This window comes from Kordiimonas aestuarii (genome assembly GCF_025574465.1).
Classification (GTDB): Bacteria; Pseudomonadota; Alphaproteobacteria; order Sphingomonadales; family Kordiimonadaceae; genus Kordiimonas; species Kordiimonas aestuarii.
In genome coordinates, this window is the sequence record NZ_JAOBPP010000015.1 from 1 (window position 1) to 57,671 (window position 57,671).

At 55.2% G+C, this 57,671-nt stretch carries 48 protein-coding genes (1 of these 48 running past the window's edge); 19 read left to right on the forward strand and 29 right to left on the reverse strand.

What is annotated here, in order from left to right:
- The 3 genes from OEU85_RS04055 to OEU85_RS04065 form a co-directional block, all read right to left on the reverse strand.
- Positions 1-775, reverse strand: a protein-coding gene (locus OEU85_RS04055) for an IS5 family transposase (protein ID WP_262689381.1) whose coding sequence is annotated in 2 segments (ribosomal slippage) — positions 1-460 and positions 460-775 — 776 coding nt annotated over the 2 segments. Because the reading frame shifts where the segments join, the coding sequence is not laid out codon by codon here. This gene is flagged as partial in the annotation.
- Positions 776-1,122: 347 nt separating this feature from the next.
- Positions 1,123-3,207, reverse strand: coding sequence for a helix-turn-helix transcriptional regulator (locus tag OEU85_RS04060; RefSeq protein ID WP_262690167.1), 2,085 nt, complete (start codon positions 3,205-3,207; stop codon positions 1,123-1,125).
- A 206-nt stretch (positions 3,208-3,413) separates the two neighbouring features.
- Positions 3,414-4,316, reverse strand: coding sequence for a LysR family transcriptional regulator (locus OEU85_RS04065; RefSeq protein ID WP_262690168.1), 903 nt, complete (start codon positions 4,314-4,316; stop codon positions 3,414-3,416).
- 169 nt (positions 4,317-4,485) lie between these two features.
- Here OEU85_RS04065 and OEU85_RS04070 point away from each other — a divergent pair, with 169 nt between their 5' ends.
- Positions 4,486-5,508 carry a phosphoglycerate dehydrogenase gene (locus OEU85_RS04070; RefSeq protein WP_262690169.1) on the forward strand — a complete coding sequence of 341 codons (1,023 nt, stop codon included), beginning with the start codon at positions 4,486-4,488 and terminating at the stop codon, positions 5,506-5,508.
- 12 nt (positions 5,509-5,520) lie between these two features.
- Complete coding sequence (locus OEU85_RS04075; RefSeq protein WP_262690170.1) at positions 5,521-6,597, forward strand: tartrate dehydrogenase; 1,077 nt, start codon at positions 5,521-5,523, stop codon at positions 6,595-6,597.
- A gap of 17 nt (positions 6,598-6,614) precedes the next feature.
- Here the strand turns inward: OEU85_RS04075 and OEU85_RS04080 are convergent, their stop codons facing one another.
- Both OEU85_RS04080 and OEU85_RS04085 read right to left on the reverse strand, forming a co-directional pair.
- Complete coding sequence (locus tag OEU85_RS04080; RefSeq protein ID WP_262690171.1) at positions 6,615-8,018, reverse strand: MmgE/PrpD family protein; 1,404 nt, start codon at positions 8,016-8,018, stop codon at positions 6,615-6,617.
- Between the two features lie 16 nt (positions 8,019-8,034).
- The gene (locus OEU85_RS04085) at positions 8,035-8,991 is read right to left on the reverse strand and encodes a calcium/sodium antiporter (protein ID WP_262690173.1); all 957 of its coding nucleotides are present in this window, start codon (positions 8,989-8,991) and stop codon (positions 8,035-8,037) included.
- 299 nt (positions 8,992-9,290) lie between these two features.
- Between OEU85_RS04085 and OEU85_RS04090 the strand changes: the two genes are divergently transcribed.
- The 7 genes from OEU85_RS04090 to OEU85_RS04120 all read left to right on the forward strand — a co-directional run bounded on the left by OEU85_RS04090 (position 9,291) and on the right by OEU85_RS04120 (position 17,476).
- Positions 9,291-11,468 (forward strand): TonB-dependent receptor, encoded by a 2,178-nt coding sequence (locus OEU85_RS04090; RefSeq protein ID WP_262690174.1) that lies wholly within the window; start codon positions 9,291-9,293, stop codon positions 11,466-11,468.
- A 95-nt stretch (positions 11,469-11,563) separates the two neighbouring features.
- A complete protein-coding gene (locus OEU85_RS04095; protein ID WP_262690175.1) occupies positions 11,564-12,880 on the forward strand; it encodes a CitMHS family transporter in 1,317 nt (438 codons plus the stop codon).
- Between the two features lie 16 nt (positions 12,881-12,896).
- Positions 12,897-13,598, forward strand: a complete 702-nt coding sequence (locus OEU85_RS04100) for a GntR family transcriptional regulator (protein ID WP_262690176.1) — start codon at positions 12,897-12,899, stop codon at positions 13,596-13,598.
- Between the two features lie 32 nt (positions 13,599-13,630).
- Positions 13,631-15,016 carry a DUF1446 domain-containing protein gene (locus OEU85_RS04105; protein WP_262690177.1) on the forward strand — a complete coding sequence of 462 codons (1,386 nt, stop codon included), beginning with the start codon at positions 13,631-13,633 and terminating at the stop codon, positions 15,014-15,016.
- Positions 15,016-15,333, forward strand: coding sequence for a DUF4387 domain-containing protein (locus tag OEU85_RS04110; RefSeq protein ID WP_262690178.1), 318 nt, complete (start codon positions 15,016-15,018; stop codon positions 15,331-15,333). Before OEU85_RS04105 ends, OEU85_RS04110 begins: the two co-directional genes overlap by 1 nt.
- Positions 15,334-15,369: 36 nt before the next feature.
- Positions 15,370-16,116, forward strand: coding sequence for a class II aldolase/adducin family protein (locus OEU85_RS04115; protein WP_262690179.1), 747 nt, complete (start codon positions 15,370-15,372; stop codon positions 16,114-16,116).
- A 94-nt stretch (positions 16,117-16,210) separates the two neighbouring features.
- Entirely contained in the window at positions 16,211-17,476 is a 1,266-nt protein-coding gene (locus tag OEU85_RS04120) for a glycerate kinase type-2 family protein (RefSeq protein ID WP_262690180.1), read from the forward strand.
- Positions 17,477-17,721: 245 nt separating this feature from the next.
- Here the strand turns inward: OEU85_RS04120 and OEU85_RS04125 are convergent, their stop codons facing one another.
- The gene (locus tag OEU85_RS04125) at positions 17,722-19,452 is read right to left on the reverse strand and encodes a hypothetical protein (RefSeq protein WP_262690181.1); all 1,731 of its coding nucleotides are present in this window, start codon (positions 19,450-19,452) and stop codon (positions 17,722-17,724) included.
- A 587-nt stretch (positions 19,453-20,039) separates the two neighbouring features.
- On the opposite strand from OEU85_RS04125, the gene OEU85_RS04130 reads away from it, so the two are divergent.
- The gene (locus tag OEU85_RS04130) at positions 20,040-20,978 is read left to right on the forward strand and encodes a sugar phosphate isomerase/epimerase family protein (protein WP_262690182.1); all 939 of its coding nucleotides are present in this window, start codon (positions 20,040-20,042) and stop codon (positions 20,976-20,978) included.
- A 5-nt stretch (positions 20,979-20,983) separates the two neighbouring features.
- Here OEU85_RS04130 and OEU85_RS04135 read toward each other — a convergent pair whose 3' ends face one another.
- Both OEU85_RS04135 and OEU85_RS04140 read right to left on the reverse strand, forming a co-directional pair.
- Positions 20,984-21,994: a LacI family DNA-binding transcriptional regulator gene (locus tag OEU85_RS04135; protein ID WP_262690183.1), complete on the reverse strand. Its 1,011-nt coding sequence runs from the start codon at positions 21,992-21,994 to the stop codon at positions 20,984-20,986.
- A gap of 68 nt (positions 21,995-22,062) precedes the next feature.
- A complete protein-coding gene (locus OEU85_RS04140) occupies positions 22,063-23,280 on the reverse strand; it encodes a nucleoside permease (protein ID WP_262690184.1) in 1,218 nt (405 codons plus the stop codon).
- 167 nt (positions 23,281-23,447) lie between these two features.
- Between OEU85_RS04140 and OEU85_RS04145 the strand changes: the two genes are divergently transcribed.
- Positions 23,448-24,596, forward strand: coding sequence for a Gfo/Idh/MocA family protein (locus OEU85_RS04145; RefSeq protein ID WP_262690185.1), 1,149 nt, complete (start codon positions 23,448-23,450; stop codon positions 24,594-24,596).
- Entirely contained in the window at positions 24,593-25,504 is a 912-nt protein-coding gene (locus OEU85_RS04150; protein WP_262690186.1) for a sugar phosphate isomerase/epimerase family protein, read from the forward strand. Before OEU85_RS04145 ends, OEU85_RS04150 begins: the two co-directional genes overlap by 4 nt.
- Positions 25,505-25,583: 79 nt before the next feature.
- On the opposite strand, the gene OEU85_RS04155 is transcribed toward OEU85_RS04150, so the two are convergent.
- From OEU85_RS04155 to OEU85_RS04190, 8 genes are all read right to left on the reverse strand, one after another.
- A complete protein-coding gene (locus OEU85_RS04155) occupies positions 25,584-26,228 on the reverse strand; it encodes a 3-keto-disaccharide hydrolase (RefSeq protein WP_262690187.1) in 645 nt (214 codons plus the stop codon).
- Between the two features lies 1 nt (position 26,229).
- Positions 26,230-26,859: a gluconate 2-dehydrogenase subunit 3 family protein gene (locus OEU85_RS04160; RefSeq protein ID WP_262690188.1), complete on the reverse strand. Its 630-nt coding sequence runs from the start codon at positions 26,857-26,859 to the stop codon at positions 26,230-26,232.
- Positions 26,859-28,574: a GMC oxidoreductase gene (locus tag OEU85_RS04165; protein WP_262690189.1), complete on the reverse strand. Its 1,716-nt coding sequence runs from the start codon at positions 28,572-28,574 to the stop codon at positions 26,859-26,861. The genes OEU85_RS04160 and OEU85_RS04165 overlap by 1 nt, the downstream gene beginning before the upstream one ends.
- A gap of 149 nt (positions 28,575-28,723) precedes the next feature.
- Positions 28,724-30,310, reverse strand: coding sequence for an N-acyl-D-amino-acid deacylase family protein (locus OEU85_RS04170; protein WP_262690190.1), 1,587 nt, complete (start codon positions 30,308-30,310; stop codon positions 28,724-28,726).
- Between the two features lie 156 nt (positions 30,311-30,466).
- A complete protein-coding gene (locus OEU85_RS04175; protein ID WP_262690191.1) occupies positions 30,467-30,988 on the reverse strand; it encodes a CC0125/CC1285 family lipoprotein in 522 nt (173 codons plus the stop codon).
- A 125-nt stretch (positions 30,989-31,113) separates the two neighbouring features.
- The gene (locus tag OEU85_RS04180; RefSeq protein WP_262690192.1) at positions 31,114-31,833 is read right to left on the reverse strand and encodes a response regulator; all 720 of its coding nucleotides are present in this window, start codon (positions 31,831-31,833) and stop codon (positions 31,114-31,116) included.
- A gap of 97 nt (positions 31,834-31,930) precedes the next feature.
- Entirely contained in the window at positions 31,931-32,716 is a 786-nt protein-coding gene (locus OEU85_RS04185; protein ID WP_262690193.1) for a gamma-glutamyl-gamma-aminobutyrate hydrolase family protein, read from the reverse strand.
- The gene (locus OEU85_RS04190; protein ID WP_262690194.1) at positions 32,716-33,732 is read right to left on the reverse strand and encodes an amidoligase family protein; all 1,017 of its coding nucleotides are present in this window, start codon (positions 33,730-33,732) and stop codon (positions 32,716-32,718) included. The genes OEU85_RS04185 and OEU85_RS04190 overlap by 1 nt, the downstream gene beginning before the upstream one ends.
- 257 nt (positions 33,733-33,989) lie before the next feature.
- Here OEU85_RS04190 and OEU85_RS04195 point away from each other — a divergent pair, with 257 nt between their 5' ends.
- Complete coding sequence (locus OEU85_RS04195; RefSeq protein WP_262690195.1) at positions 33,990-34,697, forward strand: TVP38/TMEM64 family protein; 708 nt, start codon at positions 33,990-33,992, stop codon at positions 34,695-34,697.
- A 106-nt stretch (positions 34,698-34,803) separates the two neighbouring features.
- Complete coding sequence (locus OEU85_RS04200) at positions 34,804-35,532, forward strand: DUF502 domain-containing protein (RefSeq protein WP_262690196.1); 729 nt, start codon at positions 34,804-34,806, stop codon at positions 35,530-35,532.
- A gap of 47 nt (positions 35,533-35,579) precedes the next feature.
- Here the strand turns inward: OEU85_RS04200 and OEU85_RS04205 are convergent, their stop codons facing one another.
- The 11 genes from OEU85_RS04205 to OEU85_RS04255 all read right to left on the reverse strand — a co-directional run bounded on the left by OEU85_RS04205 (position 35,580) and on the right by OEU85_RS04255 (position 44,835).
- Positions 35,580-36,440, reverse strand: coding sequence for a hypothetical protein (locus tag OEU85_RS04205; RefSeq protein ID WP_262690197.1), 861 nt, complete (start codon positions 36,438-36,440; stop codon positions 35,580-35,582).
- A gap of 62 nt (positions 36,441-36,502) precedes the next feature.
- Positions 36,503-36,634 carry an entericidin A/B family lipoprotein gene (locus OEU85_RS04210; RefSeq protein WP_262690198.1) on the reverse strand — a complete coding sequence of 44 codons (132 nt, stop codon included), beginning with the start codon at positions 36,632-36,634 and terminating at the stop codon, positions 36,503-36,505.
- A gap of 461 nt (positions 36,635-37,095) precedes the next feature.
- Entirely contained in the window at positions 37,096-37,554 is a 459-nt protein-coding gene (locus OEU85_RS04215; RefSeq protein WP_262690199.1) for a hypothetical protein, read from the reverse strand.
- 20 nt (positions 37,555-37,574) lie between these two features.
- Positions 37,575-37,883, reverse strand: coding sequence for a hypothetical protein (locus OEU85_RS04220; RefSeq protein ID WP_262690200.1), 309 nt, complete (start codon positions 37,881-37,883; stop codon positions 37,575-37,577).
- Between the two features lie 188 nt (positions 37,884-38,071).
- A complete protein-coding gene (locus OEU85_RS04225; RefSeq protein WP_262690201.1) occupies positions 38,072-38,449 on the reverse strand; it encodes a response regulator in 378 nt (125 codons plus the stop codon).
- A complete protein-coding gene (locus OEU85_RS04230) occupies positions 38,446-40,446 on the reverse strand; it encodes an ATP-binding protein (protein WP_262690202.1) in 2,001 nt (666 codons plus the stop codon). The genes OEU85_RS04225 and OEU85_RS04230 overlap by 4 nt, the downstream gene beginning before the upstream one ends.
- A 129-nt stretch (positions 40,447-40,575) precedes the next feature.
- The gene (locus tag OEU85_RS04235) at positions 40,576-40,737 is read right to left on the reverse strand and encodes a hypothetical protein (RefSeq protein ID WP_262690203.1); all 162 of its coding nucleotides are present in this window, start codon (positions 40,735-40,737) and stop codon (positions 40,576-40,578) included.
- Positions 40,738-40,775: 38 nt separating this feature from the next.
- A complete protein-coding gene (locus tag OEU85_RS04240; RefSeq protein WP_262690204.1) occupies positions 40,776-41,681 on the reverse strand; it encodes a Dps family protein in 906 nt (301 codons plus the stop codon).
- Positions 41,682-41,872: 191 nt separating this feature from the next.
- Complete coding sequence (gene dgcA / locus OEU85_RS04245; protein WP_262690205.1) at positions 41,873-42,856, reverse strand: N-acetyl-D-Glu racemase DgcA; 984 nt, start codon at positions 42,854-42,856, stop codon at positions 41,873-41,875.
- Positions 42,853-43,866: an N-acetyltransferase DgcN gene (gene dgcN / locus OEU85_RS04250; RefSeq protein ID WP_262690206.1), complete on the reverse strand. Its 1,014-nt coding sequence runs from the start codon at positions 43,864-43,866 to the stop codon at positions 42,853-42,855. Before dgcN ends, dgcA begins: the two co-directional genes overlap by 4 nt.
- An 87-nt stretch (positions 43,867-43,953) precedes the next feature.
- Positions 43,954-44,835: a LysR family transcriptional regulator gene (locus OEU85_RS04255; protein WP_262690207.1), complete on the reverse strand. Its 882-nt coding sequence runs from the start codon at positions 44,833-44,835 to the stop codon at positions 43,954-43,956.
- A gap of 323 nt (positions 44,836-45,158) precedes the next feature.
- Between OEU85_RS04255 and OEU85_RS04260 the strand changes: the two genes are divergently transcribed.
- Together OEU85_RS04260 and OEU85_RS04265 are read left to right on the forward strand one after the other, a co-directional pair.
- Positions 45,159-46,544 (forward strand): alpha-amylase family glycosyl hydrolase, encoded by a 1,386-nt coding sequence (locus tag OEU85_RS04260; protein ID WP_262690208.1) that lies wholly within the window; start codon positions 45,159-45,161, stop codon positions 46,542-46,544.
- A gap of 24 nt (positions 46,545-46,568) precedes the next feature.
- Positions 46,569-48,080 carry a tryptophan halogenase family protein gene (locus tag OEU85_RS04265; RefSeq protein WP_262690209.1) on the forward strand — a complete coding sequence of 504 codons (1,512 nt, stop codon included), beginning with the start codon at positions 46,569-46,571 and terminating at the stop codon, positions 48,078-48,080.
- On the opposite strand, the gene OEU85_RS04270 is transcribed toward OEU85_RS04265, so the two are convergent.
- Both OEU85_RS04270 and OEU85_RS04275 read right to left on the reverse strand, forming a co-directional pair.
- On the reverse strand, positions 48,056-49,564 hold the full coding sequence (locus tag OEU85_RS04270; protein WP_262690210.1) for a tryptophan halogenase family protein: 1,509 nt from the start codon (positions 49,562-49,564) through the stop codon (positions 48,056-48,058). The genes OEU85_RS04265 and OEU85_RS04270 overlap by 25 nt on opposite strands.
- 89 nt (positions 49,565-49,653) lie before the next feature.
- A complete protein-coding gene (locus OEU85_RS04275; RefSeq protein WP_262690211.1) occupies positions 49,654-52,416 on the reverse strand; it encodes a TonB-dependent receptor in 2,763 nt (920 codons plus the stop codon).
- Positions 52,417-52,826: 410 nt separating this feature from the next.
- Between OEU85_RS04275 and OEU85_RS04280 the strand changes: the two genes are divergently transcribed.
- The 3 genes in view from OEU85_RS04280 to OEU85_RS04290 are tightly spaced (at most 20 nt apart) and all read left to right on the forward strand, a layout consistent with a single transcriptional unit that may run on beyond the window.
- A complete protein-coding gene (locus OEU85_RS04280) occupies positions 52,827-54,350 on the forward strand; it encodes an MFS transporter (protein ID WP_262690212.1) in 1,524 nt (507 codons plus the stop codon).
- Positions 54,343-56,232, forward strand: a complete 1,890-nt coding sequence (locus tag OEU85_RS04285) for an alpha-amylase family glycosyl hydrolase (RefSeq protein WP_262690213.1) — start codon at positions 54,343-54,345, stop codon at positions 56,230-56,232. The genes OEU85_RS04280 and OEU85_RS04285 overlap by 8 nt, the downstream gene beginning before the upstream one ends.
- Before the next feature lie 20 nt (positions 56,233-56,252).
- On the forward strand, positions 56,253-57,671 hold the 5' portion of the coding sequence (locus tag OEU85_RS04290) for an alpha-glucosidase family protein (RefSeq protein ID WP_262690214.1). 159 nt of this gene lie beyond the right edge of the window; the window shows 1,419 of its 1,578 coding nt (coding positions 1-1,419); the start codon lies at positions 56,253-56,255; its stop codon lies beyond the right edge, outside the window.

The following is a 57,671-nucleotide window of genomic DNA, read 5'->3' on the forward strand; positions in this document are numbered from 1 at the left end:
TAGGTCGTAGACTCATAATTTTTCAACCAGATACAGACTGAAGCCAGTTTTACAGCGGCGAGGAAATTCTCCGGGTTTTTGTCATAGCGCGTTGCAATGCCCCGATAGTGCTTGAGCTTATTGAAGAAACGCTCGACGAGATTACGGTGTCGGTACAGCCATTTACTGAAGGTAAAGGACTGCTTGCGGTTGGCTTTTGGCGGAATATTGGCCCAAGCTCTGCGCGCTGTGGTGAAGGCACGAAGCGCGTCGGTATCATAGGCTTTGTCAGCGAGCAAGATCGCTTCCTCCTTGATGTCCTCAATCAGATCAAGGGCCGGTTTGCTGTCGTGGGTCTGTCCAGCAGTCAGCGAAAGCCTGATCGGCAGACCATCCGCATCGACGAGGGCGTGGATTTTGGTGGTCAGTCCACCCCGGGAACGGCCCATGCAGCCATCGTCCTGATCCCCCTTTTTGCCGTGGCCCCTTGTTGATGCACACGGACACAGCTGCTGTCGATCATAATGATGTCACCGTCATGGGCTTTGCTCACCGCCTCGAACAGTCGGTCCCACACCCCGGCCTTGCGCCAGCGGACAAACCGGTTGTAGCAGGTGGTGTAGGGACCATATCTTTCGGGAATGTCTGCCCACGGCGTTCCCGCCCGAAAGCGCCACAAGATGCCGTTGATCACCCGGCGGTCATCCACCCTAGGCACCCCGCGCGGCTTGTTCGGCAGCAAAGGCTCTATGATCGACCATTCATAATCTGTCAGTTCATACCGGCGGCGGCGCATCAAAACCTCCTCAATGATTTGAGAAGCGTTGAATCATATCTTCGCCTGTTTGGGAATCCCTTTTATGAGTTTACGGCCTAGTATGGGTGCACCAACAAGACCATTGGGATTGATCGCCAAGCCGCCAATAGCTGGCTTTTCCCCTACGCAAAACTGATCTATGTCGACGCAAGATATTTAAGCGAAAGGCCGGAGACGAAAACACCCATACTGGATAGTTCGGTGCCGATAGAGCGCCGCCGCCTTATCGAGCACTGGCGCCCCGGGAAATAGTCTATCGCCAAGCACAATATTTCCGCCATGGCAGAAATTCCCGGCAGCCAGAAGTCCTGAGAAAGCACGAGATGTCAGACTTGATCACCGTTTAGGATGTCAGATGGGGACTTCCCAAACCGATTTGTGAACAATTTGGTGAAGTAGCTCACGTCCCGAAAACCGCACTTGTATGCCGCTTCCGACACATTGGCCGCCCGCGCGATAAGGAGTTTGTGGCCATACTCCAGCCGCAAGGAACGGATCAGCGCCGCCGGGGTTTGTGCTGTCAAGTTCACAACCCGTCGGTGCAGTTGCCTTGTGCTAACAGCCAGCGCCTCTGCAAGCTCGGTAACCTGGAAATTGAAGTCACCCAGATTCTCTTCGATCGCCTGTCGCAGTTTCTGTTCAAACACCTGATCCTTGGACAGGATATCCGGATCAATCTTTTTGGCCGCTTCAATGGTGCGATACTGGATTTCAGCTTCCAGAAGCTCCGTTTGCTCATCAGCGCGCTGGCGAGCACGATCAAGCGACTGCAACATGGCATTAAATCCATGCGCAATATCGCTGACTTCATCTTCCATGCCAACATCAAGTCGGTGATCGAGGTTTCCTTCGTCCACCTGCTTCACACCAGCCCTGATACGGTCCAGTGGCTTGACAATTACCCTACTGAGGTAAGGTCGCAGAAAGACCAGCAAAAGTGCGATAATGATAATCAGCATAATCGCTAGGGGATACAGCTTGTCGTGCGTAGCCAGGCGACGCCCAAGCGTCAGATCAAACCACAATGAGCCGCCGGCACTAGCGACCGGCATGTCCGCAAGAGCCAGCGTTTCCGGTGGCCACTGCGTACCATCCAACACACCTATTGCGTTCGCCCGCCTCAGGGAGGCGATGATTGGGAACGCGTCGTACCCCAAAAGGATGGTACCATCTGGGCGAAGTTCCGCCCCAAAGGTGAAAGATGCTTGTTTTCCGGTCTCAACCGTCGGCGACATCCACGCGATATACTGCGCATCAGGGGTGGATGCGACATAGATATCCAGTTCGGCGCCCGTCAGGCAGAAAACCGCAACAACGGGCTCGCTGTTCCGGCAAAAGAATACTTCCCAAAGTCCCACCTTTCCGGCCTCTTCACTATTGGTCGGTGCAAGTTGACCATCGGCGAAAATGTTGAGCCGCGTGTAACTGTTGCCAAAAAATGGAAACTCGAACGGCAGTGTGATATTTGCTGCGGTGTTCTCTTCATGCGTGAGGCGGACGAGATCAGTCGGTTGTGTGATTGCTTTCGTGCTGACCGCCCGGTAACCACTGCCAAGCGGAGCAATCTCGATCCCGCCTTGTCGAAGCATGGCGATATCCTGCCCCCGCATCGGAGGTTCGTCCGAAAAGAATGCGAGCGTAACGAAAACGGATACCATCAAAATCGCAACAGAGAGTACGCCGGTAATCCGCGCTGCCAGATTTGCACGTCTTTCGATGAAGGCGAGAAACGTAATCACCATGCCACCCACGATCAGCAGGTTATTGGTGAAGAAAAAACCATAGACGAATTCCATGGGCATGCCAGGGATGCGCCCCAGCACCGGCACGGTACAACTGAGCAACCGCAGAAACGTGGTGATGAGGAACCCCAGCATCGCCTTGTTTGCATCGCTGATTGCGGGACCAGCCGCAGTATATGTCTCTACGCTCAGGAAACGTACGCCGTTTTTTTTCAGCTCACGAGTGAAAATCACCAACGGCCAGCAAAACAGTAGAATAGGCAATATAAGCAGTTGCCCATAAATCGGCGCCGTGTAATCGAGATTTGTATAAAGCGCATAAGAAAATGCTGCCAACCAGATAAGCGTAACAGCACCTGTTACTACCCGATAGGTTTTCAACTGGCGAGACCCCGTCCGCCCTGCAATCGCATAACAAAGCTCGCCGTACAGCAGAGCCGCCGCCAGAATTGCGGGATATTCCAGATAGTAGGACAGACGGACACTGGGCGTATATATACTCTCATCCGCCAGCGAACAAAGGCAAAATACCAGGCTAGCAACAAGGTGCCATAACAGCCATTTTCGGCGCTTGTCACGGTGCGTGCTACGCCAAACTTCAATGATCGCAACCAGAAGCAACAAGGCAACCGACAAAATCAGCAACGTGAAGTGTGAAAACACTATCATAGCACACCCCCCCGCGTGCTCATGCGACGAGATTTCTCGTCCGCAGCATACCACGAAGGATGTCAGTATTCCGGATTGCGATTTCTAGTATATTCAAAATTGGCATGCAGACTCCCCAACTCCAGCCGTGACTTGCGGGAAGCTATCGCAAGCTAGCGCAATTGGTCAACTCTCATCCCGCGATCACCACAAAGCGCTCCGCACCTTCAATCTATACTCTCAGCACCCTCAACATAGACGCGTGCTTTTTGCCAGAACTCTTCGGCAACGGGGGCCTGACGGGCGCGGGGGCGCCAGAGACGGATTTCGATATCTATCCCCTGTTGCTCCTGTTCGACGCGGGCAAGGCGCCCGGCTTCCAGGTGGTCTGCGATCAGGCTGAGCGGCAACCAGGCAACACCGCGGCCATCCAGAGCCATAGCCGTCAACACACTGGCAAGGTGCGATGCAAACACTGGCGTAGGCGCGACCGGCTGCCCGCGTTTTTCAAGCGCGGCGCGGATAATACGCCCCATGCCGGATTCTTTCGTAAAGGCAAGATGCGGCAGATCACCTTCAACCGCCTGCTCCAGCACCCCCCTCGCCGCCACGGGGATAAGGGTATCGCCGCCCACAACAAGGGACCGGAAGCCCTGCTCCAGCCGCACGTAAGCTGTCTCATGATGATGGCACAGCAGGAAGTTGGCCCGACCTTCAACCATGAGCTTTTCGCACGCCATCATGCTGTTGGCCGTCAGTTCAATCACCGCGCTTTGGAATGCCTCATATTCCATATCGCGCAGAAAGCTTGGGAAAAAAGTCAGAGAAAGCGCATGGGTGGATGCAAAACGCAAGGTGTTGGAGCTGGCGTTCGCCGCTGAAAGCGCCGCCTCCCGTCCCAGCTTGAGCTGCCGCACTACTTCTTCTGCCGTAAGGCAGAAACGCTCCCCCGCTGGCGTCAGGCGGATGGTATGGGTGTCACGGTCAAAAAGCGCGGCGCCGACCCAGGTTTCAAGTGCTTGAATGCGGCGGCTGAAGCTTGACTGGCTGACCGCCCGGCTTTCCGCCGCCTTTGAGAAGCCACCAGTTTCCACCAGCGCCAGAAAATCTTCCAGCCAGTTGATATCCATGTTATTTGACCCTCCCCGTCGGTGCGGTCCCCCCGCGACCGCAACCGTACATAAACCGCTTTCCGCGCCTTTCACGGCTTTGCATGATTATATGCTGTTTCTGCATTGGAACCAGCGACGCCGCACCGCCTATCTTCTCTTCCCTAACACCGTTGAGAAGGGAAGCAAAGTGTCTGGCCACCGCGTCATCATCACCCAACGTTTTTTCCATCAGGGCGCAATCGATTACCTGCGCCAGCATGGCTGTGAACCGCATATCGCGCCGCTGCCAACGGGACAAGCGGACGGTAAGTTGAGCCACGATCATTTATGTGACCTGCTGGCGGGCGCGAAAGGCTGGGTCGTAGGCCATGCCCGCGTAACCGAAGCCCTGATCACGGCCCTGCCGGACCTTGAGGTAATCTCGCGCCGCGGTGTAGGCTATGACCGGGTAGACACAGCCGCAGCGGCACGTCACGGCCGGGTGGTCTGCATTGCCTCAGGCGGCAACGATGCCTCGGTTGCGGATCATGCCATCGCCATGATGCTGGCACTTGGCCGGCGTTTCCGCGAAAGCCAGCGCAACATGGCAGGCGGTGACTGGTCCATCCTGCAAGGGCATGACCTTTACGGCAAAACCGTTGGCATTGTCGGGCTGGGGCGCATCGGCCAAAGCCTGGTCAAGCGCCTGTCGGGCTTTGATGCACGCATCTTCACCCCTGCGGGCTGGTGCGATGCAGGTTACGCCCGTGCGCATAATATCGAATGCGTGGAAATGGACACCCTGCTGGCGGAAAGCGATTATATATCGCTGCATGCGCCACTGACGGATGAAACACGGTTCCTGATCGATGAAAAGGCGCTGAGACGTATGAAAGAGAGTGCCTGCCTCATCAACACTGCCCGTGGCGGACTGGTGGATGACCGCGCGCTTCTGGCCGCGCTCAAATCGGGCCAGATCGCCGGGGCCGGGCTGGACACTTTCGTGAGCGAGGGCGATCCCACTTATGCTGATGTGTCGAAAGAACTGATCGCGCTTGATAATGTTATCGCAAGCCCCCACGCCGCCGCCTCAAGCGTTGAGGGGCTGGAACGCACCAATATGATCGCCGCCCGCTGTGTGGTGGATGTGCTGGAGGGTCGTACACCCCCCGCTGAATGTGTCGTGGCTGACGGCAGAACCAATGCCCCTTATCGGGCCCAGACGACGTGAAAGAGTAAAAGAATGAGCAATGAAGCAATATACCGCATCGCCGTTATCCCCGGAGACGGGATTGGCCAGGAAGTGGTGCCCGAAGGCCTTCAAGTGTTGGAGAAAGTCGGCAAAAAATATGGCTGCCGCTTTGAGCAGGCGCACTTTGATTTTGCATCGAGCGACTATTACGTAGCCCACGGCCAGATGATGCCAAACGACTGGAAAAAACAGCTGACCGACCATGATGCCATCTTCTTTGGTGCCGTCGGCTGGCCCGAAACGGTGCCCGATCATATCTCGCTTTGGGGTTCGCTTATCCAGTTCCGGCGCGAGTTTGACCAATATGTCAACCTGCGGCCGGTCAAGCTGATGCCGGGTGTGCCCAGCCCGCTGGCGAACCGCAAACCGGGGGACATTGATTTTTACGTCGTGCGGGAGAACACCGAAGGGGAATATTCCTCGATCGGCGGGAAAATATTCCCCGGTACCGAGCGGGAGGTGGTGATGCAGGAAACGGTGATGACCCGCATCGGCGTGGACCGTATCCTGAAATACGCCTTTGAGCTGGCCTCCCGGCGCGAGAAAAAGCACCTGACATCGGCCACCAAATCAAACGGCATTTCCATCACCATGCCTTACTGGGATGAGCGCGTAGAGGCGATGGCAAAACAGTACCCCGATATCGCGTGTGACAAATATCACATCGATATCCTGACCGCCCACTTTGTGCAGCACCCTGACTGGTTTGACGTGGTTGTTGCCTCCAACCTGTTTGGCGATATCCTGTCAGACCTTGGCCCTGCCTGCACCGGCACCATCGGCATCGCGCCCGCCGGCAACATCAACCCGGAGCGGCGCTTCCCATCCCTGTTTGAACCGGTTCATGGGTCCGCGCCCGATATCGCTGGCAAAGGCATCGCCAACCCGGTGGGGCAGATATGGTCGGCCGCCCTCATGCTGGACCACCTTGGCGAACATGACGCGGCAGCCGACGTGGTGCGCGCGATTGAGCAAGTGCTGGCCAAGCCCGAATACCGCACGCGCGACCTTGGCGGCGATGCCGACATGCGCACCTGCGGTCAGGCCATAGCCGACGCGCTTACCTAGCCATCAGACATCAGCTATCAGGCATCAGGCGCCGCAGGGCGGTTCACACGCAGCGCGTCAAACAGCGCGGTGAAATCGCCCTGCCCGTCAAGCTGCCACACAAAGGCACGCACGCGGCCGGCCTGCGCATTGCTCAGGTATTTCTGCGCGACATCGTCAAACTTGGCTTCAAAATCCTCATCCGTCATGGGCGTGTCCATACCGCCCCGGGCAGTATCCACCTGTTCGGTCAACACCTCGCCGCTTTTCAGCGTCACTGTCACACGGTTGGCGATATGGCGCGGGAAGGTGGCTGTCAGGGCCGGATCCTCGGCTGCGGTGATCTTGTCCATCAGTGGAATAATCCGGTTGTCGCGCAGGCTCTCATCTGAATAGCTGTCCATGGTGATACCGCCGTCCAGAAACGCGCGAGCAACGGTAAACGGCAGGCTGTGGTCGGCGGTTTCACGTGTGCGCGGGCGCCACTTTTCCGCGTCGCGGGCGGTGATGCGGTAGGCGGCGTTTGTTGTCTCCACATGGATGGATTTTACCGCGTCAAGGTCCGCGATCTGCGGCCTGAGCTTGAGCGCCGCCCACACAGCGGTCTGTATCTCGCCCTGTGTGGGCAACAGTTTGGTCAAGGTATGGGTGATGGCATAATCCGGGTTTTCGGCCGTCGCGAAACGCGTGATGTCAAAGTTCATATCCAGCGAAAGCTGTTTTATAAAACCCATTTCACCCTCAAAAATGGGAGATGGTCCTGTCAGGCCCTCCCGCGCGAGGGCAGCACAAACGATGGCATTGCGGGCGGCGTTCGCGGCGGAACATCCCTTCCAGCCCGACAGCTCCCCGGCACGCACCTGCCTGAGCGCTACATGCCCGCCAGCCGCCATGTTGATGGCCTGCGTCAGTTGGTCGGCAGACAGTCCCATCAGCTTCCCCGCCGCCACCGCCACGGAAATGAGCACATAATTCACATGGTCCCAGCCCAGGCTATAAAGCCGGGCGGCATCCTGCAACCGGCACTGGACCTCATAGCCCAGCACGATCGCAAGGATCAGGTCCTGGCCACTTTTGCCCTCAGCTTCCGCCACCGCAAGGCAGGCGGGAATATTATCACTTGGGTGGCCCAGTTCCTTGCCGATGTAGCCGTCGTTATAGTCCAGATAGCGCACCATGGTGCCGTTCACGAAAGCAGCGGTGTCCGCCGTGGTACGCTCGGCCGTGCCGATAAGCGTAGCGCGGTTTACGGGTACGGTGCGGGCGTAACGCCGCCCCGCCACCACAGGCTGCGCATCATAGGCACCCAGCGCGCAGGCAAGGCTGTCCAGCACCCGCTGTTTGACGGTTTTGACCGCATGCGCACTAAGGTCTGCATAACTGAGCGACGCCGCATAAACGGCAATCTGCTGTGCAATGCTGGCCGGTTTGGTCTTCGTCATGGTTCTTACTTTCCCGTTAGCCCTGCAATACAGCAGCACCGATATAAGCCGCGTAGGCCGTGACAAGACACACCCCCGAGGACCGGCCAAGGGACATGCGGCTGAATACAAAAATCGAGAGAACAACAGTCGCACCCGCGAGTACCCACAACTCTCCGCTAATCGTGCTCATATCGATCGGCTTAGGGCTTGACAGTGTGGTCGCGCCCAAAATGGCGGTGGCGTTGAAAATGTTGGAACCCAGAATATTGCCGACAATCATCGCGGAGTTGCGGTGCATGGATGCCGCGACCACGGTCGCAAGTTCGGGCAGCGAGGTGCCAAGCGCAACAATAGTGAGGCCCACGACGGAGTCAGAGACGCCAAGGCTGGCGGCAATGCCGGTGGCGCCATCCACCGTCAGCGCAGCCGAAAGCGGCAGCATGACAAGCCCGGCGAGCGTGAACATCGCGGCCTTTGGCAAGCTGCCGGACTGCGCTGCAATGCATTCCACCTCGTTTACCAGTTCCCTCGAGGCCTGCCGTGTGGTGGAGATATTATACACCGTGTAAGCCATATAGACGACAAACAGGCACAAAAGTGCCACACCCGCCTCAGTACCCAGGGCACCCGTCAGCGCCAGCGCAATAATGGTAATGGTGGTGATCAGCATATACACCGTGTTACGTCGGATGAACGGCTGGTTGCAGCACACCGGCAACAGCACCGCCGGAACCCCCAGCACCAGCAGGGTATTGGTGATATTGCTGCCAATCACGTTGCCGACAGCCAGTGCCGGTACACCTTCCATTGCCGCCTTGACGCCCACAACAAGTTCGGGTGCCGATGTACCAAAACCCACAACAGTCAGCCCGATCAACAGCGGCGGAATGTGCAAGGCCTGTGCAATGGCCGTGGCGCCGCGCACGAGAAAGTCGCCGGCAACGGTCAGGAGAGCCAGCCCGATCACCAGCCAGAGAAAGTCCATAAGCATATAATCCAATGTCCATTGTTCCGCCCCCGCCGATAGATGGAAGCTCAATTCCAGAAATACTCTCCTATATTATATTATAATTTTTTCATAATTTAAGGGTGCCCCTGCAGCAAAGAAAATTATTTTATAAATTATTCATTTATAATCAATAATTTAAGTTGTTATTTGAAAAAAGCATAATTCTATGCCTTTTGAAAATGAAAAATATTATCATATAATTTAACATTGAGGCGCTGGTCGGGGGAATGTATGTCCGGCGTTTCGGGGAGAAACCTAAGGGAAGAGGGAAGGTCCTACTTATGTCAAAGCACACACCTGTGCGGTTGAGGACACTGGCTTTATTGTCAGGCGCGTCCTTTTGCTGGGCAATGGGCGGCATGGCCGCGCAAGCTCAGTCAACCACAACTAGCGAAGCATCGCTTGATGTCACGCTGGACGAAATTATTGTAACGGCACAGCGCCGCAGTCAAAGCCTGCAGGATGTGCCAGTAACGGTAACTACATTCGGCGACGAAGAAATTAAAAATGCGCGCCTGCAACAGGTTGACGATATCGCCATGCGCACACCGGGGTTGAGCTTTGATGCTTTCCCGGCCACGCAGCCACGGCTTGCCATCCGAGGCATCGGATCGTCCGACCGGGGCGCGGCCGGTGACCCAAGCACCGCAGTCTTCCTTGACGAAACCTATCTCGGTCGCCCGGCGGCCATCGCCTTTGATCTGTTCGATGTGGAGCGGATTGAGGTCCTCAAGGGCCCGCAGGGTACCCTTTATGGCCGCAATGTTGTGGGCGGCGCCATCAATGTCATCACCGCCGCTCCTGAGGTAGACGCCTTTGATGCATCAGCCGAGGCAACATACGGCAACTATAACCGGGTCGATGCGGCAGCGTTCGTGAACGTACCTGTCGCCACCGATGTGGCCGCGATCCGCGCGAGCGGCGCGTGGCGCCAACATGACGGCTATACGGACAATAATTACACAGGCGGGGAACTGGACGACCAGGACACCAAAAGCATCCGCCTGCAAGCGCTTGTGCGCCCCAGTGAAAACCTGAGCGTAAGGCTGGGTTTTGATGGCACACGCGACCGTGCCAACGGCCCTGGCCAACACGTTGTAGCGCTGGACAACAGCGACCCGCTTTCCGGTTTCTGGACGGTCGATCAGAACCGCGACTACAACAGCGCCGAGACCGATGGGTACCAGAACCGCGATACATGGGGCCTGCGCGGCGAAGTCAATTGGGATATGTCCTTCGCGACACTCAATTACCTCCTCTCTTACCGCGACCTTGAATATGATGCGGCTTATGACTTTGACGGTGGCAACCCGACCGCCAATGTGATCAGCATCGGCGGCGGCAACATTGAAGACAGCGAACTGTTCAGCCACGAACTACGCCTGATGTCGCCTGAGAGCAGCGATATCTCGTGGGTTGTGGGCCTTTACCAATATACTGCTGACACGGTGCGGCAGGACAGGCTTGAGCTGGCGATCGGCGGACCAACCGGCACGGAAATCTTTGCACAGCACGCCGAACTGGACAGCGTCGCGGCTTATGCCGATGTCACGGTCCCGGTCAGCGACAAGCTGAACCTGATCGGCGGCATTCGTTACACCAAGGACAAAAAGACCTTCAATATCACGACAACGGAATCAAATTCCTTTTTCCGGGTCGATGGTCCGTTTGACGTGACAGCGGAAGAAAGCTGGGGCGCGGTCACCTGGCGTCTGGGTGCCGACTATCACCTGAACGACAACCATATGGTTTACGCCATGGTATCGCGTGGGTTCAAAAGTGGCGGCTTTCAGGATACGCCGGGTTCCGCCGCCGAAGCGACGGATTCCTTCAACCCGGAATATGCCACACAGTATGAAATTGGCCTGAAAAGCCAGTTTTTTGGCCGCCGCCTGACCTGGAACAACACAGTGTTCCAGATGGACTATACCGACCTGCAAACCCGGCAGGTGAACGGGTTGATCATCACCACCAACAATGCGGGCGAAGCCACCATCAAGGGGTATGAAACCGACCTTATGTGGCGCAGCGCAAACGGCCTTGGCCTGAACGCGTCCTATGCCTATCTTGATGCCACGTTTGATGTCTTTGTTGAAAACGGGGTAGATCTCACGGGCAACCGCATTTCGCGCACGCCAAAGCACAAGCTGGTGGTAACGCCGTCTTATGCCTACACGTTCAACTCCGGCGCGGACCTGACGATGGCGGTGGATTATGCCTACACCAGCAAAATTTTCGACGACAACAGCAACAGAGGCCCGGAACGACGCGCGCCCACGGTGTTTGTTGATGCGAGGCTGGTCTACACCAGTAGCGAAGGCGACTGGGCCGTCTCTGTGTGGGGCAAGAACCTGACCAACGAGGTGACACGCACCCATCAGGCGACCTTCCTTGGCGGGACGTTCGCTGCCTATAATCCGCCGCGCACTTATGGGGTAACCTTGCGCTGGAATTACTGACTTCCCCTCCCCGTGAGGCAGGCTGCCGGCCAACCGCTGCCAGCCTGCCTCCCGATTGCGGGGCGGTGATATAAAACAGGATTTGAGTGAGCTTTATGGAACTAGAGGGAAACAACACGGTTCTGGCCCTGCTGGGTTTCGCCATGATCGCCACCTTCATGGTGCTGATCATGACCCGACGGCTGTCTGCCGCAGTTGCGCTGATCATTATCCCCATCGTCTTTGGCCTGTTGTCCGGCCACAGCATCGATATGGGCATGATGATCATCAAGGGGTTGATGAACCTTGCCCCCACTGCGACGGCTCTGGTGTTTGCGGTGCTGTATTTTGCCATCATGATGGATGCCGGGTTGTTTGACCCGCTGGTGGAACGCGCGACCCGCTTCGCAAAGGGCGACCCAAGGCGCGTTGCCATCGCCACCGCAATTGTGGCTACGCTTGTCTCTTTTGATGGGGACGGCGCAACTACCGCCATTGTCACCATCACTGCCTTCCTGCCAATTTACCGGAAGCTTGGCATGAACCCGCTCATTCTCGCGGTCCTGATGGGCTCTGCCAACTCGGCTGTGAACCTCACACCGTGGGGCGGGCCTACCCTGCGCGCCGCTACCGCACTGCAGGTGGATATGATGGATGTGTTTCTGCCACTTATCCCGGTGATGATCGCAGGGCTGGCCGCCAACTTCGGCATCGCATGGTACCTGGGCACAAAGGAGCGTAACCGGCTGGGCATCGTGGAAATGGAAACGGACGTATCCCACCTAGCGCTTGATCGGGAAGAAGGCGTCGAACGGCCAAAGCTTTTCTGGTTCAACCTTATCCTTACCGTCACGCTTATTCTCAGTGTTGTCGTCCAGTTCCTGCCTCTGCCCATTGCCTTCATGATCGGCCTTGCCATTGCGGTGACCGTCAACTACCCGGTTCTGTCGGAACAGCGTGACCGTATCGCCGCCCATGCCCATAACGTGCTGCCGATCGCGCTGCTGATTTTCGCCGCCGCCGTGTTCACCGGCATCATTGACGGCACCGGCATGGTTGCCGCGATGGGCAGCAGCCTGCTGGCCATCATTCCCGATGCGGTCGGGCCGTACTTCGGCGTGGTGATATCTATCCTCAGCGCACCGCTGACATTCATCATGTCCAATGACGCCTATTACTTCGGCATCGTACCGGTGCTGGCGGAAACTGCGGGACATTATGGCATCGAGGCAGTGGAAGTGGCGCGCGCATCCCTTCTGGGGGTTGCCATTCATGCGCTCAGTCCGCTGATTGCCGCAATATACCTTGTCGCCGGACTTCTGGATGTGGAAGTGGGTGAGTTGCAGAGGTTTGCACTACCTTTCGCCCTTATTGTATTCGCAATTATGGTGTTAACCGCGCTTTTGACCGGCGCCGTGCCTATTACAGCCTGACAGGGAAACCAGCACAATGGCAAAAGAAACCAAATTACGCGAGACGGGTGCCAGCGGCACCCTTGTTGAACAGATCACCGCAGCCCTCCGGGAAGCCGTGCGCCACGGTGAATTCAAGGCAGGCCAGCGGCTTATTGTCGCCGACCTGAGCGAACAGTTTGGTGTCAGCTTTGGCCCGATCCGCGAGGCGATCCGTCGTCTTGCTGGCGAAGGCTACCTTGACTTCACGCCGCACAAGGGCGCAACCGTGCGCGGCTTTGGCGAAAAAGAACTGCGTGAGGTTTTTCAGGTCAGGGAAGCGATCGAAAGTTTTGCAGCCCGGCTGGCGGCTGAAAATATCCATCACGGTGACTATGCCCAGCGCATGACTGCCTGCCACAAGGACCTGCACGCCCACATGCTGGGCGGCGACGCGCAGAGGTCATCCGACGTGCGGCAGCTTTTCCATGACCTGCTATATGAATTTGCCGGCAACCCGTACCTCAAGGAAGCCGGGCAACGCTTCACCTACCCGCTGCATCGGGTGAGGTTTAACGAGCTTGCAGGCAAGGCCCGCACGGAAGATTCGCTGCGCGAACATGACGACATTATCCGCGCAGTGCTGGCCGGTGACGGTGCGCGCGCCGAACGCATGATGCGCATTCACCTGCGCAACCGGGCGACCGCCTTCTGCGAACTGCTGGACGAAATAAACCAAACCGAAAGCGACGTGGCGTAAACACGCCGGTCCCGATGCAAGGAAGCTGATATATGCTGGAAAAACCGATAAAGATCATTGTGCCTGTCGGCTCGCTCGGCGCGGGTGTGCGTGAGGAAGAACTGGCTTACGGCCTGAGCAAGGGCGCAACCGCCATCGCAACAGACGCCGGGTCCACCGACAGCGGCGCGGCCTATCTTGCGCTGGGCGTGTCGAAAAACAACCGAGGTTCTGTCAAGCGTGATCTGACACTTCTGATGAAAGCGGCCTATGGGGCGCAAATCCCGTTGATCGTGGGCACGTCCGGGCAAGCGGGCGGCGACAAAAACGTTAACTGGACGCGTGACATTGCGCTTGAAGTCGCGGGTGAACTGGGCATCAAGCCCCGCATCGCGCTGCTGTATTCCGAACAGGACAAGGCGGTGCTGAAGGCCAAAAACGCCGACGGCAAGATCACCCCGTTGCCGCCTTCAGGCGCGCTTGACGACAGCGCCATCGACGCATGTGAGCATATCGTTGCCGCCATGGGTGTGGAGCCTTATATCGCAGCCCTCGAAGACGGTGTGGATATCATCCTGGGTGGCCGCACGACAGACACTGCCGTTATCTCCTGCTTCGCGCTTTGGAAAGGCGCACCGTGGGGGCCTTCGTGGCATGCCGCCAAGGTGGCGGAATGCGGCGCCCAATGCTCTGACTACCCAACCAACGGGTCTGGCGTGCTCCTTCACATTGACAATGAGGGATTCGAGGTTGAGCCGCTCTCCACCACCAACCGCTGCTCGCCCCATAGTGTCTCGGCGCACATGCTGTATGAGACATCCAACCCTTACCACCTGACAGAGCCGGGCGGTGTGCTGGATGTGACCAACGCCGTCTATACACAGGCCGATGAGCGCACCGTGCGGGTGACCGGCTCGGTCTGGAACAAAAAGCCCTACACCATGAAGCTGGAGGGAGCAGGCATCGGCCGCTATCAGACCGTCATGCTGATTGGCATTCAGGACCCCAAGATCCTCTCCCGGGTGGATGAATTCCACGACAATATGCTTGAAGTGCTGAACGAGCGGGTCAAAAAGACCATGGGGCTGAAGGATGACGAGTTCCATATCTCGCTGCGCATGTACGGCTGGAACGCCGTGTCGGGCGAAAAGCTACCCGCCGACACACCGCCCCCGCGCGAGATTGGCGTGCTGTTTGTCGCCACAGCCGAGACACAGGAAATCGCCTCGCAGATGGCCAAGGCGTGCAACCCGTATTTCTTCCACTTCCCGCTGAACCTGGATGAAGAACTGCCAAGCCACGGCTTTGCTTTCAGCCCGGCCGATATCGACCGCGGCCCGGTTTACGAATTCCTGCTGAACCATGTTGTCGTGACCGAAAACCCGATGGAGCTTCTCCGCACCAACTTTATCGATCTCAAGAAAGAGGAAGCAGCCTGATGCCTACAGTCAATGATGTCTGTCAACATGTGCGGTCCAAAAACGCCGGGCCTTTCTGGGTAACCTTCGATCTGTTTTTTGATGGTGATGAAAACTTCAAAAAATACGCTACCAGCCCCTCACTCGGCCCGGACCTGTTTAACCGGCTGTTTGGTGCGGACACCTCAACCGTGAAAGCTTTCCCGGTGCCCAGCCTCAATATGGTGAAAATATCCTATGGCCGGTCCTCCCCACAGGGCGGCGAGGTAGAGCGCGACATGCACTGTGGCCAGCAGTTTGTCCGGCTTCTGGATGTTGAATTGGACGCAGTATCCTGAAGACCGAGCCGCCCCTGTCAGGAAAAGGAGACTTTGATGTTTGACAAATCCGACCAACAAGACACCGAATGGCAAACACGGGTAGACCTAGCCGCCGCCTACCGCCTTGTGGCGCTGTTTGGCTGGGACGACCTTGTGTTCACCCATATCTCAGCCCGCCTGCCGGGGCCGGAACATCATTTTCTCGTCAACCCGTTTGGCGCCCTGTTTGAGGAGATAACCGCGTCATCTTTGGTGAAGGTGGGGCTTGACGGCCAAAAGGTGGATGACAGCGAGCAACCGGTAAACCCGGCAGGCTTCACCATCCATTCCGCCGTGCATGCCGCGCGGGAAGATGCCCAGTGTGTCATTCACCTGCACACGCGCGACGGCGTCGCGGTCTCCAGCCAGAAAGTGGGGCTTCTGCCTATCAACCAGACCTCAATGCTGCTGAACAGCCAACTGAGCTATCATGACTATGAGGGCATCGCGCTGAACCATGATGAACGCCCGCGGCTGGTTGCCGACCTTGGCGACAAAAACGCCATGCTGCTGTGGAACCACGGCACCATGACGGTAGGCAGCACCATTGGCGAGGCCTTCACCACGATGTATTTCCTGGAAACCGCCTGCTCGATCCAGATTGCGGCACAAGCGGGTGGGGAATTGCGCATGCCGGCCGACAATGTGCAGGAAGTGGTCCGGCAGCAGGCCGTCGCCATGGGGCCGGATGTTTCCAACAATCTGGTATGGCCTGCGCTCAAGCGGCGGCTCGACCGGCAGAACCCCGGCTATGATAGTTGAAAAACTGCTACAACGGTGGGGGAAAGCATGGTCTAAAGTCAACCGCAGGGACCACGCACCAACCACGACAAGCAGTACTGAGGAAAGCCCATCCATGAGCCCGAGACAAGACCCGGCAGCTTTTCTGCGTATGCTCTATGACGCAGCGGTAGACGCTGCCCGTCCTAGCTTTGGGGCCGGCCAGTTCTTCGACCTTGACCCGACCCGACCAGCGCTTGTGCTGGGGGCTGGTAAAGCCGCTGCATCGATGGCCCAGGCTTTCGAGGAGGCTTGGGCCGGGCCCCTTCGCGGGCTGGTGATTACCCGGCGCGGCTACAACCTGCCGACCAAACACATCAAGGTGCTGGAAGGTGACCACCCCACTCCCAGTGAAGACAACATCCGCGCGACAACTGAGCTTATAGAGCTGGCCAAAACGCGCCGGACGGATGAACAGGTTATCTTCCTTGTCTCTGGTGGCGGGTCCGCACTGCTGTGCAAGCCAATAGAAGGCCTGAGCCTTGACGAGAAAAAACAAACCATAACCGCCCTAATGAACGCCGGCGCCGACATCCGGGAAATCAACGCCGTCCGGCGGCAACTGTCTTCGGTGAAAGGCGGCGGCATCGCTGACCTGCTAAGCCCTGCCAAAGTCACAACCTTCGCCATCTCCGACGTTGTGGGTGACCCACCGCTTGATATAGCGTCCGGCCCCACGGTGACGGACGTAGCCAGCCCACGGGACGCCCTTAAGATATTGAGCCGCTACGGTGTGCCACTCCCTGACACTGTGTCCGCACTTTTGGACAGGCCGACCCGCACCCGCGCAAAAGGCGTCAAAGCCTCAGCAACAAACCCGTACATTTTTATCAGCAAACCGATGACATCCCTGCGCGCAGCGGCACAAGCGGCTGAACGCTGCGGGGTTGGAACCATCATTTTCGGCGATGACATCGTGGGCGAGGCGCGGGATGTTGGTGCGCGCCACGCACACCTTGCCCTCAAGTACGCAAGCGGCGATAACACATTGAAGCTGCCCTGCGTGCTGCTATCCGGTGGGGAAACAACTGTCACCAAAGTCGGCAAAGGCAAAGGCGGCCCCAACACCGAATACCTTGCCTCGCTGTTCCTGCACCTCGAGGGACACCCGGCTATTTCCGCGCTGGCAGCAGACACAGATGGCATCGACGGGTCGGAAGACAATGCTGGTGCCGTCATCACACCTGAGACCTGGCATAAAGCCCGCTCAGCGGGAATTGACGCCGCTGCATACCTTGCCAACAATGACTGTTACAGCTTTTTCAAAAGCCTGGATGCCCTTCTGGTTACCGGCCCCACGTTTACCAACGTCAACGACTTCCGCGCGGTTTATATCGACTAACTCGCCGTAGCGGCTTTGCTCTGTGACCCAGGGCCCTGCTGGGAAAGGTGCCGGTGCTGTTGCGTGCGAAGACTTCGCGAATGCCGACGTCTTTGCACAAACACCAAGGACAAAACCGTAACCAATTTACAAGGGCCGCGACTGAGATGGCATTGGCACCGGAATGACTAAATAAATAGCTGTGCATGAATGGAACTTGCCAGCAGCGAGCTACCGCTGGCAATGGTGATTTGTGAGCGGGAGGCCTAATATCGCCAGCTTGTCAGATCAGCACCTTTCGGCGCTGTTGTTTCTATCCGTTTGACAATCTTGTCCACATACATGCTGTTGTAGTGCAAGCGTGAAATGTGGTTGCCGTTTTCATGGTCGCCATTCCAGCAGTGTTCTGCCCGGTCGCCATAATCCACAACGCCGCCATAATGCGGATTGCTCGTGTTCTTGAGGAAATCCTCCGTCAGATAGACAGCATTATTGAGGTAATAATTATCCATGTCCCCAACGTAGATATGGAGTTTTCCAGCAAGTTTTGGCCCAAGTGTTGCCCAGTCACGCTCAAGAATATAACGCAGGTCGTAATTCTCCTGCCAGTATGACGCCACGTCGTGGTTGATCACCCCGGTCTCCTTGTCCCACAACCGTTTCGGATAACCGTCCGGCCCCATGGGAGAATAGACGGCTTCCCAGATATCCCACTGTCCGCCCGAACGCCCTTTGTCACCAAGCGCAAGTTCCAGATGATTTTCATCCGCCACTGTGTGAGAAACCTCGCCAAGCCAATCCCGGTGCGCCGGGCGTGCAATCTTGGTGAAGGGTCCTGCGTCAAAATAAGCGTTGGCGTCCTCGTAGATATTGGTCAGTTCATAGGCGCGAAAGTCAAGTGGATCGGGACAGGCAATGAAGGCACCGTTATAGTCATCAGGATAGAAAATCTGCGCGGCGGCAGCCTCCCAGCCACCTGTTGATCCACCATACAGAAAACGCGCCCAGCCCTCGCCAATACCGCGAAATTCCTTTTCAATGAACGGTATCAACTCATGGGTAATCGCGTCACCATACGGCCCCATGTTGGCCGAATTGACCGCATAGCTGTCGTCGTAATAGGGCGTAGGGTGCTGGATTTCGATGATAATCATGCGCGGAAAGTCTGGCCCGGTCCAGGATTTGTAAAAGTCATACGCCTCCTGCTCCATGATACGGTTATAACACGGTTCACCAAAGCGCTCGCTTGGTTCACAGACAAGGTCAGCGTCTGGTGGTGTTTCGCGGAACCCGCCAAAGTCTGAAGGGAAATGACCGTGAAATACCGCCAGCGGGTACCGCGCCTCTGGATGCTCGTCGAAGCCTTCAGGCAAAAGCACGTGAGCGCCGAGGTACATGTCCCTGCCCCAGAATTGGCTCAGCAGTTCACTTTTCATCCGTAAATGCCGGACATATTTGCTATCTGCGGGCGGCTCGATCGGCGGAATGACCTGGTCAAGCACGACCTCAAAAGAAAAACCTGAGGCTGGATCAATGTGAACAGTTTGTGGTTGGCTATATATATTGCCCGGCGACTTGTTCCACTGTTGCCCTTCGCCCTGATCCATCGGCAACTTCACCGTATGACCCGTTGCAAGGGCGAAGGTTTCATACTTGTGCAACAGCGCCTGCACGACATACTCCCCGGCCGGCAACGCACCAAGCGTCCGCTTCGGGTAGCCAAAACCGGGCGTAAAATTTACGCTGGTGCCAGGTGCCAGCGCATCGACATTCATGCCGAAGACTTGCGCGCCTTTGACGCCGGGGCGCACCTGGAAGCGCGGCTCCTCCTCGCCAGCCTTGGCAAAAATAAGGATCAGTCGACCGTCTAACGCGTTTTCGCTCGCCCCCTCCACCAGACTAAGGGTTACAACTTGCTCAACAGGCGCGTTTTCTGCGGCTCTATCACATGAAATCAAAAAGCATAGCGCGATCAAAAAAACCAGTTTCCTCAGCATGATTACCCCCGTTTCTGCCATTTATTAATGAATGATTGACCTTTTCTTCGGTAATTACAAGAACCGCTATTCCAGCCAACTTGTCTGGGGTTTGCAATATCCATGCGTTTTAATGCAACCGGCTCTAGAAAACGGCGTAACTACTATGCGCCGGCACTGACAGCCACCATGTTTTCGATACACGCAAAATTGCGTTGAGCGATGTTAACGTTCCATTGACATTACCGGCCTTGGCATATTTGGATTGAGTGCAACAATCATCTATAAACCGACCCAGAAAAGGTCCAAACAGGCGTTGGCAGCGCGGTTGGGCCACCGGGCTATGCCGCTGATTTTATTATAGATTATTATTGCAAAAGGTGTAGGCAACTCATGGCGATTATAAGTCGTGCTGACGGTAAAGATACACTTTCAACAAGTGCAAGTAGCACGATATTTGTTGTGGGTGGCAAAGCGAGCGAAATTGACGCAGCCGTCGAATTCTGACGTAATAGGAAGCCGAAAGCAGCCGCTTTCCTGAACGCTTTTGGTGTTATTATCTCGGTCATTGAGGATCACACACCAGATAAATTGGGGGATTAACCACGATGCACAGCAAGCACAAAGCCTACCTGAGCGTTGACAGACGCCGGTTCATGATGCTTTTGGCAGCCACAAGTTCAGCGGTGTTGACTGGCCTGCCCGGCGCACCTGTTCAGGCGTCTACCGCACGCCCCAAAACCGGTGTCCAACTTTATATGCTCAGGAACAGCATGGCTGCTGACTTTGAGGGAACGCTTGATGCCGTTGCAGCTCTCGGCATCCGTAATCTTGAGTTCGCAGGTTTTTATGACCGCAGCGTCAAGCAGATGAAGGCCACGTTATCAGCAAGAGAATTAAACCCTGTCAGCGCGCACTGCCTCACCGCGTTTATGCCGGATAGCGAAGCGGCGCGTATTATCGACTATTGTGCCGAACTCGGGATAGACTATGTCGTTGCAGCGATCCCGTTCATGAAAGTCCTTGCAGAGGGCGGCGAATGGGACAATGCCATGCGCAAAACCACGCGTGACGATTTCCTGTTTTCTGCTGAACGCTTCAACAGGTTCGGTGAAATCGCCAAGGCGGCAGGTCTGCAATTTTGCTATCACAACCATGCTTTTGATTTCAACCGTTTTGAAGGCAAGCACGGCCTTGATATTCTGCTGCACAGCGCCGACAAACACTTGGTAAAACTGCAACTTGATATTGGCAACACCACCATGGCAGGCATAGACCCGCTAGCGTATCTGGAAAAATACGGCGACCGTATCCCGTCCGTGCACATGAAAGACTGGCAAAAGCCCTTCACACCGTCACTTTACGACATGCCGCCGCCCACCCCGCTTGGCACCGGCGTGACCGACTGGTCCAGGGTATATGCAAGGCTTAAAAAGATTGGCGCGGAATATATGTTCATTGAACATGAAAATATGCCCATTGATAAGGAACTGGGCGCGCTGACAGACAATCTGCGCAACCTTGAAATGGTTATAGAAAAAGCCTGATCATACTATCCGGCTGATGAAGGCGGTGCGGTGCTCTCACGCACAACCAGCTCATACGGCAGTGTCAGGTGCCGCACAGGCATTGCCCTGTCTTCTATAATATCGAACAAGACCTCAACCGCCTTCTCACCAAAGGCCTCTGAAGGCTGGCAGATGGTAGTTAGCGGCGGTTCAGTATAGGCTGCAAACGTCAAGTTATCAAAGCCGGTGATCGAGATATCCCCTGGCACCGAAAGGCCAGCTTTGCGAATTTGCTGCATGGCGCCGATGGCCATTTCATCGTTGAAACAAACGATCGCGGTAGGTCGTAAGCTGTTGCACAGCAGCGCTTCCGCCGCTCGTGCGCCTGATGCCATGCTATAGTCACCTTCGGCGACAAGTGCGGGGTCAAACGGGATATTGGCAGCCTTCATCGCCGCCTGACACCCGGCCAGACGTGCCACAGTCAACGGGCTTCCTTTCGGACCAGATATGACTGCGATGCGTTTGTGGCCAAGACCAAAGAGATGGTCTGTCATCGCCCTGGATGCACCGACGTTATCAAGCGTTACGGTCGGCATGCTGTCGTCATCCACACATTCACAGCAGTTGATAACGGGCGGTGTGCGGCCTTCTTCGCAGTCTTCCGGTGCCAGCGGGAAACGGGAGCTCAACTGAATGATACCGTCGGTCTGGTTGGTGTGCAAAAGGTGTGCGAGCTCGCGCTCCGTTTCTACCTCCCCCATCGTGTTGCCAAGCAGCACGCTGTAGCCACTTTTTTTCGCGGCCTGCTGGATACCACTGATAACCATGGAGAAAAACGGGTTGGAGATATCAGGCACCAACACCATGATCGAATATGACTTTTTGGAGCGAAAGTTTCGCGCCATCATATTCGGCTTATAGCCCGTTTCCTTGACTGCTTCGATGACCTTCTTGCGCGTTTCTTCCGACACCACGTCCGGCGTCCTAAGTGCCCGCGATACCGTCGCCACGGACACACCTGCCAGCTTGGAAACCGCGCGAATATTGGCCATACAACTCTCTCCCACCTTCAGTGCCGGCACTATATGGATGCAGGGTATTGGTGGCAATCGCTATTGCGTCATGATGCTGCAGTCGCGTCCATCTTGCGATCGTTAAAGATTATGGAAAAAAGGACTGCAACGATAGCGGCGAATGCACAGGGCACCCACCAGATTTGCCCCCACCCACGCACCGCGTTCTCTGTGAAATGGTCGACAACAACACCCGAAAGGCTTGAGCCTATTGCCAGCCCGATACCATAGGTCAGGAGTGTGATGAAACCCTGTGCGCTGGCGCGGATGGTGCTGTTGGCTTTTCGGTCGACATATATCTGTCCGGTGACAAAGAAAAAATCATAACAAACCCCATGCAGCAGGATCCCACCGATCAGCACCGGCACACTCGCGCTGTCCGCTGCACTTGCAAAAAGCGCGTAACGCGCCACCCAGGCCAGCATACCCACCAACAACATCCATTTAACGCCAAGACGTCGGAAGAAGAACGGCATCAGCAGCATGAACGCAACTTCGGACATCTGGCCCATGCTCATCTTGGCCGCCACACCCTCAACCCCCAGCTCGTTGAGATAAAGGTTAGTGAACGCATAATAGAATGCGAGCGGGATGGAGATCAGCAGCGAACAGAGCGCAAAAATGGCAAACGCCCGATCCTTCAGGAGAATGAGTGCATCAAGCCCCAGCACATCACGTATCGTGACCTGCTCGCCTGACTTGCCGGGCGGGGTGTGCGGCAGGGTAAAGCTATATAGCCCCAACAGCACGGAGGCAGCGGCGGCCATTTTCATCGGCACAGCGGTTGCCTCAATGTTGGCACCATAGCGCGCGAGGCCATAGGTAATCACCAATCCGGCGACGATCCAGCCAATAGTGCCCCAGACCCGCACCCGGGGGAATTGCTCATCCGGGGCGCCCATCTGGTTGAAGGAGATAGCGTTTACGAGCGCGAGCGTCGGCATATAGCAAGCGTTGTATAACATAAGTCCCGCAATGATTGCGCCAAACTCAGCCATGCCAGAAACCATATAGAGCGTCACCCCGCCCACGATGTGCAGCACAGCCATGATCTTCTCGGACGCGAAAAAGCGATCCGCGATCAGGCCAATGAAAAACGGGGCGATGATCGCACCAATATTATTGGTAAGGTATGCCGTACCGATCTCAGCTCCCGAAAATCCGACGGCAGCCAAATAAGTGCCTAGTGTCACAAACCATGCGCCCCAGATAAAAAACTGCAGGAACATCATGACGCTGAGCCGCGCGTAATTTTTGTTGTCCATCTTCCCCTCCCCGGAAACCAAGCCAACACACTATGCAGTAAGCCCTCCGGCCACCACACCTGAGCCGAGATTACCCGATTACCGTGGCTTGACAAGTGAAAATGTAACCGGTTACATAAGTGGCAGCACTTACCGGATCAGGCCGGATTTCAGAACTGGGGATACAGGTGTCACTAACAGCCGCTATCGTCGGAACAGGCTTTATGGGCCCGACGCACGCAGAAGCACTCGCGCGCATCGGTATCGTTGTACGCGGCATTTTGGGGAGCAGTGCGGAAAAGTCGGAACGGGCGCGGGCCGCCCTCGGCCTTGAGAAAGCCTATAGCAGTTATGATGATGTATTGGCCGATCCGGCAGTAGACGCTGTGCATCTATGCGTGCCAAACGTACTGCATTTCGACTATGCCAAGCGGGCGCTGGCGGCGGGAAAACATGTAATGTGTGAAAAACCGCTGGCGATGAATACCCTTGAAACACAGGAGCTTGTCACCTTGGCACGAGCAAGCAAGCTGGCTGCTGGCGTTTGTTATAACCTGCGTTACTACCCGCTTAACCTACAGGCTAGGGCGTTGTGCAGTGAGAAGCTTGGCCGCATCTTTCATGTGAACGGATGTTATGTGCAAGACTGGCTTTTACATGACACCGACTATAACTGGCGCCTGAACGCAAGCGAAAGTGGCGCTCTGCGGGCTGTCGCAGATATCGGCACGCACTGGATGGATATGCTCACCGGCATTACCGGGCTTGAGGTAGAAGCCGTATTCGCAGACCTCAAAACATTTTATGAGACGCGGCGGAAGCCTGTTGGCAACACCACCACCTTCGGTCGCACCGATGATCACGGCCAGACATATGAAGACGTGCCCATCGACACGGAAGATTACGGCGCTGTCATGCTGCGCTTCAAGGGTGGTGCGACAGGCAGCCTGCACGTCTCCCAAATGGTGGCGGGCCGCAAAAATGCACTGCGCTACGAGATCGCCGCCGCGAATGGAGCACTGGCCTGGGACGGCGAGCAACCTAATGAACTGTGGCTTGGCCACCGCGACAAGCCAAACGAGCTGCTGCTGAAGGACCCATCGCTGATGGCAAACAGCGCAGCAACCTACGCCTCTTACCCGGGAGGGCACAGTGAAGGTTATCCCGACACCTTCAAGCAATGCTTCCGGGCCTTTTACGACTATATCGCCGCCGGGTGCACCGGTGATGCCCATTTCCCCAGTTTTGAAGACGGCCACAAGCAGGTGATGCTGTGCGAAGTCATCCTTGAAAGCAGTCAAACGGAGAAATGGATCAGGCTGGAGACGAACTCATGAAACTGGGATTCCAAAGCGCCATTCTGGCTGATCTGTCGTTCGAGGAAGTTGTAGACTTCGCGGCAGAAAACGGTTTCGAATGTGTTGAGCTCATGTGCTGGCCCAAAGGGGACAGCGACCGTAAATACGCGGGCGTCACCCACGTGGATGTGGCGGATTTTACGCCTGAAAAAGCATTGTACCATCTGGATTATGCCGCAGCCAAAGGCGTTGAAATCAGCGCACTTGGCTATTATCCCAACCCACTGTCACCAGTGAAGGAAGAGGCAGAGATCGCGATAATGCATATTGCAAGGGTGATCGACGCCTCAGCCATGATGGGGCTTGGCATTGTTACCACCTTCGTTGGCAACGACTGGACCAAAAGTGTTGACGACAACTGGCCGATATTCCTGGAAACCTGGAAACCACTGCTGGCATATGCCGCTGAAAAACAGGTCAAGATCGGCATTGAGAATTGCGCCATGTATTTCACCATGGACGAATGGCCGTCGGGTAAGAATCTCGCGCGTAGCCCTGCCGTCTGGCGCCGCATGTTCACCGACATGGGAGTGGATCATTTTGGCCTGAACTACGACCCCTCGCACTTTGTGTGGATGCAAATGAACTATTTAAAGCCATTGCATGAATTTGCTGACCGTATTTTCCATGCCCACGCCAAGGATGTTCGGGTGGACCGGGATAAACTGGATGATCTGGGCACCATGGCGCTGCCACTGGAGTACCACGATCCTTGCATTCCCGGCGAAGGGGATATCGACTGGGGTAAATATGTGGCTGAACTCAAGGCCACCGGTTTTGACGGCGCCTTCTGCATCGAGGTTGAGGACAAGAATTATGAAGGCAGCCTCGAAGATCGCAAGAAAGCCCTGCGTTTAAGCCGCGATCATCTTCAGCAATTTATATAAATCCGGGAAGTTCAAGGTAGCGGACCCCCAACCGAATGATGGCCCATCCTGCTCATGCGGGGTGGGCCGTTTTTTTGTATCAATCCGTCAGGTGTTTGATGCGAATATTCCTGAAGGTTACCGGGTTGCCGTGGTCCTGCAGGGCGAGATGTCCGCTACGCTTGGCGGCGAAGGCCGGCCATTTGCCAAATTTGCTGGCCGCGACCTTTGATTTGAACGCCTCGGAGTCCATATCATATTCAACCACCTTGTGCCCGTTCAGCCAATGCTGCACATGGCTCCCCTCCACCACCAGCCTCGAGGTATTAAACTCCCCCACCGGCTTGGTATAATCATCCGAGGGTGCATAAAGCGCGAAGAGAGACCCCGCTTGCTCAAGCGGCGGCTCGTCCCGTCCTTTATTGTCCAGAAGCTGGAACTCTGGCCCGGAATAAAATACATAAGGAAGGTCAGGGCTTTCCTGAACATGGAAGAAGATGCCGCTGTTACCAGCTTCAGAAATCTTCCACTCAAATGTCAGGTCAAAACTGCTGTAGGTTTCTTTGCTGATCAGGTCACCAGCCGGGGAAGAAACGACCGACAGTGTGTCGCCTTCCGCCTGCCAACCACCAGAGATTCCCTCGCCCTGATAATTGCGCCAGTGGCTTGCATCCAGAAGCGTTGTCTCATCCGCACAAGCGCCGAGAGATGTCAGGGCCATCAGGCCAACCATTAATGCTTTCATCTTAAATTCCAATCGCTTGCAGCCGCGCGTCGAGTGTGGCCTTCATCTCGTCCGTGGGGCCTGGGTAGCGCTCCAGCGGCACATTGCCGATATAACCAATATCCTTGAAACCCGCAGGTGTCGTGTAATAGCCGCCAAGTGTCAGTTTACGGAACCGTGTGAAAAAATCATGCTGGGCATTATCAGTCTCCGCGATAGTCGCCATGAGCCCGGTCTGCTCACTTTCCGCACAGTCGGCATAGCCATGGCCGAAGCGCGTTTTCGCTTCACCGTCAATCCAGTCGAGACCCGCAAGGATGGTTTTTTTATCATCCTTGGTTTGCTCATAAGGGCTGGAAACCCATTCGTTGATAAAGTCCGGCACACCGATCTGGCTTGGCGACGGATACGGCGCTTCTTCGGGCAGGATAACATCGGTCATCGCTGCCGTCGTCTGCAATTGCCGGTCCGTCATGATGCGGTCCCATGGTGAGGTGGGGTTTAGCATATCCGGATCTGTACCATAGCCCTGGGGCGTTTTAACATAGGTGGCAGCCCGAACCATTTTGGGGGCAGCAAGCGTGGTCGCCGCTGCAGCCGACAGCCATTTAAGGGCCGTACGACGGTCAATCCTGGATGTATAAACAGCCATCAGATATTTCCCTTTCTGGCTTCTTCCGCAAGATGGGTTGCATTGCGCATGGCAAGTGAGAGGATTGTAAGCGTCGGGTTTTTATCCGGGTTCGATGGCAGGACGGCACCGTCAAAAACATACAAATTTTTGACATCCCAGCTTTGCCCCCATTTGTTGACAACGCTTGTCTGCGGGTCGTCGCCCATGCGGGCACAACCAACCTCGTGGATGATCTCACCACCCTTTGCGATAGCTTCACGCCCGTCGGTACCTTTACCCCAGGAAACAGTTCCGCCCAGCCGGTCGATAAGCTCGTGGAAGGTTTGCCGCATATGGGTCGCCTGATTGATTTCATGGTCGGCCCACTTCCAGTGAAAGCGCAGTACGGGAATGCCGAAGCGGTCTTTGACCTCCGGGTCCAGTTCCGCATAACAATCATCATTCGGGATCATCTCGCCGCGCCCAGCCAGGTAAATGTCGGCCCCGTAGTTGCGGCGCATCTGCTCGCGCAGGCCAGCGCCAAACGCAACGTCACTATGGTCAGCGAGCCCGGCAATACCCATACCCGGCATACGCTGCCCACCTCCAACCTCAATATGATATCCACGCGGGAAAGGCAGTTCGTTGCGCGCCTGCTTCTGGTATCCCCACCATGGCACATAAATGTGCGCATTCGACATGCCGTCATCATTACGGGATGGCATGCCTTCCAGCATCGGGATATGGCCGCCCGACGCCGCGCCCACTGTGTCCATGAGATATTTCCCAACGGTCCCGCTTGAGTTAGCAAGGCCATCGGTATAACGCCCGTTGCCGGAATTGAGCAGGACACGAGCGCTCTCCGCCGCGCTGGCTGCCAGCACAACCGCCCGCGCCTTGACAGTTTTGTGTTCTCCGGTCTTGCGGTCAATATAGGTAACGCCCGACGCTTTGTCGTCCTTGCCCATATCAACAGTGTAAACCATGGCATCCGTGATGACATCAAGGTTGCCGGTTTCCAGTGCAGGTGGAATAAGCACCGTTGTGGTCTGGAACATCGCCTTGATAGAACAGCCTCTCCCGCAAGAGGTCGCGTAAAAACAGGCCTGCCGTCCGTTCATTGGCTTCTGAATGATCGCCGCACGCATGGGCGCCACCGGAATGCCCATTGACTCAAAACCGCGAGCCATCATGATCTCATGCAGGCGCCTGTTCGGCGTTTCATGCAATATGCCGTCCGGACTGTCGGGCGTATTTTCCAGCCCGGCGCCGTGGTATTCGCCGCCCCCGGTTACGCCCACGAGAGCTTCTGTCTTGTCGTACCACGGAGCAAGCTCGTCATAGGTGATAGGCCAGTCGACCCCAAGACCATCGCGGCTATAAGGCTTGAAATCATATTCACCAAAGCGCAGCGAAATGCGGCCCCAGTGGTTGGTACGCCCGCCCAGCATACGCGGACGCCACCAGAGAAACTCTTCCTTGCCGGGGGCATTGGTATAGGGCTCGCCCGGCACGGTCCAGCCGCCATCAACTGTGGCGTCATAATAACCAAAGGGCTTGTCCGGCGTTGACACCCCCCGCAGCGGCGCTTCATCGTTCGTATTGAACATAGGCGTCTCGTCTTCGGGCTTATAGTCACGGCCCGCTTCCAGCATCAGGACCTTCAGGCCCTTTTTCGCCAGAACATAGGCACTCATACCGCCGCCAGCGCCAGAGCCGACGATGACGACATCATACGGTGTGGATTGTTTCACGATGCTCCCCTTCTCCTCCCGAACGCGCATGCATATTGGCCCTGCTTACGTTCCTTATGCAAAATGTAACCGGTTACATAGAGCCATGTCAATCACACAAACAGATGCTTGATTGGCATCACGACACTCGCCCACGCGACAACCTCAACCTAATTTGTACAGTCCGTGGTGTGGGTAAGCACCTGTCCAGATAATTTGCCTGTAGCATGGCCTTTGTCGATCGCCAGTTCACCGTTGATCATCAGATATTCCACGCCGGACGAAAGCTTCTCGGGCGCGCGGTACGTGGCATTCGCCCGGTAGGTCTCAGGGTCGAAAATAACGATATCGGCCGAGAACCCGGGCTTCAGATATCCACGGCCTTTCAGCCCCAGACTATCAGCCACCAATCCGCTGCCTTTTCGAATAAAGTCCGACAGCGAAAGCACAGGTGCGTCGATTACATATTGTTGGAATTTTTGCGGATATGTCGCATATTTCCGCGGATGCCCACCGCTGCCGTCCGACCCGGTCATCACCCACGGCTGGCGCATGAAGTTAATCACATCCTCCTCATGCATATTGAAAGATGCCACGTCCGCATCGCCAGCAAGCACAATACGCACCGCGGCATCAATGGGTGTAAGCCGCCACTTGCCGGCAAGATCGGCTAGGGTCTTGCCCTGCCATGATGCCTCTCCCCCCACCACCAAAAGGCTGTCCGGGCCACCGCGACGGCGGAGGTTTTCCGCCATTTCTTTCGCCAACCGCTGTTTGAGGCGGGTATCCTGAAGGCGTTCCTTCATCGCGTCGCGCCCGCCTGCCATTGCCCATCTCGGCACCAGGCTGGCGGCAATACTTGTGCCCGATGCAAGCCATGGGTACTGGTCTGCAGTAACGTCAAGCCCTTCCGCTCTGGCAGCGTTAACAAGGCCTATCACCTCGAGACTTTTACCGTGAACATCCACGCCCAGCGCCTTGATGTGTGAAATATGAGTAGGCACACCAGCGCGCCTGCCAATCTCAATCGCTTCGCGCACAGCATCCAGCAACCCGATGGTGTAGCTGCTTTCATCGCGCATATGGCTATCATACACGCCGCAATACCCTGCCGTCACCTCCGCCAACGTGGCGACCTCATCGGTCGTCGCGAAACTTCCCGGTGCGTAATAAAGACCTGAGGACAAGCCAAAGGCACCGTCGGCCATCGCTTGCCTGACAAGGTCTTTCATGGCCTGCATTTCAAATGGCTCAGGTGGGCGCTTATCAGTCCCCATAACTGCGCGCCTGACCGCGCCGTGCCCCACATACAACGCAACATTGGTACCTACTCCATCTTCCGCCAGCCCGTCCTTGACCTGTCTGACATTAGGGCTTCCCCCGCCGTCATTGCCGGTAAACACAGTTGTTACGCCCTGGGTAAGATAATTGAGGTTCTGGCGGGTTTTGCTGTTTTCAAGATCGTCCAAACTATGAGTATGTGGGTCTATGAAACCAGGCGCCACAACGAAGCCCGAGGCGTCAATGATTCGGCTGGCTTGAATGGGGCCTGGGTTCTGCTCATCCCAAAAAGCGATTACGCCGCCGGAGACCACAATATCCCTGACCTCACCTGCCGAGCCCGACCCGTCATAGACCACGCCGCCCTTGATTAGATAATCGTATTGCTCGTCGGCTTTCGCGTTAATGGAAAAAAGGGTTAATGCTGCCCAAAAAAATGCGACGGTTCGATAAAACGCAGAATACCCAATAGTCAATACTGCCCCCTTGCCTCCTACTTCAGGCCAATAAAGTATTTCTCTCAAGCCTAAGCCTATACTGCATAAGAAGTCCCCGCGCCCCTAACAAAAAAACACAGCCAATCGGCTGTGTTTTATGAAATCTTCGTTTGTGCGTCTCCTACAGACCGCCTCCTACAGACGATCACGCATTGTTTCCACCAAGCCGTGGGCTTCGTAAAACGCGCCGCCATCAGGTTTGTCACCCTCACCCATCACGATTTCGACAAACGTCACTGTGGTTTCGCGGCCACGATAATATGTCTCTGTCGTCGAGGGCTCTATGTAAGCCGGGCGGGTTACTGTGCGACAGGAAAGTACACCACATTCACGATAAGTGGTCGCATGCACGCGCATGTGTGTAACAGCATGTGCATGGCTTTCACTGCGGTCGACATCTGTATCGCGGTCCACGACCTCAAACCAGTCATAACCCTTTTCGAGAGTTAGTTCCGCGGCGCGCAACAGCGCATAATCCCGGGCAAGCCCCGCCTCGTCACCTTCCGTTTTATAGGCGATGCGGTAACGGTTTTTCTCGATTACACTTTCGTAATACCCAAAGTCGCCAGGCTCATCTGCGGCCATGTAACGTGGCCCTGAAGAGGCACACGCGGTCAACGCGCAGGCCAACGGCAATGTCAGTAATATCTTTTTCATTCGAACCTCCTGAACAGGCAAAATCTTTAACGACTTAAAGCCTAATGTGGCCCAGATGAATTCTCGATATGCGGTTAGGGTCGCTTTTATAAAGCGGTGATAAATTTGCCTGGAATTTCGCGGTATTACGGGCAGTTTTCCCGCGCGTCAGCTTCCACCACTTCCATGCGATAGCCAATACCGGACTCTGTGACAATATAGTCGGGCCTCGTGGGATCAGGTTCCACTTTCTCACGTACTTGGCTAACGTAAACGCGCAGATACTGCATGTCGTCGCCGTGTGCTGGCCCCCATACCTCGTGGAGAATTTGACGGTGCGTCAGCATCTTGCCCCGATGGACGAGGAAATAGCGCAGCAGATCATATTCCTTTGGGGTAAAATCAACCCGGGCATTGTCAATCAGCACTTCATGCCGCACCAAGTCCATTCTGATACGACCGTTCATCAATACGGGCTCACCGGCCTCCTGTGTCGCGGCTTTTCTCAGATTGGCTGTAATCCGCGCGAGCAGCACATCGGGATTAAAAGGTTTCGTCACATAGTCATCAGCACCAAGGGCAAAGGCATCGATCATTTCCTTGTCACCATCCCGCACCGAACAGACGATGATCGGAACCTGCGACCATTCCCTGATCTGGGCAATGACATCCTTGCCGTCCATGTCGGGCAGGCCAAGGTCCAATAAAATCAAGTCGGGCTTCAACGACGCGGTTAGCCGTACCGCCTCACCACCTTTTTCCGCGGCTTCACATTTCAAATCATTGGATTCGAGCGAGATTTTCAGGAGCTTGCGGATTTGTGGTTCATCATCCACCACCAAAATGGTGCTTTTCTTCTGTTTCATAACCAGTTCCCCCTCGTGCGTATGCCCCTTGGGGCCACCAGTTGATTGTTGCACTAATATATAACTATATAACGCCCGTGTTGCGCAGGCGATAGATCTATGCAGGCCAGTCAGAGAGCATTGGCCCTTTAACACTGCCGGAATAGCGGCGAGCACCGCCCTCGGCCAAGGCGCCACCACTTGAGCTTGAAGCTACGAGAGCGGCAAAAATACGCCGCTGTGCACTTGCGTACAACATAAATTCCGGATGCCACTGAACACCGATCACAAAATGATCTCGTTCAGTGCCCTCAATCGCCTGCACCATGCCAAACTCAGCGTCATGGGCGATGGCCCGTAAATCCTGCCCAAGTGTATTGATCGCCTGGTGGTGCAAGCTGTTGACCCATATATCATCGGGCTTATCCAGGAGGTTCCGCAATGCGCTCCTGCCCTCGATAACGACCTTGCGACGTGCAAAAATCTTCCCGAGGGTGCTTTGCGTTGGCAAGAAACCTTCAAATACCGACGGAACATCCTGATGCAAATCCCCACCACGGACAATGTTAATCATCTGGGCTCCACGGCAAATTCCTAAAACTGGCAGCTTGGCTGCGAACGCCATTTCCACGCACTCAGCCTCCAACCGGTCCCGATAGGGATCAAGTCCGACGCTATGGGTATTATTCTGCCCGTAAAGCGTTGGGTCGATATCCGCCCCGCCCGAAACTACAAGGCCTTTCAGGTTTCTCGTGCGTAAAAGGTTATGCTTCGGGCTCACCCTGATGGGTCTGCCCCCGGCAAGCCAGATACCGTAACCGATCGCGGTATAAGCGAGAAAATTGGCCCTCGACCCTGTGGTGATTCCGATCAGCGGACGCACTCGTTCCTGTACGACGGTCATTAAGCACCTCCCGCCGACGCAAGCTTGTCGGCCTTCGGTGTGCCAGCGACACGCATCCGCTCCGTGAAGACGGTTGGCTGTTCTCGCCACTCATCACGCAGCCTGCTGAGTTCTTCATCGTTGGACGCCAATCTTTCGATCAACAACCATCGTTGCCATTCTTTCATCAGCGACCAATCGCCATTGGATACCTCACAGTTAGGCAGGCGGTAATGGTAGGTCGGGCGCGCATTGATTTTCTCGTCTGCACCGTAAAGTTCCCGGACAAGTTCCTTGTCCAGTTCGGAGAACAGCGGAAGCATATCAAGCGCCTTGTTACGGCTTTTGTTAAAGCGGTGATAATCACAAATCAGTTGCTCTTGCGTCGGAGCATATCCGTCGGCCATGATGTGATTGAGGTATTCTGTGCTGTAGGGCTCGATAAACAGTGTTATACGGCGCGAAAAATCCACATTGTGTTCATTCTTCAGCATTGGATAAAGCAGCGCAAACGCCTGAATATGCTTCAGTATATTTTCAGACTTCAATGATATCGCGTCAGGATTTATATGAAGCCCAAATGCGTGATGCAGAGATGCCTGAGTATCTTTCGCATTTTCGTAGAAGAGCGCTTCCCGCAATTTGTCCAGCTCCTCAATTTTTTCGATTGGAACTGGGGGTGCGATAATCTCAAGCGGTGCAATTTTCTCGCTTATGGACGCAACAACATCACCAGCCGCGTCGGCGGTTTTTCTCAATAAGCGCTCAAAGCCATCTGCTGTGGCATCAGATCCTCGGTCGATACCTGAGACCAGCTTTTTAACAGGCTCTGCATCAATCTCCAGCCTGAAGGAGCCTAGGGACGTCTCGACAACATACCATTCCGCCTTGGATCGCTCCTCCACATTTCCGCCGAAAAGACCTTGAACAATGCGCGCGGCCCGCCAAAGTGGCACACCCGCATACTCAATTTCAAAACCAACGCCCCGCGTCTGGCCTTGGTCAGTTAACAGCTCAACGTCATAATTTTCTTGCACTCGTTCCACGGAATTATCCTCTTCTACTCATGGTCCCATGGTAGGCGGACAACACTAAAGATGAGATTGGCGCAAAGGCTCAGCAACATAAAAAAAGCATAAAAATCATCATCGGTGGCAGTAAAGCTACAAGCAAATATATGTTTTTTATGGTATTTTTATCTTCTTCCCCACGAGCAGGATTTTTTGCTTATGGCAACTGTGGGAGTGTTTTGCCTCAAAGTGTCTGGCGCCACACCGAAGCGGAGGAAACCCTGATGACCTTAAAAACCAAGCTTAGCATCGTCCTTGTCGTGCTGGTTGGCATATGCAGCTTTCTTTTGGTCAACGAAGGGTACCTTACCCTTGATGTAATACAGCAGAACCTGAAGTTGATGCGCCAGCAATACGATGCATCTCCCATTATGTTTCTTTTCATGTTCATTGTAGGCTACACGCTGTTTGTAGCCCTTTATGTACCCGGGCCCTTTATCCTGAATTTGATGGCAGGCGCCATATTCGGCCCTTTTATCGGCACCGCCGCAGCCAGCGTCGCCGCGGCACTCGGGTCCGTTGCAGCCTTTCTTGTCGCCCGTTACATCCTTTATGATGCTGTCAGAGGCCGCTTTCCTGGACAGGTTATTTCAATTGACAAAGCCATCGAGGAGATGGGTGGCTTTTATGTGCTGCTTCTAAGGCTTGTGCCCGGCCTTCCGGTGGGGCTTACCAACCTGTTGATGGGCGTGACCAACATCAGCGCATTGCGGTTTTTCATGGCCTCTCTCGTCGGGGTGGTGCCGTGGATCGCTTTTTACGTTGTCGCCGGCGGCAAGCTCGCTCAAATGAAGTCCATCGATGACATTGCCAGCGTGGAAATGAGCCTTATGGCGCTCGCACTTGCGGTCCTGCTCATTGGTGGTCGGCTTTTATCTCGCAAGATCTCAGACCCCCGCACACCAGAGCGGCGGCGCGGTCGTTTTGTCTAACACCCTACCCCACATTCCACCGCTATACTGAAAAGCCTTGCAGGCCATGGTGGCTTCGCCATACTGACCATCACGGGGTTCACCCCAATCATTCCGGAGATCCACTATGCCTCAGGGGGACAAAAATTCGTTCCTGGCCAAAGCCCGGCACAATATGTTTGTCGGACTTTTTACGCTGATACCCATTTGGTTAACCTTGCTGCTTCTGGATGTCATCCTGCAGTTCATTCACCAGTTGGCTTCGCCCATTATCGATGTCCTGACCGCATGGGCCGACCCAGGGGGTGCTGCCTTTCATCTGGTAAAACACCCATGGTTTCAGACGACCCTTGCCGTCATTATCATGCTGAGCCTGCTTTATCTTGTGGGCTGGCTGGCCTCACGGTGGTTTGGACAGAGATTTCTGTTGCTGCTGGATGATCTCATTCAGCGGGTGCCAGTCGCACGCACAATTTACAACACGATCAAACGCCTAGCGGAAGCTATGCAAACCAATTCTGACGACGTTGAGCGCGTTGTACTGATTGAATTCCCGTCTGCTGACATGAAGACAGTAGGGCTTGTGACCCGCACTTTCAAAGACAGCCGCACCGGGCGCGAGCTGGCCGCGGTCTATGTACCCACGACACCAAACCCGACCTCCGGCTACCTTGAGATCGTGCCAGTAGAGAATATCGTGCCAACCAACTGGAAATTGGACGAGGCGATGTCCTTTATCATCTCGGGCGGTGCAGACGTCCCGAAAACCTTTGTCTATGATCGCGCACCGGTAGACGAGGAAGAACTGATAAAACCGGATACTACCCCCAAAGCGGGGCACCCCGGCGAGCGATAAAAAAAGGAGCCCCAGGGCTCCTTTTTCTCATGGTTTGATCTTGCTGGTTAGCTCAACGACTTCCACCATTTCTCAAGCTTGCTGTCGATCTGGTCCGCAAGCGAAGGGTCGCGGCGCGAAATCATATCCTGAAGTTCTTCCATATCGGCTTTGATCTGTTCAACCTCCGGCGCATTACGCCCGGCGGCGTCCTCACCGTCCTTCAGGTTGATCAGGGCAGATTCAGCAACCTGCAGTGCCTCACGGGCACCTTCATATTCCGCCGCCTTAAGCATGAAACGCGTCAAGGCAACGTGGTCTCTGGCCACCACCTCATCTGACTGCCCGATATCAAATTCGGTAATCATACCGGCCTGAGCGTCATGAATTTGCGCCTGCGCGCCATCAAAATCTTCAGTTGCCAATTCTTCCCGAGCCTCATTGAGGTCATGAACAAGCTTGTCCCGGCTGATGTTCAGGCGCACATATTTAACCTTCGCATCTTCTACGTCGCCCCGCTCAATGCCTTTCAGCTTGAGCGCGTCGGCAAAGTCATCCACTTCCAGCGGCCCATCTTTGACAGGCGTGTACACCACCTGTGGCATAAGGGCATTGCCAAATTTAAGCTCCACGATCTTGGTGAGGGGCACCGCTGATTTTGCGCTCACGGTCGGGCTTTGCTTGCCGGCTTCTTCCAGCTCCTCGAATGCCTCGTTAATAAGCTTCTCTGCTTCCCTGGCGTTACCCATCTGCAAACTCATGTGAGCATCGGAAAGAACAGCAAAGAGATCGCGCACGTCCTCGTGATAGGCTGCAACCTCGATTTTCGCTGTCGCTTTTTCAGAGACAATTCTGTCACTGGCCAGAACAGGCTGCATCAGGAACGATGCAGTAAGTGCCGTTGCCATCATCAAGCTTGTCTTTTTCATATGTCCACTCCCATAAAATGAGCAGGTGTGATCACCTGCTCTCTCACCGAGGAATTTCCCGATTAATCTTTGGCTTCATCGGCCACGGTATCGCCAACCGATTCAACATCGCGTCCTACACCCTCAATGGTGTTACAGGCGCTGATCGCGAAAAGAGATGCGATCAAGAAGATAGCTGCTGTTAGTTTGGTCATTTTTGCCTCCATTGGAATAATCACTTGAAGCAAGATAAACCGTGTCGCGTCAGGGTTCGATTGGCACATGCGCGGGTCGCCGTAAGGGGCATATAAAAAAAATATGGCAGCTCGCCTTAATTCAAGAACAAAAAATTGCCCAGCCTAACTGGCCGGGCAACAGGGGTTCGCAGAATGGGGACGGAAGGGTCCGGGCGTGGGTAGTCTGGGGGAGGTATGACTAAGCCCGGACCACTTCCTGGGGGCTTCGGTAAAAATGCCCAATGTCACGTTAGGCCGGTACATCGCAAAAATTCGATATGCTGTACCGTCGATGTTTATCAAAAATGTATAAATACAGATGCGTGACCTGCTCGCAGAGAGATAAAGAAGACGCCCCAGGGGAAGCGAGGAAACCCGTTTAAAACGGCCCCTGGGGCGTTGCCGGAGCGGCGGGCAGCAAACCGCCGACTTCCAGTCTCTTATTCCGCCGGCGTGGTATCACCCGGATCAGTATTCTCTTCTTTCCGAGGCGCACTAAGCCCCTCGGCGAAGCTTTTCGCGGTCTCCTGCAACAAGCTCGATAACATCACGACCAGATCAGCCCCTGCTGCAGGAGCCTTCGATTGCGCTTCTAGCTCGGCTTTAATCTGCTGGTATTGTAACTCGCGCTCCATCATGGCTCGAATAACACGCCAGATTATTGCGGCAGCGAGCAGTAAAACTACGCCGAGAAGAAGCAAACTCAGCGCCTGACTTGCGCCAACTGAAATGAGCCACAGGTATAAAGCGCCGCCGAGCGCTAAAGTTGCCACGGCCCCAACGAGCCCTGCTGCGAGCGCCCCAAGCAACCCATATTTGGCATGGGTGATGGGGCGCTCCAGAGCAGGCCTTGATGTCAAGACCTGCCCAGCCAGCAGCTTTATGATGGCCTCTACCATATTAAGCTCTCCGCCTGAGCTTAGCGACGGCTCAGGAGTGCCGCTACAATCGCGCCACTTGCGAAGGCTGCCGCCGTCGTGGTGAAGGGGCGGTCCTTGATCGTCTGCTCCGCCTTGTCACGGGCGACCACAGCCTGATCCTGCTTATTGCGAAGATATTCGCGGGCTTTTTCACCGGCTTCACGAGCACGATCTTTGATGGCGTCAACATCAATTCGCGACGTGTCTGCACCGTTTGGAGCAACGTCCCGTGCTTGTGCTGTAAGCATATCCTTGATCTGCTTCATATCCTTTTTAAGATTCTTAATTTCCTGCTGGGCGGTTGCCATAGTCGTTCTCCTATCGGTTTAGTTTGCCCCGCAACGCGCTATACAAGAGAGCTATGCGTTGCGTCGATGTCTAGAGACTGGCAGTTCACGACTTAGGGAACAATGTGAAGCCCAAGGGAGAAGCATAAAGAGGTGATAAAAAAGCAGGAAATGCAGCAGATGGAAACTGGCGCCAGACAACAGATCTCCTAGTGGAGAACATGCTCAATTGTCTCAATCAGGTCGTCCATGATGAAAGGTTTGGTGACATAGCCGCTCGCACCACGTGCATAGGCCAATTCACGCGTTTTGCGGTCACTCCGCACACTGAGCACAACGATTTTGGGTGCGTCACCTTTCGTACGTCCGACGATTTCCGGCAAGAGGTCAAGCCCGTCCCTGTCAGGTAATCCAAGGTCAAGTATAACCAGGTCCGGCTTTTCGGAAAGGCAGAGTGATTGGCCCTCACCGGCGGTTGCCGCTTCGTGAAAAATAGCGCCATAGTCTGTCATTGAGATCCGCAGAAACGTTCTGATCGACGGTGTATCATCGATCACGAGAATTTTGGCGTTTTCCAGAAAACTCATTGCGCTGCCTCCATCCTTTCGCTGTCATTGAATGGGAAGTGCAATGTAAAGACTGCACCGCCTTCTTTATGATTGGCCACCGTCACGTCGCCACCCTGGGCGCCCATGACAGATTTGGCGATCGCAAGCCCCAGGCCCGTTCCCGCCACTTGGCTGTCGGTCTTATTCAACCGTTCGTATTTATCGAAAATCCGGTCCAGCATATTTTCCGGGATGCCATCGCCGTGATCCCTCACATGATACCGGAAATGCCCGTCCGATACCTCCAGTGAAAGATCGATTGCAGCGTTTTCAGGAGAGTATTTCGCCGCATTGTCGATGATGTTTTGCAAAACCTGCGTCGTCATCATGGCATCCATCATAACTCTTACACCGTCAGTGTCACCCGATACTTTGACCTCTCTTTCCTTTAAGCGGGGCTTTAACGCTTTCAGCACCGTACGGACGGGCTCCATCGGGTCGTGTTCGTGGTTGGCGAATTCTATTTCTCCACTCTCAATGCGGGTCATAGACAGGATATTGGTGATAAAACTGTCCAGCCGCTGAGCTTCATCCAGCGCGGTCTCTGTCAGTGTCTCTTCCTGTTCTTCCGTGACCCGCCCTGATTTTTTCAGGCTGCGCAGTACGCTGATACTGCCAATAATCGACGCAAGCGGGGTCTTCAGGTCGTGTGAAACACTGGACAACAACATGGAACGAAGCTTTTCGCGTTCTTCCCGGAACCGGCTATCCGTCATCTCGTTCATCAGTTCGACCCGCTCAAGCGTGGCCGCGACATGGTCTGTCATCGAATTCATCAACTGGCCAAACCCCGGATCAAGCCGCGCCTTCATAGGGATTTTGACACCAAACACGCCATATTTTTTCTGGCCGGTCTCCATCACTTCAAACCGCCAACTCGACCCGATCCCCAGAAGCGCACCAAAACCGGCCGTCTGACCTTGCTGCCAGCACTTCTGCAGTGCAAGCATGTCTTTTTGCTCTAGCTGAGAATGACTAGGATACCGGGAAAACGTTACTTCATCCCGCCCGAGCGTATCCTCCCTTGACCCCAAGGGCAGGAAAAAAGCCACTTCCATGTTGAAAAGTTTGTGCACTTCCCGGTCAAGGATCTCCAGCACCTGATGTTTGCTGTCAGCACCTGATGTGAGCTGGTGGATGTCGTAAAGCGCGCGTGACCGTCTCTCCTTAAGACGGGCGTTCTCCACGCTGGCCCGCACATGTCCCCCCATTACAGACACAATAATGGCCGCACCCAGATATATGGTAATATTGATGAAATCGGTAAGCGTGCTCAGGTTGAACTGCCCGATTGGTACAACATAAAAATAATTAATGACCGCGAAACTAAGCGCGGAAGCGACCAGCGCGGACAAAAGACCAAAGCGGAGTGAAACAATGACGCATGCCAACAAAAAGATAAGCGCGATATTGTGCATATTGATCCGGTGCATGATCATCGGCAACATTGCCCGAACGCACTCTGCAATCAAAAAAGCCGCGGCTACCGCGACCACCGGAGCCATGATATGCTCCCAGGAAAAAACGCCGAGATTAAGCCGCTCCCAAAAGCTGGGCTTTGCAAGCGCTCCTTCCAGCGGTACGACCGTTACGTGTGACCGGTGGCCAAACTTCCGGGCCACTTTGTCGGCTGTGGAGCGCTTCAGGACGGCGCTCAAGCCATTTTCTGCAATCTGTCCAACAAAAATATGAGTGATTTCTTCCCCTGCCTCGAAGCAGGCCTGAATATAATCAATTTTTGCCGCTCCGCTGTCGGCAACCTCCAGGTGCACGACTTCCGCCCCGGCGGCCTCCGCACGTTCCAACAGCCGCATGGTACGTTCGTGTCTACGTGTATACCCGACACCTCCATCGGTAGGGTCTACATAAAGCACACGCCAACTTGAGCCGGTCTCCTTGAGCTTTCTTAGCGCCGCATCAACCACCATGTGGCTTCTGGGGTGCCCGTTAATACACACAAGTACATCAAGTGACATACGGCCCTCGTCTTAGTTTTTCCCTATTTCAAACTAGGATTTGCCATATAAATATTCCATTAGGAACCTTCCCGGCCATAAAAAAACGGGCCATAGCCCGTTTTTTCGTATTTATTTCACCACTTCAGGTTACTGATCTTTCAGTTCTTCTGTAGCATCTTCCAAATCACGGCCAGCGTCATTTGCTGTTTCTTCGATCTGGTCACCCAGATCATCATCACGGTCAACCACAACCACGACAACGATAGCAGCGACAACCACCGCAAGCAGAATTTTCAAGTTATTGCTCATTATGTCCTCCATTCAGTTCCTGAGCGGTTTCATTAATTTTAGAGCGATGCACCAAGCATCCAACCAGCTTCATCATGGAAACGCATGCGTTCAACCATGAGATCAACTGTCACTTCATCACCGGCTTTCTCGGCAATATTAAGGACCTTGCGGGCCTCCCCGGCACAAACGCCGTGGGCTTCCTTCAGGTTACGCAGCATATCCTCTGCTGAGCCTGGCAGCTCATCGTCGTCTTCAACCTGCGACAACGCGCCAAAGGCCTTGAGGGTGCCGGGCGTAAAATGGCCAATGGCACGGATACGTTCGGCAATATCATCGCCTGCTTCATGCAGGTCCTGATAATGCTCCTCAAACAGCTTGTGCAAGCTATGGAAGCGTGGGCCGGTTACGTTCCAGTGATAGAACAGTGACTTCACATAAAGAGAATATGTCGACGCCAGCATGCTGCCGAGCGCTTCCGCCACGTCAGCGCGGCTCTCTTCACCGATACCACCGTCTACTGGCTGGCCGTCTTTTACGGGGGTTACGAGCTTCATGCCTGTATCTCCTTTTTTCATTTTAATATTGGAGGCCGATGTTGCCTTGATCAGATGGTCAAGCGCATCCGACACATCGTGGAATGCAGAAGCATATTTTTGCTGCTCCTTGTCCTTACGTCGGTTGACTGCCGGAGACTCTTCCGCGATGCGCTGCTGCTCCTCAAGCGCGAGTATGATCCGCTCCTTGAGATTTACCAGATCGCGGGGCCCGTGCATTTCAAGCGCTTCGAGCGCTGTAATGGAACCGCTGTAGATTTTCTCGATCCAGCGAGAAAGCTCGCGAACGTCGTCGCCCAGCCCCTCTGCTTCCAACGCCTTTTCGTGGCGCTTCAAGCATTGGTGCAAGCTCACAGCAAAGCTGTCGAATTCGGAACTTTTCCCATATCGCGTCGTTGTCGCACTCATGACCAATCTCCTTCAAACACATGTAAGATCAGACAATTGACGTGAGTTTTCGATACGGACGCGGAACGCCCGTATAAAAAAGACATAAAAACGAATATGCGAAGCGACCTTATGTCACTGATGGCGTTAGTGTGCCGTTTCCAGTTTGTGGTGGGCTAACCAGTTGGCGGTAAACTGCGGTTTTGAACCCGTCACCCCCAAAGGGAAACCGCTGCATGATTGATGTTCCCGTCACGGATCAACAAGCCACCGTCACGATCCTTTGCCATCCATACCGGGCCGTCAAGGTCGATAAACTCGGCGCCATCAGCCAATACAAGCGCTGGTGCCATCGCAAGAGAGGTCCCGATCATACAACCAACCATGATCCGGAAGCCCATGGCTTCTGCATCCCGCTTGAGCGCCAATGCTTCGGTCAGTCCGCCAGTTTTATCAAGCTTGATATTAACAACGTCATACCGGGTCCTGAGTGCCGCGAGGTCGCCGCGCGTATGACAGCTTTCATCAGCGCACAGCGGCACCGCAGAGGTAAAACCGTCGAGGACGCCGTCTTGTCCGGCCGGCAAAGGCTGTTCCAGCATATCAACGCCGAGTTCGGCCAGCTTTTCATGCACGGATGACAAAAGCGGCAGATCCCAACTCTCATTCGGGTCCACAATCATGCGAGGTGTTGGCGCGACCGATTTGATGGCCCTGACTTTCTCGACCACGTCGTCACCGTTGAGCTTTACTTTCAAGAGGCCACAGTCCTGAAGTATTCGGGCTTTCGCGACCATTTCCTCAATACCGCCAATTCCGATGGTGAGCGCGGTTACCGGCGCCTTGGCCGGCTTCACCCCCGCTATCGCATAGACACTATTGCCTGCGTGCTTGGCCTCCAGTTCCCACAGCGCACAATCTATTGCATTCCGTGCAGCCCCGGGCGGCATAAGCGCGAGCAGGTCTTCGCGGCTACATCCCGCCTCAACCGCGCGAGCTGCGCCCTGCATTTCCTCAAGCACGCTCTCGGCACTCTCGCCATAATGTGCGTAAGGCACGGATTCACCACGGCCGACATGGCCATCAGCGGTAATCTCGGCAACCGTAACAGTTGCCTCAGTTCTGACACCACGGGAAATGTGAAACGGTTCTTTCAGACGCCAGGTTTCAGTATAGAAAACGGCTTGTCTTTTCATGGGCGGGGAAAACCTTCCAACTCAGTTACTATATCGTCGACACCCATGCGAAGTGGGTCGACACACGGTACACCATATATACGCGCTGTGTCTGCGCAAAGTTTAGAGGCGTTCTCAAACGTCATGGACGACGTATTCAAGGAAACACCCACAATTGTAGCGTTTTCGTTGGTGCGTCGCGCAAAGGCGAGGTTCACGTCGATGGTTTGCGCAAGGGACGGCAATGCATAATACGGCAGGCTGCGCATATGCGGCCTGTCGGGTTCATGGCACACAACAAGCGCGTCAGCCTGTGCGCCGTGCAACAGCCCAAGGCTCACCCCGGCATAGGACGGATGAAAAAGTGAACCCTGCCCTTCAATCAGGTCCCAATGGTCTGGCGCAGCGTCTGGCGTCAGGACCTCGACGGCACCCGATATGAAGTCAGAGACCACCGCATCAATTGGCAACCCGGCGCCCGCAATCAGAATACCGGTCTGGCCGGTCGCCCGGAATTCAGCGTCCATGCCGCGTGTACGCATTGCCTGTTCCAGTGCGAGCGTGGTGTACATCTTGCCAACAGAACAGTCCGTACCAACGGTCAACAACCGCATCCCGGCTCGCTTTTTGCCATTACCCACGGGAAGCGGCGCGTCGCTATGCCTGATATCAATCAAGCGGCGACCAAGGGCCTCTGCCCGCTCGCGGATTATCGGTACGCTGGCGAGCCGCCGGTGCAGGCCGCTCGCAATATCCAGCCCGGCCTCCAGTGCCTCAAGGATAGCCTCCACCCACGTATCCGAGATGGTACCACCCGCATTCGCAAGCCCGAGGACAAAGGTTTTCGCGCCGCGTGCCGTAGCAGCGGCAGGAGAGAGTGACGGGAGGCCAAGGCTGATCGTCGCCCCCTCCAGACTGTATTCACCAACGCAGTTCTCGGGTCGCCACTGCGCGACACCACGGGCCGTTTTTACCGCGATGGGGTCCTGAGCTTCGCCAAGGAATAGCAAATAGGGAGCTTCGATCATCATGGTTTAATCCGTGTCAGAATGAATTCTGTCGGCACCCTACCCCCACGGACGAGCAGGCGATAATTCAAAAGCTTATGAAAGCCATAACTAAAAGTTATACGATACCGCACGAAAGCATTCCATAAACCGCTCCGCCACTTTTGATAGTGGCCTGTTTTCGTCCACCAAACCAATCATTTCATAAGGCATTGCCGGTGATAACGGTGTGAACTCAAGCCCTTTTATCGCACCGGCCCTCGCTGTCAGGTGATCGACCAGTGAAACACCGGCGCCGTGAGCCACAAGATTGCTGGCAATATAATAGGTCTGCACCGTGATCACCGCATCGAGCGTCACCCCTTCATCCTGCGCACGCTTTGTGACCAGTTGGGAAAGCGGGCCGCTATCCTTGATGCCTATAATATCCCGCCCTACCAGGTCCAGGAAGCGCAGTGCCTTCCGGCCACCAAATTCACCGGCTTTGTGGGCGCAGTATATCTGCCCGACCCCAATTTTATAGCGCTTGACACCCGCAAGCGGCGGCGGGTTAAACGCCACGGCAATATCGCAGTTCTGTTCTCGCAGAGCGGTGAGGATATTGGAAAAATGCGTCGTGCTGATCTCAAACGTCACGTCCCTGTAGGTGTGACGAAACTGGGCCACCGCGCGCGGCAACACCTCAAGGCCAAGCGCTGGCATGACCGCAAGACGCACATGACCTGAACGACCATCCGCGAGATGCCGCGCACGGCTCTCAAGGGCCGTCAACTGGCTATGGATGGTCTTGACCTCCACGAACAGCGCATGGGCCTCTGGCGTGGGGACCATCTTGCCCTTCACGCGATCAAAAAGCGCATAGCCCAGCCCATCTTCAGCATGACGCAAAACCTTGCTGACCGAAGGTTGTGACACATTCAGCACCAACGCCGCGCGGCTTACCGAGCCGGTGCTGTATACCGCGTGAAATATTTCAATATGCCGAAGCCGCATAAGCCATAACCAAAAAGAATAGGACAAGATCACTTCGCACCAGAGCTGCCATTTTGTCAACGCTCTCATCAGGCAGGCCCGATGACCAAGACGGTGGCCTTTGGCAAGGCGGAAGACCGGCATAGCCTCGCCTTCATGGTATTTCATTTTTTGCATATTTATCATATTGTTTTTGTTACTAAATTTGACGCCATTAAAAATAACAGCAAATAATTATCATTTTTTTGTAATTCAATGCAAAAATTAATAACCTCGAATAAGGGAAGTCAGACTCTGCGCTGCGTGCGCATGATGTCTCAGCTAGTTTCGCGAAGGGAAGCAAAATGAAACTCATCCGCGGTGCCGCCATGGCGTGCATGCTGTTTACGATGACGGCATGCAACGATGAAATAACACTCAGCAGCGCCGACCGGTATGAACCTAGGTCTGTAATGCAGGTCGAGCACCCGGAATGGACGCGGTCCGCAACACTTTACCAGATCAATACCCGCCAGTTCACGCCAGAAGGTACCTTTGATGCCGCCCGCGCCGAGCTACCACGACTGAAGGAACTGGGCGCCGATATCCTGTGGCTGATGCCCATTCATGAAATTGGCGAGAAAAACCGTAAGGGCAGCCTTGGCAGCCCCTACAGCGTGAAAGATTATTACAGCGTCAACCCGGAGTTTGGCACTCTGGAAGACCTCAAAGCCTTCGTCGCGGATGCCCACGCGCTTGATATGCATGTGATCATCGACTGGGTCGCCAATCATACCGCGTGGGATAATGCGCTGGCGAGCGAGCACCCCGACTGGTACGAGCGCGACTGGAAAGGCGATTTTCGCCCCACACCGTGGTGGGACTGGTCGGATATCATTGATCTTGATTACTCAAAGCGCGGCGTCCGGGAATATATGACCAACGCGCTGAAGTATTGGGTTGAGGAGGTGGGCGTGGACGGCTACCGCATCGACACCGCCGGTTTTGTCCCCACCGATTTCTGGGAAAACGCCCGAGCGGAGCTGGACGCAATCAAACCCGTGTTCATGCTGGGCGAATGGGAGGACCGCGACCTATACAGGAAGGCGTTTGACGCCACATACGCATGGTCCTGGAACAAGGCGGTGCATGATATCGCCAAGGGCCATGCCGACACCGGCGCGCTATTTGTCTATTATAGCTGGAATGAAAGCGCCTACCCGCGCGATGCCTATCGCATGACCTATACCTCCAACCATGACCAGAACGCCTGGGAAGGCACGCAGTTCGAGCATTTTGGGGATGCGCTGGAAGGCGCAATTGTGCTTTCTGTAGTCGGAGAAGGCATGCCGCTTCTTTATAACGGTCAGGAAGCCGGGAACGAGAAACGGCTTAAGTTCTTCGAGAAAGACCCGATCAAATGGCGAACGCACCCCATTGGCGACCTATTCAAAACGCTTTTTGAGCTTAAGCATGAGAACACAGCGCTGTGGAACGGCGCTGCGGGGGCTCGTATGATCTCGGTGGTGAACTCAGCGCCCCAGAAGGTGTTGAGCTTTGTGCGCAAGAATGAGGCAGACCGGGTGTTCGCACTGATCAACTTCTCAGACACGCCCCAAACCATCACCTTTGGTAATGGCCCGCATTATGGCCGTTACACGGAGCTGTTCAGCGGCGACGCCGCCGCCTTCCACGCATCAACAAGCGTGACCCTGCCCGCGTGGGGCTATAAGGTATATATCGGCCAATAGTGATGACCGCGGAGGCGCCAGACGGTGACAGACAAGAACAGAAACATTCGAAAGGTTGTCGTCGTTGGTGGCGGCTCTGCAGGTTGGATGACGGCTGCATCGCTTGCAAATGCGCTGAAAGGCGGTTGCGAGATTGTACTGGTCGAATCCGAAGATATCGGCGTTGTAGGCGTTGGCGAGGCGACTATCCCACCCATCAAGATTTTCAATCATACTCTTGGCATTGATGAGGCCGAGTTTATAGCCGCGACCCAAGGCTCGTTCAAGCTCGGGATCGAATTTGCCGGGTGGGGCGACAAGGATCATCGATATTTCCATCCGTTCGGGGATTTTGGCGCCAACTTTGATGCTGTTCAACTGTATCATTATTGGCTGAAAGCCCGCACAGAAGGCGATATGATCCCGCTTGAGGAGTATTCCATGGCCTGGGTAGCCGCCAAAACTGGCAAGTTCGCCAAACCCACGCAGGACCGCCGCATGGTGCAATCTACCTTCGACTATGCCTATCATTTTGATGCCATTCTTTATGGCCACTTCCTGCGGCGCTATAGCGAAGCGCGGGGTGTGAAGCGTATTGAAGGTAAGGTGACGAACACCCAACTGCGCGCTGACGATGGCTTCATCGAGAGCATCCGGCTCGAAAGCGGTGAAACGGTCAGGGGAGACCTGTTCATCGACTGCACCGGCTTTCGCGGGCTTCTGATCGAAGGAGCGCTGAAAACAGGCTATGAAGACTGGTCCAAATGGCTACCGTGTGACCGCGCGGTTGCGATACCAAGCGAAAGCAGCGCTGATTTCACCCCTTACACCCGGTCGACCGCGCTTGAGGCCGGCTGGCAATGGCGCATCCCGCTACAGCACCGCACTGGCAACGGCTATGTCTACTGCTCGGAGCATATCAGCGATGATGAAGCCGCAGCCAAACTGCTGGCGGGGCTGGACGGCAAGGCGCTTGCCGACCCGCGGCCACTCAGCTTCACCACCGGGCGGCGCAAGAAGTTCTGGCACAAAAACTGTGTAGCAATTGGCCTGGCGGCAGGTTTCATGGAGCCTTTGGAGAGCACGAGCCTGCATCTGGTACAAACCGGCATTACCCGCCTGCTCGCACTGTTTCCCACGCGGGATTTTGACCCGTTTGCAGAGGAAGAATATAACCGCATCACGACGGGTGAGTATGAACGCACGCGCGATTTCCTGATCCTGCATTATCATGCCACCAAGCGGCAGGACACGACGCTCTGGCGCTATTGCACAGAAATGGAAATCCCGGAAAGCCTGTCATACAAGATGGAGCATTTTCGCCGCGCCGGCCGTATTGTCGCCTATGATATGGAACTATTCAAAAACCCAAGCTGGCTTGCGGTTTACATCGGGCAATTCATCATGCCTGCACGTTATGACCCAATAGCGGACATGCGCGGCGTGGACGGCACCCGCATGCTCGCGGGCCTGAGGCGCGTGATGGTTGAGGCAGCATCAGGCATGTCAAGCCACAGCGATTTCGTGAAGAGTTATTGCCCCGCCGCCGCACAGTAACGGACGATAAAGTCCTTGTGGGCGGGAACCTTCGCCGCGCTTGTATCAATGATCTGCTTCAGGTTTGCCAGATAGTCATCAAGCTGCGTGTCCCCCAAGCCTGAGGCAAGCGGCGAGAACTCCCTTGCGCGCAGCCCCTGACCCCACATGACCTGTAGCCACGCCACTTCAGCAAACAGCTCCCCACCTTCACGGAAAATCAAGCCACTATCTTCGAACAGGTTCATACGATGAGACAGGCTCTCAGGCACCGGCATGGCTGCGCAGTGCTGCCAGAAGGCGCTGTCTGAGCGTTTGTTGGCGCGGTAATGCAGAATGATAAAATCGCGGATACGTTCATACTCGAACGTCAGTTGACGATTATATTCCTCCCGCAGGCTTTCTTCAAACCCCAGAGACGGGAACATCTGCGCAAGGCGAACAATAGCTGTCTGGATAAGGTGGATGCTGGTGCTTTCCAGCGGCTCCATAAACCCGGATGCGAGACCGACAGCGACACAGTTCTTTACCCAGAAGCTGTTGCGACGCCCGGTCTTGAACTGCAAGGTGCGCGGCTCCGCCAGCGCCTTGCCTTCAAGGTTTCCCATCAGGATGGATGTGGCCTCGTCCTCGCTCATATACTCAGAGCAAAAGACATGGCCGTTCCCGGCCCGATGCTGCAGCGGGATACGCCACTGCCAGCCCGCCTTGTGTGCGATAGACTGCGTGTAAGGCCTCAGTCGCCGCCCGTTTTCCGCCGGCACCGCCACGGCGCGGTTACAGGGCAGCCAGTGGGTCCACTCCTCATAGCCCACCCCCAACGCCTCGCCAATCAGCAGCGCCCGGAAGCCTGAGCAATCAATGAACAAGTCACCCGTGATCTCTTCACCGTCCTTAAGGCTGACGGAGGCAATATGGCCGCTTTCACCATCAAGGTTGGCATGGGTGATCATACCCTCAACGCGCTTCACGCCAGCTTGCTCGCACGCAGCGCGCAGGAACCGCGCATAAAGCCCCGCGTCAAAATGAAAGGCATGCACCAGCCCCTCGAGCGGTGAATTCGGTATCTGCTTCATTCGGGTGAACCGGTCGGCTTTCGCCACCTGATAGTTAAAGGAATAATCCCACAGGTCGGAGGCATGACCTGCGGCTTTTGCGCGCAGCCAGTGGTGATGGAAGGCATTCATGCCAATCTGGCGACCGATGGGGCCAAAGGCATGCATATATTTGTCGCCCACAGCCCCCCAGTTTTCAAACTGTATGCCCAACTTGAAAGTGCCTTGTGTGGCTTTCAGGAAAGCATTTTCATCGATACCCAGCACGTTGTTGAATATCTGCAGCGGCGGAATGGTGGCTTCCCCAACACCGACAGTGCCGATGTCGTCGGATTCAATCAACGTGATCTCAAGCTCGCGGCCCAAAAGCTTGGCCAGGAGGCTTGCGCTCATCCAGCCGGCGGTGCCACCGCCTACAATCACCGCTTTCCTGACCTTGTTCCCCTGCATGCCAGCCCCCCACTCTTGAAAAAGAAAGTCCCCGCCGATGACTATACCGGCGGGGACATATGGTTCAAGCAATCGCCGGTGTTCGGCAATTACATTTTATAGTTCAGACCAAAGAGGAAGGTCCTGCCATAGTTCTGATAGTCACGCACCTGACGCGGGTCACCATTATAGTAGGTGGTGAACGGCTCGTTCGTGAGGTTGTTGACCTGGAACAGGATAGACAGGCCGTCGACACCCACTTCTGTCAGGTCGTAGCCGATCTGCGCATCGACGATGGTCTCTGCCTCTACGTCCACAAGGGTACGAGCCAGGCTGAGTGTTGCAACTTCGCCAAGAAACTTGGAACGATGACGAACGCTGGCACGAGCCTGAAAGCCGTGGTCTTCATAGTAGACTGTCCCGTTGAGAACCGTCTTCGACAGGCCCGGCAAGGTGATTTCGTCGCCACTGTTCGGGTCAACGATCTTACTGTTGGTGAAGGATGCTGAACCCAGCACCCCGAAGCCTTCAAGCGCGTCAGAGAACATGGCGAACGGAAGGGAAGCCGACAGTTCGAGGCCATAGATGTGGCCGCCGTCGATATTGTCGGTGTAATCACGACGCCCAATTGGCGATAAGGTGATTTCGTTACCGCTACCGTCGGTGAAAGTCAGATCCTCGCCAAGTGGGCCAAGAATCTCAGAGAAGTCATACTCTTCGGACGCGGCGAATGGGAAACTCTGGATTTCTTTATAGAAACCGGCAATGGACGCATACCCGCCGTCACCGAAATAGGTTTCATAAGCCAGATCAAATTGCCAGGTCTTGAATGGTTTCAGTTCAGGGTTACCGCCACCGCCGGTGAAGATAAGCTGCGTCTGGTCGAAACCAAAGCTGAAGCCCGCGTTCATATCAGACATTTTAGGACGTGCGAGAACCTGTGCGATACCCACACGGATCTTGTTGTCGTCATTCAGATTGAAACTGAGGTTCATGCTTGGCAGGAAGTCCCAGTATTCCGCGCCTTCCGTGACCTCTGTGAAGCGCACAACATCCGCACCACCCTCATTGACAATCCGCGCCGCCGAACCCGTGGAACTTTGGTCGGTGTGAACCGCCTGCACGCCAACATTACCCGTCACCCAGTCAGCCTCAATATTGGCCTGAATGTAGGCGTTGAAGACTTTCTCGGTCACCGACCAGCTGTTGGTCGTGCGGCTCAGTTCGCTTTCCGAGGCGTCCGTCAGAATGTAAGCGCCACTTTCAAATAGCGCCAGCGCGTCATAGCTGAGCATATCGCCCATACCGATGAAGTCGAGCGACGTTGGCTCCAGCAGGAACTCCGTTGGCACCGGCACATCAGCGGGATATTCCTTCAGCGTAAGGTAGTAACCCTGGTCCTTCAGGCTTTTGGTACGCTTGGCGTAGCGAACGCCATACTCGACCGAAGATAGGAAGTCATTGCTGACCATTTGCTCTGCGCTCAGCTTAACGGCATAGAGCTCATCGTCCGTTTCCGGTGCGTTGATGAAGCCATCCTGTGCGTCCGCGTCAGGATAAGCCCCCGCAGCCACAAGCCCTGCACCCCAGCTGAGCGGACCGCCAAGCTGAATCAGGCTCGGGTCAGAATAGTCAAGCCCCGGTGTAAAGGTGGTCACACCGTCTGCACCAATGCTGAAACCGAGGTCATCAGTTGCGCCAACGCCGCCGCCACGGCCCGTGCCGGAGTATGTTTCCATGTTGGTTTCGGTACGGTCAACGCGCGAATAGCTGAGGTCCGCATCGATGATCCAGTTATCGTTCATCTGATATTCGGTGTTCCAGCCAAGGGCAACGGTGTCCGCCTTGCGCTTCACAAAGTCGTTGCGAACAACCACTTCTGCGCCGTTGAACTGGCCCTGCGTGATCAGGCCGTCTTCAACTGTATAACCATCCTGAAGCTGCGCCCCGGACCATGCCAGCGGAATTTCAATACCGCGCAGGGTCTGCTCATCATCGAACTTGGAGTAATAGGCATCAATCGTGGTACGGAACGCGCTATCATGCGGCGCATATTCCAGCACGCCTAGCAGACCATCACGTGTCAACTCGTTTGATTTCACATATGGCTTGGCACCGCCGATCAGGAGATTGCCGTCCGAATGCTCAGGGAAACCCCAGGTGTTCCAGCGCTCTTCCTGCGTAGGCGAAACCATGCGTGCGTAGCCCAGTGCCACACCAATCGTGTCGTCAGCAAACTGATCAACATAAGAAACACTCGCACGGTAACCCGTGGCGGATGTGCCCGAGTTCAGCGCACCAAGGTCGGCGTATTCACCCCGCACGTTCACAACAATCGCGCGGTCACCATAGGTAAGCGGCTTGATTGTCTGCAGGTCAACAGTGCCGCCGACGGCCTGACTCGTGAGGCTGGCATCCGGCGTCTTGTAGATAAGAACCCCGTTAATCAGCTCGGAAGGATACTGGTCATATTCAACAGCGCGGTTATTGTTCGCCGAAACCTGCTCACGGCCATTCAGGGTCGTGGTGGTGAAGTCCGGCGCGAGGCCACGAATGGAAATGACGTTCGCGCGGCCATCAAGGCGCTGAGCTGCAAGGCCCGGCAGGCGCGCGATCGATTCAGCGATGGACGCATCCGGCAACTTGCCGAGGTCTTCCGCAGAAATTGCTTCAACGATAGAGCTGCTCTCACGCTTGCGCGCAACCGAACTCATGATACTGGCACGAAGACCGGTGACGGTAATTTCTTCAAGCTCAGCGACTTCTGTTTCCTGCTCAGCTTCTTCCTGAGCCAGAACAGGGCTGGCAGCAAATGCAATTACCGACAGCGACGCAAATGATAAAAGTTGTGACCTTAGTTTTGAGGTGCGCATGCAATCCTCCCCTTCCGCTATAAACTCGCCAAGACCGGACTTCCCTACACTAAAGTACCAGCCAGCACTGATGACGCCTCCTTCCACTGAGGCGCTTTGGTGTTCCCTTTTTTCAAAATGCGTCCATTTTTTTGCAAAAATCAAGATATTTTTTCATATTTTTGCCATTTATTGCAAAAGCGTGAAACAGCGTGCTTTTCCTGCAACAACCTATGTATAGCCTAATATATTTAATATATAGCTAACACATAACCGGCTTAAACACCGGCGCTTCACGGCGAATGATCGTGGAGATAAAAAATATTTCATTTATTTTTTGCATTTTTTGCAAAAACTGATATGACGAGTTTTGCCACAGGGAATGGCATACATAAGTTTAGGGTCGCACCACTAGGGGAAGAGGGAAACACATGACCGCAAAACCGCACTTGGGTTTTTGGCAAATCTGGAACATGTGCTTCGGCTTCATGGGTATCCAGTTTGGCTTCGCGCTGCAAAATGCGAACGTCAGCCGCATCTTTCAAACCCTCGGCGCCAGCTTTGATGACATTCCTATGTTATGGGTCGCGGCGCCCCTTACGGGCCTGATCGTCCAACCCATCATCGGGTATATGAGCGACCGCACATGGACACGGCTGGGCCGCCGCCGCCCCTATTTCCTGTGGGGCGCCATTCTGGCCACGCTGTCACTCTTCTTCATGCCCAATTCACCTGCGCTTTGGGTCGCAGCCGGCATGCTGTGGGTAATGGACGCCTCCATCAACGTCACAATGGAGCCCTTCCGCGCGTTTGTAGGAGATAACCTGTCGGAGAGCCAACGCACCACCGGCTTTGCCATGCAGAGCTTTTTCATCGGGGTTGGCTCCGTGATTGCCTCTGCCCTGCCCTACGTGATGACCAACTGGTTCGATGTTTCAAACACCGCGCCTGCCGGCATGATTCCTCAATCAGTGAAGCTGAGCTTTTATTTCGGTGGCGCGGTATTGTTTCTCGCTGTCTTGTGGACCATTCTGCGCAGCCGCGAGTACGCGCCCGAACAGCTTGAAGCTTTTGCTGCCACTGAGGCGAAAGCAAAAGCAACCGCCACCGCCCCGCTGGACCGCGTGGCGCCTGAGCGCCCCGCATCGGCCTACCGCCGCGACGGCGTTGTCTGGCTGGTAATTGGCGGTGCCTTCACATGGTTTGTATTCAACCAGGGCCTCGATAAGCAGCTCTATATCCTTGCGGGCGGAATCACCGTCTTCGGCCTTTTACAGCTTATCTCTGGCGTGATGAAAACCGCAGGCAAAACTGAAAACGGCTTCATTGAAGTCATTGACGACATCTTCCTGATGCCCCGGGTCATGAAACAACTGGCTGTCGTGCAATTCTTTTCCTGGTTCGCGCTTTTTGCCATGTGGACCAGCACCACACCCGCCATTACAGCTTTCCATTATGGCGCCACCGACGTGACCTCAGCGGCCTATAATGAGGGCGCGGACTGGGTCGGCATTCTGTTCGCGGCCTATAATGTATTCGCCGCCCTCGCCGCTTTCGCCATTCCGAAACTGGCTTCGATAATCGGCCGCCGACAAACGCACCTCATCAACCTTTGCCTCGGCGGGCTTGGTTTGGTCTCCTTCTTTTTCATTAGCGATCCCAAGATGCTGATTGTCTCCATGGTTGGGGTCGGGGTTGCCTGGGCATCGATCCTCTCAGTGCCCTATTCGTTGCTTTCAAGCGCGGTGCCCTTCACCAAAATGGGGGTTTACATGGGTATCTTTAACTTCTTCATTGTAATCCCGCAGCTTCTCGCGGCCAGCGTTCTTGGCCTGCTGGTCCGCACCTTCTTTGACGGCGAGCCGATTTTCGCCTTGGTTATCGGCGGAGTATCTATGGTGGTTGCGGGCTTCACAACGCTTCTCGTCGACAAGGGAGAAATACAAAATGCGTAAACGCAATAAATACGCGGGTGCTCTTCTAGCGGCAGCATTTCTGGCAACGACTTGTTTTGCGGCGGATGGCACAACAGATGCGGCTGCGCGCCCCGAGGCATTGCGCCCCTACACCCAGCGCCCCATCACCGATGACGTCATGTATTTTGTCATGCCGGACCGTTTCTTCAACGGCGACCCGACCAACGACCGTGGCGGTATCGAAGGTGACAGGCTGAACCACGGCTTCGACCCCACCCACAAGGGTTTTTACCATGGCGGTGATATCGAGGGCCTGACCGCAAAACTGGACTATCTGGCAGACATGGGGATCAGCGCAATCTGGCTGACCCCGATCTTCAAGAATAAACCTGTACAGGGCAACCCGGAAGGGGCGTCCGCCGGCTATCATGGTTATTGGATCACCGATTTCACGCAGATCGATCCCCATCTCGGCAGCAATGATGACCTGAAGGCATTTGTGAACGCTGCCCATGCGCGCAACATGAAGGTGATCTTCGATATCATCACCAACCATACGGCCGATGTTATCAAGTATGATGAATGCCTGCCCGAGAGCTCGCTCGACAAGGACACATTGATCCCACTGTGTGACTATCGCAGCATCGCGGATTATCCCTACACCACCCATGGCGGTGTTGAGGGCAGCCCGATCAATGATGGCTTCCTGGGTGACACCCCCGAGCATCAGACACAGGCAAACTTCTCACGCCTGAAGGATCAGACGTTTGCATACACCCCTTATGTTCCTGAAACCGAGAAGGATGTGAAGGTACCAGCGTGGCTGAATGACGTGCGCTACTATCACAATCGCGGCGACAGCGAATGGAAAGGTGAGAGCTCTCTCTATGGTGATTTCGCGGGTCTCGATGACCTGTTCACCGAACATCCTGATGTGAAAGCAGGTTTTATCGACATCTACAAATTCTGGATCAGCGAGTTTAAAATCGACGGCTTCCGCATTGATACGGTGCGTCATGTCAACGACAGCTTCTGGCAGGCGTTTTCGCCGGCGATTCTTGAACATGCAAAAGCGGAAGGGATTGAGCAGTTTTATGTCTTTGGCGAGGTCTACGACGGCAACCCTGAGCATTTGAGCCACTATACCCGCGTTGCAAAACTGCCTGCGGTCCTTGATTTTGGCTTCCAGGGTATTGCAACCGATGTCATCGCACGCGACAAAGCGCCTAAATTACTGGCGAATTTATACGCTCAGGATGGGCTTTACGACAGTGAGTATGGCAGCGCATCCATCCTGCCAACCTTCCTTGGCAACCATGACATGGGCCGGATCGGCCGTTTCATTACCACAGCACGGGACGACATGGGGGCGGATGAGGCGCTTATGCGCGATAAACTGGCTCATGCGCTGATGTATACCACGCGCGGCATCCCCGTGGTCTATTATGGAGACGAACAGGGTTTCACCGGCGATGGCCACGATCAGGACGCTCGTGAAAACATGTTCGAGAGCCAGGTCGAAAACTATAATGACAATACACTCATTGGCTCGGCCAGCAGCCCGGCTGCGGACAATTTTGATCGTAGCCACCCGCTTTATGAATATCTGACCGAGCTGGCCGTTCTACGGCGCTCCCATCTCGCTCTTATGGGCGGGGCACAGAACGTGCTGTTTGCCGACGATAAACCCGGCATATTCGCTTTCGAGCGTCTGGGCACCGAGGGCAGCGAACGTTTGCTGATGATCTTCAATACCGCCAACCGCGACGCTGCGGCTAATATTGCACTTGCCGTCGGCGAAACGGGTGTTTGTCATGTCGCGGGCACAGAAACCAGCATAAATCTTGATAAGAACGGTGTTGGCACTGTGTTGCCACCCCTCAGTTGGACAGCATACAGCCTGTCAGATTGCGTAGAATAGTGTTTTATGGAGTTAGCCAAGTGAAAGATTGGTGGCAAGGCGCCGTTATATATCAGATTTACCCTCGCAGCTTCTGTGACAGCAACGGCGACGGCGTTGGTGACCTGAACGGCATCACCGAAAAACTGGACTATGTCGCCAGCCTTGGGGTTGACGGAGTCTGGATATCTCCTTTTTTCAAATCTCCCATGCATGACTTCGGCTATGATGTAGCGGACTTTCGTGACGTGGACCCTGTGTTTGGCACGCTGGAAGATTTTGACCGTCTGCTTGAGCACGCGCACGAACTTGGCCTTAAGGTTATTATTGACCAAGTCTATTCACATGCATCAATGGAATGCGCTTGGTTCAAGGAAAGCAAAGCAAGCCGCACCGGCGACAAGGCAGACTGGTTCGTCTGGGCAGACGCCAAGCAGGACGGCAGCCCACCCAACAATTGGCAGTCGGTTTTCGCAGGCCCTGCCTGGACATGGAGTGCTGCACGCAAGCAGTATTATTTCCATAATTTCCTGTCGGAACAACCAGACCTCAATGTGCATAATCCCGAAGTGCAGGAAGAGTTGCTTTCTGTCGCGCGCTTCTGGCTGGAACGCGGCGTGGACGGCTTCCGCCTTGACGCAACAAACTTCTATATGCATGACCCGGCGCTCAGGGATAACCCACCCTTTAAAAACGGCAATGCCGTGCGGCCATTTGACATGCAGGATCAAATTTATAACCAGTCCCACCCGGACATTGAAAAATTCCTCGCACGCCTCAGGGGACTGATGGACAGCTATGGTGCCACATTCACTGTGGCCGAGGTTGGCGGCAGGCGCTCGCTTGAGGAAATGGCCGCTTATACCAAAGGCGACAAGCTGCTGCACACGGCCTACAGTTTCATCTTCCTGGAAGAAGAGGAGCTGACTGTGCCCGGCATCCGCGACGCGATAGAGGACTGGGACAAGGCAGCCGACAGCTGGCCGTCATGGACCTTCTCGAACCATGACCGGCGGCGCGTGGTTTCGCGTTGGCGTAAAAACCGCGACCCTGACGCCTTTGCAAAGGCGATGAACGCACTGCTGCTGTCGCTCAAAGGCACGATTTTCATTTATCAGGGCGAAGAACTGGGGCTGCCGCAATCCGATGTCCCCTACGAACGGCTCGTTGATCCTGAAGCGATTAAAAACTGGCCGGAAACGCTCGGTCGTGATGGCTGCCGCACCCCGATGCCATGGACGGATGCCACCAAAAACGGTGGCTGGCCCGCCGAAACATGGCTGCCGATGGATATGAACCATTTCCCCATGTCGGTGGCGGCACAGGAAACAGACAGCGCGTCTTCTCTCGCCTTCACCCGACGGTTATTGACACTGCGAAAAGCGCATCCTGCTCTGGTCTATGGCGACATCACATTCCTGGACACACCGGAACCGGTGCTTGCGTTCCTCCGCGAGGCT

Bases quoted from the DNA above. Each gene is read 5' to 3' on its own strand.
- OEU85_RS04060 (WP_262690167.1), bottom strand. From the start codon at position 3,207: ATGATAGTGTTTTCACACTTCACGTTGCTGATTTTGTCGGTTGCCTTG.
- OEU85_RS04065 (WP_262690168.1), bottom strand. From the start codon at position 4,316: ATGGATATCAACTGGCTGGAAGATTTTCTGGCGCTGGTGGAAACTGGT.
- OEU85_RS04075 (WP_262690170.1), top strand. From the start codon at position 5,521: ATGAGCAATGAAGCAATATACCGCATCGCCGTTATCCCCGGAGACGGG.
- OEU85_RS04080 (WP_262690171.1), bottom strand. From the start codon at position 8,018: ATGACGAAGACCAAACCGGCCAGCATTGCACAGCAGATTGCCGTTTAT.
- OEU85_RS04085 (WP_262690173.1), bottom strand. From the start codon at position 8,991: ATGCTTATGGACTTTCTCTGGCTGGTGATCGGGCTGGCTCTCCTGACC.
- OEU85_RS04090 (WP_262690174.1), top strand. From the start codon at position 9,291: ATGTCAAAGCACACACCTGTGCGGTTGAGGACACTGGCTTTATTGTCA.
- OEU85_RS04095 (WP_262690175.1), top strand. From the start codon at position 11,564: ATGGAACTAGAGGGAAACAACACGGTTCTGGCCCTGCTGGGTTTCGCC.
- OEU85_RS04100 (WP_262690176.1), top strand. From the start codon at position 12,897: ATGGCAAAAGAAACCAAATTACGCGAGACGGGTGCCAGCGGCACCCTT.
- OEU85_RS04105 (WP_262690177.1), top strand. From the start codon at position 13,631: ATGCTGGAAAAACCGATAAAGATCATTGTGCCTGTCGGCTCGCTCGGC.
- OEU85_RS04110 (WP_262690178.1), top strand. From the start codon at position 15,016: ATGCCTACAGTCAATGATGTCTGTCAACATGTGCGGTCCAAAAACGCC.
- OEU85_RS04115 (WP_262690179.1), top strand. From the start codon at position 15,370: ATGTTTGACAAATCCGACCAACAAGACACCGAATGGCAAACACGGGTA.
- OEU85_RS04120 (WP_262690180.1), top strand. From the start codon at position 16,211: ATGAGCCCGAGACAAGACCCGGCAGCTTTTCTGCGTATGCTCTATGAC.
- OEU85_RS04125 (WP_262690181.1), bottom strand. From the start codon at position 19,452: ATGCTGAGGAAACTGGTTTTTTTGATCGCGCTATGCTTTTTGATTTCA.
- OEU85_RS04130 (WP_262690182.1), top strand. From the start codon at position 20,040: ATGCACAGCAAGCACAAAGCCTACCTGAGCGTTGACAGACGCCGGTTC.
- OEU85_RS04135 (WP_262690183.1), bottom strand. From the start codon at position 21,994: ATGGCCAATATTCGCGCGGTTTCCAAGCTGGCAGGTGTGTCCGTGGCG.
- OEU85_RS04140 (WP_262690184.1), bottom strand. From the start codon at position 23,280: ATGGACAACAAAAATTACGCGCGGCTCAGCGTCATGATGTTCCTGCAG.
- OEU85_RS04150 (WP_262690186.1), top strand. From the start codon at position 24,593: ATGAAACTGGGATTCCAAAGCGCCATTCTGGCTGATCTGTCGTTCGAG.
- OEU85_RS04155 (WP_262690187.1), bottom strand. From the start codon at position 26,228: ATGAAAGCATTAATGGTTGGCCTGATGGCCCTGACATCTCTCGGCGCT.
- OEU85_RS04160 (WP_262690188.1), bottom strand. From the start codon at position 26,859: ATGGCTGTTTATACATCCAGGATTGACCGTCGTACGGCCCTTAAATGG.
- OEU85_RS04175 (WP_262690191.1), bottom strand. From the start codon at position 30,988: ATGAAAAAGATATTACTGACATTGCCGTTGGCCTGCGCGTTGACCGCG.
- OEU85_RS04180 (WP_262690192.1), bottom strand. From the start codon at position 31,833: ATGAAACAGAAGAAAAGCACCATTTTGGTGGTGGATGATGAACCACAA.
- OEU85_RS04185 (WP_262690193.1), bottom strand. From the start codon at position 32,716: ATGACCGTCGTACAGGAACGAGTGCGTCCGCTGATCGGAATCACCACA.
- OEU85_RS04195 (WP_262690195.1), top strand. From the start codon at position 33,990: ATGACCTTAAAAACCAAGCTTAGCATCGTCCTTGTCGTGCTGGTTGGC.
- OEU85_RS04200 (WP_262690196.1), top strand. From the start codon at position 34,804: ATGCCTCAGGGGGACAAAAATTCGTTCCTGGCCAAAGCCCGGCACAAT.
- OEU85_RS04205 (WP_262690197.1), bottom strand. From the start codon at position 36,440: ATGAAAAAGACAAGCTTGATGATGGCAACGGCACTTACTGCATCGTTC.
- OEU85_RS04210 (WP_262690198.1), bottom strand. From the start codon at position 36,634: ATGACCAAACTAACAGCAGCTATCTTCTTGATCGCATCTCTTTTCGCG.
- OEU85_RS04215 (WP_262690199.1), bottom strand. From the start codon at position 37,554: ATGGTAGAGGCCATCATAAAGCTGCTGGCTGGGCAGGTCTTGACATCA.
- OEU85_RS04220 (WP_262690200.1), bottom strand. From the start codon at position 37,883: ATGGCAACCGCCCAGCAGGAAATTAAGAATCTTAAAAAGGATATGAAG.
- OEU85_RS04225 (WP_262690201.1), bottom strand. From the start codon at position 38,449: ATGAGTTTTCTGGAAAACGCCAAAATTCTCGTGATCGATGATACACCG.
- OEU85_RS04230 (WP_262690202.1), bottom strand. From the start codon at position 40,446: ATGTCACTTGATGTACTTGTGTGTATTAACGGGCACCCCAGAAGCCAC.
- OEU85_RS04235 (WP_262690203.1), bottom strand. From the start codon at position 40,737: ATGAGCAATAACTTGAAAATTCTGCTTGCGGTGGTTGTCGCTGCTATC.
- OEU85_RS04240 (WP_262690204.1), bottom strand. From the start codon at position 41,681: ATGAGTGCGACAACGACGCGATATGGGAAAAGTTCCGAATTCGACAGC.
- dgcA (WP_262690205.1), bottom strand. From the start codon at position 42,856: ATGAAAAGACAAGCCGTTTTCTATACTGAAACCTGGCGTCTGAAAGAA.
- dgcN (WP_262690206.1), bottom strand. From the start codon at position 43,866: ATGATGATCGAAGCTCCCTATTTGCTATTCCTTGGCGAAGCTCAGGAC.
- OEU85_RS04255 (WP_262690207.1), bottom strand. From the start codon at position 44,835: ATGCGGCTTCGGCATATTGAAATATTTCACGCGGTATACAGCACCGGC.
- OEU85_RS04260 (WP_262690208.1), top strand. From the start codon at position 45,159: ATGAAACTCATCCGCGGTGCCGCCATGGCGTGCATGCTGTTTACGATG.
- OEU85_RS04270 (WP_262690210.1), bottom strand. From the start codon at position 49,564: ATGCAGGGGAACAAGGTCAGGAAAGCGGTGATTGTAGGCGGTGGCACC.
- OEU85_RS04275 (WP_262690211.1), bottom strand. From the start codon at position 52,416: ATGCGCACCTCAAAACTAAGGTCACAACTTTTATCATTTGCGTCGCTG.
- OEU85_RS04280 (WP_262690212.1), top strand. From the start codon at position 52,827: ATGACCGCAAAACCGCACTTGGGTTTTTGGCAAATCTGGAACATGTGC.
- OEU85_RS04285 (WP_262690213.1), top strand. From the start codon at position 54,343: ATGCGTAAACGCAATAAATACGCGGGTGCTCTTCTAGCGGCAGCATTT.